This window comes from Xanthomonas axonopodis pv. maculifoliigardeniae, assembly GCF_041519315.1.
Taxonomy (GTDB): domain Bacteria; phylum Pseudomonadota; class Gammaproteobacteria; order Xanthomonadales; family Xanthomonadaceae; genus Xanthomonas; species Xanthomonas euvesicatoria.
In genome coordinates this window covers 3,674,633-3,732,303 of sequence record NZ_CP167998.1, presented here as the reverse complement: position 1 = coordinate 3,732,303, position 57,671 = coordinate 3,674,633, and the positions used below count along the sequence as shown (strand labels likewise).

At 64.9% G+C, this 57,671-nt stretch carries 44 protein-coding genes and 1 pseudogene (2 of these 45 running past the window's edge); 30 read left to right on the top strand and 15 right to left on the bottom strand.

The genetic code is table 11. The features are described from left to right. The 5 genes from ACDH77_RS15930 to ACDH77_RS15910 form a co-directional block, all read left to right on the top strand. Window positions 1-52 carry the 3' end of a RidA family protein gene (locus ACDH77_RS15930; protein ID WP_005911914.1) on the top strand. Its footprint begins 329 nt before the window's first position, so 52 of the gene's 381 nt are visible here — the last part of the coding sequence; its start codon lies off the left edge, out of view; the stop codon is at window positions 50-52. Window positions 53-72: 20 nt separating this feature from the next. Then, window positions 73-2,226, top strand: coding sequence for an ATP-dependent DNA helicase RecG (gene recG, locus ACDH77_RS15925; RefSeq protein ID WP_014090963.1), 2,154 nt, complete (start codon window positions 73-75; stop codon window positions 2,224-2,226). Window positions 2,227-2,348: 122 nt separating this feature from the next. Next, window positions 2,349-3,287 (top strand): nucleoside hydrolase, encoded by a 939-nt coding sequence (locus ACDH77_RS15920; protein ID WP_008575834.1) that lies wholly within the window; start codon window positions 2,349-2,351, stop codon window positions 3,285-3,287. Between the two features lie 71 nt (window positions 3,288-3,358). After that, a complete protein-coding gene (locus tag ACDH77_RS15915) occupies window positions 3,359-3,601 on the top strand; it encodes a type B 50S ribosomal protein L31 (protein ID WP_005911911.1) in 243 nt (80 codons plus the stop codon). Window positions 3,602-3,830: 229 nt separating this feature from the next. Further along, entirely contained in the window at window positions 3,831-5,120 is a 1,290-nt protein-coding gene (locus tag ACDH77_RS15910) for a citrate synthase (protein WP_003486167.1), read from the top strand. A gap of 246 nt (window positions 5,121-5,366) precedes the next feature. Here ACDH77_RS15910 and ACDH77_RS15905 read toward each other — a convergent pair whose 3' ends face one another. Together ACDH77_RS15905 and ACDH77_RS15900 are read right to left on the bottom strand one after the other, a co-directional pair. Then, the gene (locus ACDH77_RS15905; RefSeq protein ID WP_011348460.1) at window positions 5,367-6,017 is read right to left on the bottom strand and encodes a hypothetical protein; all 651 of its coding nucleotides are present in this window, start codon (window positions 6,015-6,017) and stop codon (window positions 5,367-5,369) included. 308 nt (window positions 6,018-6,325) lie between these two features. Beyond that, on the bottom strand, window positions 6,326-8,848 hold the full coding sequence (locus tag ACDH77_RS15900; protein WP_081029736.1) for a penicillin-binding protein 1A: 2,523 nt from the start codon (window positions 8,846-8,848) through the stop codon (window positions 6,326-6,328). A 117-nt stretch (window positions 8,849-8,965) separates the two neighbouring features. On the opposite strand from ACDH77_RS15900, the gene ACDH77_RS15895 reads away from it, so the two are divergent. From ACDH77_RS15895 to fhuE, 14 genes and pseudogenes are all read left to right on the top strand, one after another. Next, window positions 8,966-10,024, top strand: a complete 1,059-nt coding sequence (locus tag ACDH77_RS15895; RefSeq protein ID WP_042773967.1) for a pilus assembly protein PilM — start codon at window positions 8,966-8,968, stop codon at window positions 10,022-10,024. After that, a pseudogene (locus ACDH77_RS15890) lies at window positions 10,024-10,804 on the top strand (PilN domain-containing protein). Before ACDH77_RS15895 ends, ACDH77_RS15890 begins: the two are co-directional and overlap by 1 nt. After that, on the top strand, window positions 10,801-11,466 hold the full coding sequence (locus ACDH77_RS15885; protein ID WP_008575845.1) for a type 4a pilus biogenesis protein PilO: 666 nt from the start codon (window positions 10,801-10,803) through the stop codon (window positions 11,464-11,466). Before ACDH77_RS15890 ends, ACDH77_RS15885 begins: the two are co-directional and overlap by 4 nt. Beyond that, the gene (locus ACDH77_RS15880; protein ID WP_007974439.1) at window positions 11,463-11,996 is read left to right on the top strand and encodes a pilus assembly protein PilP; all 534 of its coding nucleotides are present in this window, start codon (window positions 11,463-11,465) and stop codon (window positions 11,994-11,996) included. The genes ACDH77_RS15885 and ACDH77_RS15880 overlap by 4 nt, the downstream gene beginning before the upstream one ends. 19 nt (window positions 11,997-12,015) lie before the next feature. Further along, window positions 12,016-13,965 (top strand): type IV pilus secretin PilQ, encoded by a 1,950-nt coding sequence (locus ACDH77_RS15875; RefSeq protein ID WP_011348456.1) that lies wholly within the window; start codon window positions 12,016-12,018, stop codon window positions 13,963-13,965. A gap of 437 nt (window positions 13,966-14,402) precedes the next feature. Then, entirely contained in the window at window positions 14,403-15,422 is a 1,020-nt protein-coding gene (locus ACDH77_RS15870; RefSeq protein ID WP_008575849.1) for an AAA family ATPase, read from the top strand. A 20-nt stretch (window positions 15,423-15,442) separates the two neighbouring features. Then, window positions 15,443-16,405: a DUF58 domain-containing protein gene (locus ACDH77_RS15865; protein WP_031424169.1), complete on the top strand. Its 963-nt coding sequence runs from the start codon at window positions 15,443-15,445 to the stop codon at window positions 16,403-16,405. 2 nt (window positions 16,406-16,407) lie between these two features. Then, window positions 16,408-16,869, top strand: a complete 462-nt coding sequence (locus tag ACDH77_RS15860; protein WP_372353544.1) for a DUF4381 domain-containing protein — start codon at window positions 16,408-16,410, stop codon at window positions 16,867-16,869. Next, the gene (locus ACDH77_RS15855) at window positions 16,866-17,882 is read left to right on the top strand and encodes a vWA domain-containing protein (RefSeq protein ID WP_029820181.1); all 1,017 of its coding nucleotides are present in this window, start codon (window positions 16,866-16,868) and stop codon (window positions 17,880-17,882) included. Before ACDH77_RS15860 ends, ACDH77_RS15855 begins: the two co-directional genes overlap by 4 nt. Beyond that, entirely contained in the window at window positions 17,870-19,687 is a 1,818-nt protein-coding gene (locus ACDH77_RS15850; RefSeq protein WP_031424165.1) for a VWA domain-containing protein, read from the top strand. The genes ACDH77_RS15855 and ACDH77_RS15850 overlap by 13 nt, the downstream gene beginning before the upstream one ends. Next, a complete protein-coding gene (locus ACDH77_RS15845; protein WP_011348451.1) occupies window positions 19,684-21,432 on the top strand; it encodes a BatD family protein in 1,749 nt (582 codons plus the stop codon). Before ACDH77_RS15850 ends, ACDH77_RS15845 begins: the two co-directional genes overlap by 4 nt. A gap of 629 nt (window positions 21,433-22,061) precedes the next feature. Beyond that, window positions 22,062-23,342: a dicarboxylate/amino acid:cation symporter gene (locus ACDH77_RS15840; RefSeq protein WP_031424162.1), complete on the top strand. Its 1,281-nt coding sequence runs from the start codon at window positions 22,062-22,064 to the stop codon at window positions 23,340-23,342. A gap of 205 nt (window positions 23,343-23,547) precedes the next feature. After that, window positions 23,548-25,548 carry a transketolase gene (tkt, locus tag ACDH77_RS15835; protein WP_029820177.1) on the top strand — a complete coding sequence of 667 codons (2,001 nt, stop codon included), beginning with the start codon at window positions 23,548-23,550 and terminating at the stop codon, window positions 25,546-25,548. A gap of 718 nt (window positions 25,549-26,266) precedes the next feature. Next, window positions 26,267-28,450, top strand: a complete 2,184-nt coding sequence (fhuE, locus tag ACDH77_RS15830) for a ferric-rhodotorulic acid/ferric-coprogen receptor FhuE (RefSeq protein WP_031424159.1) — start codon at window positions 26,267-26,269, stop codon at window positions 28,448-28,450. 475 nt (window positions 28,451-28,925) lie between these two features. Here the strand turns inward: fhuE and ACDH77_RS15825 are convergent, their stop codons facing one another. The 5 genes from ACDH77_RS15825 to ACDH77_RS15805 all read right to left on the bottom strand — a co-directional run bounded on the left by ACDH77_RS15825 (window position 28,926) and on the right by ACDH77_RS15805 (window position 37,051). Continuing rightward, window positions 28,926-29,645, bottom strand: coding sequence for a M23 family metallopeptidase (locus ACDH77_RS15825; protein WP_031424157.1), 720 nt, complete (start codon window positions 29,643-29,645; stop codon window positions 28,926-28,928). A 2-nt stretch (window positions 29,646-29,647) separates the two neighbouring features. Beyond that, on the bottom strand, window positions 29,648-30,577 hold the full coding sequence (locus ACDH77_RS15820) for a L,D-transpeptidase (protein ID WP_029820174.1): 930 nt from the start codon (window positions 30,575-30,577) through the stop codon (window positions 29,648-29,650). A 367-nt stretch (window positions 30,578-30,944) separates the two neighbouring features. Then, window positions 30,945-33,659, bottom strand: coding sequence for a TonB-dependent receptor (locus ACDH77_RS15815; RefSeq protein ID WP_031424153.1), 2,715 nt, complete (start codon window positions 33,657-33,659; stop codon window positions 30,945-30,947). Between the two features lie 122 nt (window positions 33,660-33,781). Then, the gene (locus tag ACDH77_RS15810) at window positions 33,782-34,957 is read right to left on the bottom strand and encodes a phosphatidylinositol-specific phospholipase C1-like protein (protein ID WP_031424151.1); all 1,176 of its coding nucleotides are present in this window, start codon (window positions 34,955-34,957) and stop codon (window positions 33,782-33,784) included. Between the two features lie 135 nt (window positions 34,958-35,092). Next, a complete protein-coding gene (locus tag ACDH77_RS15805) occupies window positions 35,093-37,051 on the bottom strand; it encodes an acetyl-CoA hydrolase/transferase C-terminal domain-containing protein (RefSeq protein ID WP_031424148.1) in 1,959 nt (652 codons plus the stop codon). Between the two features lie 163 nt (window positions 37,052-37,214). Here ACDH77_RS15805 and ACDH77_RS15800 point away from each other — a divergent pair, with 163 nt between their 5' ends. Genes ACDH77_RS15800 through ACDH77_RS15790 form a run of 3 tightly spaced genes read left to right on the top strand, consistent with a single transcriptional unit; the run spans window position 37,215 to window position 39,449 of the window. Then, window positions 37,215-37,580: a BlaI/MecI/CopY family transcriptional regulator gene (locus tag ACDH77_RS15800; protein ID WP_008575878.1), complete on the top strand. Its 366-nt coding sequence runs from the start codon at window positions 37,215-37,217 to the stop codon at window positions 37,578-37,580. Further along, window positions 37,570-38,868, top strand: coding sequence for a TonB family protein (locus ACDH77_RS15795; RefSeq protein ID WP_031424146.1), 1,299 nt, complete (start codon window positions 37,570-37,572; stop codon window positions 38,866-38,868). Before ACDH77_RS15800 ends, ACDH77_RS15795 begins: the two co-directional genes overlap by 11 nt. Continuing rightward, window positions 38,865-39,449: a hypothetical protein gene (locus ACDH77_RS15790; RefSeq protein ID WP_008575882.1), complete on the top strand. Its 585-nt coding sequence runs from the start codon at window positions 38,865-38,867 to the stop codon at window positions 39,447-39,449. Before ACDH77_RS15795 ends, ACDH77_RS15790 begins: the two co-directional genes overlap by 4 nt. Window positions 39,450-39,546: 97 nt before the next feature. Here the strand turns inward: ACDH77_RS15790 and modC are convergent, their stop codons facing one another. The 8 genes from modC to ACDH77_RS15750 all read right to left on the bottom strand — a co-directional run bounded on the left by modC (window position 39,547) and on the right by ACDH77_RS15750 (window position 45,740). Next, window positions 39,547-40,161, bottom strand: a complete 615-nt coding sequence (gene modC, locus ACDH77_RS15785; RefSeq protein WP_031424144.1) for a molybdenum ABC transporter ATP-binding protein — start codon at window positions 40,159-40,161, stop codon at window positions 39,547-39,549. Then, complete coding sequence (gene modB / locus ACDH77_RS15780) at window positions 40,161-40,847, bottom strand: molybdate ABC transporter permease subunit (RefSeq protein ID WP_008575885.1); 687 nt, start codon at window positions 40,845-40,847, stop codon at window positions 40,161-40,163. The genes modC and modB overlap by 1 nt, the downstream gene beginning before the upstream one ends. Window positions 40,848-40,863: 16 nt before the next feature. Then, on the bottom strand, window positions 40,864-41,640 hold the full coding sequence (gene modA, locus ACDH77_RS15775) for a molybdate ABC transporter substrate-binding protein (RefSeq protein WP_031424142.1): 777 nt from the start codon (window positions 41,638-41,640) through the stop codon (window positions 40,864-40,866). 75 nt (window positions 41,641-41,715) lie between these two features. Further along, a complete protein-coding gene (locus ACDH77_RS15770; RefSeq protein WP_031424140.1) occupies window positions 41,716-42,540 on the bottom strand; it encodes an MBL fold metallo-hydrolase in 825 nt (274 codons plus the stop codon). Window positions 42,541-42,553: 13 nt separating this feature from the next. After that, window positions 42,554-43,327: a S1/P1 nuclease gene (locus ACDH77_RS15765; RefSeq protein WP_029820166.1), complete on the bottom strand. Its 774-nt coding sequence runs from the start codon at window positions 43,325-43,327 to the stop codon at window positions 42,554-42,556. 258 nt (window positions 43,328-43,585) lie between these two features. Then, window positions 43,586-44,200 carry an OmpW/AlkL family protein gene (locus ACDH77_RS15760; RefSeq protein WP_031424137.1) on the bottom strand — a complete coding sequence of 205 codons (615 nt, stop codon included), beginning with the start codon at window positions 44,198-44,200 and terminating at the stop codon, window positions 43,586-43,588. Between the two features lie 117 nt (window positions 44,201-44,317). Then, window positions 44,318-44,941 carry an OmpW/AlkL family protein gene (locus tag ACDH77_RS15755; protein ID WP_011348431.1) on the bottom strand — a complete coding sequence of 208 codons (624 nt, stop codon included), beginning with the start codon at window positions 44,939-44,941 and terminating at the stop codon, window positions 44,318-44,320. Window positions 44,942-45,227: 286 nt separating this feature from the next. After that, complete coding sequence (locus ACDH77_RS15750; protein ID WP_031424133.1) at window positions 45,228-45,740, bottom strand: SgcJ/EcaC family oxidoreductase; 513 nt, start codon at window positions 45,738-45,740, stop codon at window positions 45,228-45,230. 464 nt (window positions 45,741-46,204) lie between these two features. Between ACDH77_RS15750 and gap the strand changes: the two genes are divergently transcribed. The 8 genes from gap to ACDH77_RS15710 all read left to right on the top strand — a co-directional run. Continuing rightward, window positions 46,205-47,206 (top strand): type I glyceraldehyde-3-phosphate dehydrogenase, encoded by a 1,002-nt coding sequence (gene gap / locus ACDH77_RS15745; RefSeq protein ID WP_003490161.1) that lies wholly within the window; start codon window positions 46,205-46,207, stop codon window positions 47,204-47,206. 209 nt (window positions 47,207-47,415) lie between these two features. Then, a complete protein-coding gene (locus ACDH77_RS15740; RefSeq protein ID WP_014090934.1) occupies window positions 47,416-47,886 on the top strand; it encodes a hypothetical protein in 471 nt (156 codons plus the stop codon). Between the two features lie 195 nt (window positions 47,887-48,081). Beyond that, entirely contained in the window at window positions 48,082-50,913 is a 2,832-nt protein-coding gene (locus tag ACDH77_RS15735) for a DUF2339 domain-containing protein (protein WP_042773964.1), read from the top strand. Beyond that, window positions 50,910-52,268, top strand: a complete 1,359-nt coding sequence (locus tag ACDH77_RS15730; protein WP_031424129.1) for a DUF3999 domain-containing protein — start codon at window positions 50,910-50,912, stop codon at window positions 52,266-52,268. Before ACDH77_RS15735 ends, ACDH77_RS15730 begins: the two co-directional genes overlap by 4 nt. 316 nt (window positions 52,269-52,584) lie before the next feature. Continuing rightward, window positions 52,585-53,760, top strand: a complete 1,176-nt coding sequence (locus ACDH77_RS15725; protein ID WP_031424127.1) for a phosphoglycerate kinase — start codon at window positions 52,585-52,587, stop codon at window positions 53,758-53,760. Then, complete coding sequence (locus ACDH77_RS15720; RefSeq protein ID WP_008574673.1) at window positions 53,757-54,401, top strand: HAD family hydrolase; 645 nt, start codon at window positions 53,757-53,759, stop codon at window positions 54,399-54,401. The genes ACDH77_RS15725 and ACDH77_RS15720 overlap by 4 nt, the downstream gene beginning before the upstream one ends. Before the next feature lie 258 nt (window positions 54,402-54,659). Continuing rightward, on the top strand, window positions 54,660-56,126 hold the full coding sequence (gene pyk / locus ACDH77_RS15715) for a pyruvate kinase (protein WP_011348424.1): 1,467 nt from the start codon (window positions 54,660-54,662) through the stop codon (window positions 56,124-56,126). 562 nt (window positions 56,127-56,688) lie between these two features. Further along, window positions 56,689-57,671, top strand: partial view of a class I fructose-bisphosphate aldolase gene (locus ACDH77_RS15710; RefSeq protein WP_003487259.1) — the 5' portion only. 22 nt of this gene lie beyond the right edge of the window; only the first 983 of its 1,005 coding nucleotides appear in the window; it begins with the start codon at window positions 56,689-56,691; its stop codon lies off the right edge, out of view.

Sequence of the window (57,671 nt, the reverse complement as noted above, 5' to 3'; positions counted from 1 at the left end):
TCTGCCCAAGGGCGCCGGCTTCGAAGTCGATGCAGTGATGGTGATCGAGTGATCCTGCGCCGCTGATCGGCCGTGTCGCGCACGCGCGTCGTCACACCGAGCCTGGCCGTCGCCGGCCAGGCTCGGCTGTCCAGCCTGCCCGGTGTCGGCCCGAAAGTGGCCGACAAGTTCGCTGCGCGCGGCATCCTGAGCGTGCAGGACCTGTGGCTGCATCTGCCGCTGCGTTACGAAGACCGCACGCGCTTGACCACCATCGCGCAGCTGCAAGGTGGCGTGCCGGCGCAGGTCGAAGGACGCGTGGAGGCTGTGGAGCGCGGCTTCCGCTTCCGGCCGGTGCTGCGCGTGGCAGTGTCCGACGCCTCGCACGGGACGCTGGTGCTGCGCTTCTTTCATTTTCGTGCGGCGCAGGTCGCGCAGTTCGCCGTCGGTACGCGGCTGCGGGTGTTCGGCACACCCAAGCCCGGCCAGCACGGCTGGGAGATCGTGCACCCCAGTTACCGCGTGCTCGCACCGGACGAAGATGCCGGGTTGGGCGACAGTCTGGATCCGGTGTATCCGGTGCTCGAAGGCGTTGGCCCGGCGACGTTGCGCAAGCTCATCGGCCAGGCGCTGGAGCGTCTGCCGCCCGAAAGTGCGCTGGAATTGTTGCCACCGCACTGGCTGCAGGACGAGCGATTGCCCTCATTGCGCGCGGCTTTGCTCACCATGCATCGCCCGCCGGTTGGCACTGATCCACAGCAACTGCTCGCCGGAGGCCACCCGGCCCAGCAGCGCCTGGCAATCGAGGAATTGCTGGCGCACCAGCTCAGCCTGCGCCGGCAACGCATCGCGTTGCAGCGTCTGCACGCGCCCAGCCTGCCCGGCAACGGCACGTTGGTGCAGCAATTGTGCAAGGCGCTGCCGTTCCAGCTGACCGGCGCGCAACAACGCGTGTTCGAACAGATTGCGCATGACCTTGCGCAACCCTCGCCGATGCTGCGGCTGGTACAGGGCGATGTCGGCAGCGGCAAGACCGTGGTCGCGGCGCTGGCGGCCATGTTGGCGGTGGAGCAGGGCAAGCAGGTCGCACTTGCCGCGCCCACCGAATTGCTGGCCGAGCAGCACCTCACCAATCTGCGCGGCTGGTTGGAACCGTTGGGCATCCGCATCGTCTGGCTGGCAGGCAAGGTCACCGGCAAGGCGCGCGCTGCAGTGATGGCCGAGGTCGCCTCCGGTCAGGCGCAGGTCGTGGTCGGCACGCATGCGTTGATGCAGGAAGCGGTGGTCTTCCACGACCTGGCGTTGGCCATCATCGACGAGCAACACCGCTTCGGCGTGCATCAGCGCCTTGCGTTGCGCGACAAGGGAGCGGCGGCGGGCAGCGTGCCGCATCAGCTGGTGATGACCGCCACGCCCATTCCGCGCACGTTGGCGATGTCGGCTTACGCAGATCTGGATGTTTCGGCCATCGACGAATTGCCGCCCGGCCGCACGCCGGTGCAGACGATCGTGCTGAGCGCGGAGCGCCGGCCCGAATTGGTCGAACGCATTCGCGCCGCCTGCGCCGAAGGACGGCAGGCATATTGGGTGTGCACCCTGATCGAAGAAAGCGAAGAACCCGAGAAAGGCGCGCAAGGCCAGCAAGGCGGTCCGCCGCGCATCGAAGCGCAGGCCGCCGAAGTCACCTTCGAGGCCTTGTCGGCGCAGTTGCCGGGCGTGCGGGTGGCGCTGGTGCACGGCCGCATGAAGCCGGCCGAAAAGCAGAAGGCCATGCTGGATTTCAAGCAGGGCCGCAGCGACCTGTTGGTGGCCACCACCGTGATCGAAGTCGGCGTGGACGTGCCTAACGCCTCGTTGATGATCATCGAAAATGCCGAGCGGCTGGGCCTGGCCCAATTGCATCAGTTGCGCGGTCGGGTCGGGCGTGGCGCAGCCGCCTCAAGTTGCGTGCTGCTGTACCAGGCGCCGTTGTCGATGATGGCGCGGCAGCGTCTGGAAACCATGCGCCAGACCAACGACGGTTTCGTGATCGCGGAGAAGGATCTGGAGTTGCGTGGCCCGGGCGAATTGCTGGGCACCCGGCAAACCGGCCTGGCCAGTTTCCGCATCGCCGATCTGGCACGCGACGCCGGGCTGTTGCCGCGCGTGCAGGTACTGGCCGAGCGGCTGCTGGACGAGGCGCCGGAAATCGCCGACCGCGTGGTCGAACGCTGGATCGGCGGCGCGGTGCGGTATGCGGCCGCTTGAGCGGCCGGGAGTCGGGAATCGGGATTCGTAACAGCGTGGCGGCTGCGTGCTGCTGATTCGCGTGGCCGGCCGATCCTTGCGAAGATGCGGCAACGAATCCCGAATGCCCAATCCCGAATCCCATGACTGACAAGATACCGCTGCTGATCGACACCGACCCTGGCGTGGACGACGCCTTGGCGCTGCTGATGGCCTTCAACGACACACGCCACGAGGTGGTCGGCCTGACCATCGCCGCCGGCAACGTGGGCCTGGAGCACACCGTGCGCAACGCCTTGAAGGTCTGCGAGATCGCTGGCCGTACCGATGTGCCGGTCTACGCCGGCTGCCCACAGCCGTTGCTGCACCCGTCGGTGGATGCGGCGCACGTGCACGGTCTCGACGGATTCGGCGATGTGGGCCTGGCACCGGCCAAGCGCACGGCCGAGGCCGAACACGCCGCGCTCGCCATCCTGCGTCTGTCGCACGAACACGCCGGCAAGCTGCTGCTGGTGGCGCTCGGTCCACTGACCAATCTCGCCCTGGCGCTCACCCTGGACCCGACCCTGCCGCAGCGCGTGGCGCGGCTGGTGGTGATGGGCGGGGCGTTGACTGGGCACGGCAATATCACCGCTGCGGCCGAGTTCAATATCGGGTTCGACCCGGAAGCGGCGCATATCGTGTTCGGCGGTTTTCCGCAGTTCGACGTGGCCGACTGGGAAGCCACCATCGCGCACGGCCTGCTGCACCGGGACGTGGAGCAATGGCTGGCGGCCGATTCTGGCCGCGCCCGGTTCTACGAGGAAATCTCGCGCAAGACCCGGCTGTGGTCCGAAGACAGCCGCGGCGAGTACTGGTATGCCGCCGACGCGCTGGCGATGGCGTTCGCACTGCACCCGGAAGGCGCGCAGCGGCTGGAGCAGCGCCCGGTCCATATCGAACTGTCCGGTGCGCATACCCGTGGCATGACCCTGGTGGACTGGAACCGGCAGGGCGGGGCGCCCGACAATGCCAATCTGCTGCTGGCCTATGACATCCAGCAGTTCTACGCGCTGGTCGGGGCCGCCCTGGCGGCGAACTGAGGCGACCTTGCGCCGGCTGCCTGGGCGCAGCTATAATACCCGGCTTATCCAGGCAGCCCGGCGCCAAGTCCATGAAAGATAACGTTCATCCCAACTACAAAGACGTCGTCTTTCACGACGTGACGTCCGATTTCAAGATTCTGACCCGTTCCACCATGACCTCGAAAGAGACCGTGAAGTGGGAAGACGGCCAGGAGTATCCGCTGATCAAGGTGGAAATTTCCTCGTCCTCGCACCCGTTCTATACCGGCAAGCACAAGGTGATCGACACCGGCGGCCGGATCGACAAGTTCCAGAAGCGCTACGCGCGCTGAACTTGCAGGACGGGCTGTACCGGCAGCGGCCGCGCATTGCGCGGCCGTTGTTTTTTGGGGCGCTGAACGCTTCGCCTGTATGCCTGGCGCGATGCGTCTACGACTTCTGTCCAAGCGACGGCCAAAATGCTGCTGTGCGATAATGGTCTGATCCGAGGCGATGCCTTGGACTTCCATCACGTGCCTGCCCATGTGGGATCAGGCGCCTTCCACTGAAGGAGCGTACACAGTGTCCGATCTTGATCAGGTCACGCTCAACGCCGGCGACAAGTCGGTCGTTCTGCCGGTTCTCAAGCCCACGCTTGGCAATGATTGCGTCGATATCTCAAAGCTGACCAAAGAAACCGGTCTGTTCACCTACGACTCGGGCTTCACCGCCACCGCCAGCTGCAAGTCGGCCATCACCTACATCGATGGCGACAATGGCGTGTTGCTGTATCGCGGTTACCCGATCGAGCAGCTGGCCGAAAAGTCCAGCTTCCTTGAGGTCTCGTACCTGCTGATGAACGGCGAACTGCCGACGGCGGACGAATTCAAGAAGTTCGACCACGAAGTGACGCATCACACGATGATGCACGAGTCGCTGAAGAACTTCCTCGGCGGTTTCCGTCACGACGCGCACCCGATGGCCATGCTAGCCGGCTCGGTCGCCTCGCTGTCGGCGTTCTACCACGACACCCTGGACCTCAACGATCCGGAGCAGCGCCGTCAGGCCGCCATCCGTTTGATCGCCAAGGTGCCAACCCTGGCGGCTGCGGCGTACCGTTATTCGATCGGCTGGCCGATCCGCTACCCACGCAATAACCTGAACTACGTCGACCGCTTCCTGCACATGATGTTCGAAGTGCCGAGCGAGCCGCTGGAGATCAATCCGGTTGTTGCCAAGGCCCTGGATCTGCTGTTCATCCTGCACGCCGACCACGAGCAGAACGCCTCGACCTCGACCGTGCGTCTGGTCGGCTCGACCGGTGCCAATCCGTATGCCTCGGTCGCCGCCGGTATCACCGCGCTGTGGGGTCCGGCACACGGTGGCGCAAACGAAGCCGTGCTGAAGATGCTCGAAGAGATCGGCACCGCCGACAACGTCGAATCGGCCGTGGCCAAGGCCAAGGACAAGAATTCCTCGTTCCGTCTGATGGGCTTCGGTCACCGCGTCTACAAGAACTTCGACCCGCGCGCCAAGATCATCCGCGAGATGACCCACAAGGTGCTGGGCGAGCTGGGCGTCAACGACCCGCTGCTGGAAGTGGCGCTGAAGCTGGAAGAAGCCGCGCTGAAGGACGACTATTTCGTGCAGCGCAAGCTGTACCCGAACGTCGACTTCTACTCGGGCATCATCTACAAGGCGCTCAACATCCCGGTGGAAATGTTCACCGTGATGTTCGCCATCGCACGCACCGCAGGTTGGGTGTCGCATTGGCTGGAGCAGCAGGTCGACCCGGAAATGAAGATCGGCCGTCCGCGCCAGATCTATACCGGTTACGACAAGCGCGATTACACCGACAGCGCCAAGCGCTGATCGGTCCACGCGTACCTGCGTAAACAAACGCCCCGCAGTGCGGGGCGTTTGCATTTGGATGGTTGCGCGGCAGTCGCCTTCCAGCACAGCGTGCTGCTGTCGTGGCGATTGGCAGCGTCGTGTTGCACGACGGTTCGTCCGGCTGGCTGGGCCCGAATAAACGACCGCTGCGTAGCGGCGTCGTGACGCCGGTTAAAGAAGCACAGAGCTCGCCCGCGTAGTCAGGTTCCGCGTCATATGGCCGACTCAGCGCAGCAGCGGTGAGCCGGTGGAACCGTCGCCGTCTGTCAACAACTGTCGCACCTGCGCGGCCGACGCACGCTGCATCGGCTTTTCGTCCAGCTGCGACAGCGGCGCCTGCCGCAGCGCGTCGTAGGGCAGCACGGTGAGATCGAAGGTGAGGTCTTCGGCGCTGAACAGCCACACCGGAAACTCGCCGTTGCGCTCGCGATCCAGGCGCAGCCGGCGCGTGCGCGACTCGGCCGGAATGCGGTGTTCTTCCAGAAACCGCTGCACGGCATCGGCATCGTCGCTGTGCAACTGCAGGTGCACCGGTGCATTGGCGTCGGCGGTGCCGTCCAGCACCGGGCCGGTCAGCCGTGGCTGGAAGGGGCTGAGAAACTCAAGCGCCCGCAACGCGGCTTCGCGACGTTGGCGCAGACGCGCACCGTGCGCAGGTCCGGCGAACAGGCGTTGGTACTCGCGCAACGCATCTTCGATCTCGCGATTGCGTGGCAGCGACGCATCGTCATGAATGCCGAGCCGGCTGGCAGCCTTGAGCTTGGCTTGATGGAAATCACGGATGCCGCCTTCGGCCATCAGGCGTGCGGCTTCGTGCGCCAGACGATGGCGACGTTCCCGGGTTCGTGTATCGGCGTGCGCGCGTGCGTGATGCATGACCGGGCTCCCCTAATGAACCTGATCTGGACTCTACAACAGCTGCATGAAGACATGGCGAATGCGTCATGTCATTGCAAAGGAACGATCACGCAGCGGTGACCGGGCGATGGTCCAGGTGCGGGTATGCACGGGCAAGGCGCAAGGCGCGTGCGATATCCGTGGCGGGCAGGTGAGCGCTGCGCCGACCCGGCAACGATGCCGCCAGCGATCCATCAGGTCGGCAATGGCTGGCGCTTATCCAACGGGGGCCAACAAATTGGGGAACCGAACAGCCACGCCGCTTTCGATTCCTCAATCCCGGCTCCTCAGAAAATGTCGAACGCCTTTTCGTCCTGCTGTTCCTGCAGGCCGTAGTCGTAATCCTGCAAGCGGTCCAGATCTTCGTTCTTGACCCATTCGACGGCGCCATTGATGGTGGCCTGGGTCATGCCATCGGGCGGATCGTTGGCGGCGATCGGCTTGTCCTTGAGCGCTACGCGCATGTAGTCGATCCAGATCGGCAGCGCCGCCTTGCCGCCGTATTCGCGATAGCCGAGCGAGCGGAAGTCGTCGCGGCCCACCCATACGGTGGTGACGTAGGGGCCGCCAAAGCCGGAGAACCACGCGTCGCGGTGCTCGTTGGTGGAGCCGGTCTTGCCGCCCACGTCCTCGCGGCCGAGGACCTTGGCCGCGGTGCCGGTGCCGCGCTGGACCACGTCGCGCATCATCGACACCAGCTGGTAGGCGGTGCGCTCGTCGATCGCGCGCGGCGCGATCTTGGTCTGCGCGGTTGCCGCAGGGGCGGTCTGCGCCGGCGTCGGCGTGGCCGTGGCCGGCGCGGCAGGCGGTGTTTCCGGTGCCTGCGCGCCGAAGTTGAAGCCATCGACGACCTGGCTCACGGGCGCCACATTGCCGCCTTGCAGGGCGCAGGTGCGGCAGGCTACGGCCGGCACTTCCTTGAAGATGACATTGCCCTCGCGGTCTTTGACCTCATCCACGATCCAGGTGTCCACCCGCGAGCCGCCATTGGCGAACACCGCATAGCCGCGTGCCACAGACAGCGGCGTCAGCGAAGCGGTGCCCAGCGACATCGACAGGTTTGGCGGCAATTCGGCCTCCTGGAAACCGAATTGACTGATGTATTTGCGTGCGAAATCGACGCTGATGGCGTCCAGCAGACGCACCGACACCAGGTTGCGCGACTGCACCAGCGCTTCGCGCAGGCGCATCGGCCCGCGGAAGCCACCTCCATCGTTCTGCGGCGACCAGGTCTTGCCGCGCCGGTCGCGGAACACCACCGGCGCGTCCAGCACGATCGAGGCCGGGTTGAAGCCCTTTTCGAATGCGGCTGCGTAGACGAACGGCTTGAAGCTCGACCCTGGCTGGCGGCGTGCCTGGGTGGCGCGGTTGAACTTGTTCCCCGCAAAGCTGAAGCCGCCTACCAGGGCACGCAGGGCGCCGCTATTGGCGTCCAGCGAAACCAATGCCGCCTGGCCGCGCGGCAACTGGTCGATGATCCACTCGCCGTCCTTTTCGCCGGCGCGAATGCGGGTCAGGTCGCCGCGGGTCAGCAGCTTGGCCGGGGTCTTGCCGGTCCAGCGGCTGGCACTGGCGGGCAGGGTCAGTTCGGTCTTGTCGCTCAGCACGACCGTGACCCCGCCATCGGGATTGGTGCGCGCCACGATCACCGCACGCAGTCCGCCCTGGGTGAACGCGCCTGCCAGGTGCTTGGCCAGTGCAGGCGCGTCCGCATCGGCGGGCACGTCGAAGTGCTGCTCGACGCCATGCCAGCCATGGCGATGATCGTAGACCCGCAAGCCGTCGGCGACTGCCACATCCGCACCAGTCTGCAGGGTCGCATCGATGGTCGTGGTGACGTGATAGCCCTTGTTGAGCACATCGCCGCCGTACTTGGCGATCATTTCCTGACGTACCAGCTCGGCCACGTAAGGTGCATACACCTCCACCGGCGGCTCATGCGGCTTGGCGTGCATCGGCACGGCCTTGGCGGCGTCGGCCTCGGCCTGGCTGACAAAGCCCAGGTCGGCCATGCGCTGCAGCACGTAATAGTCGCGACGCTCCTGCGCACGCTCAGGGTTGCTGATCGGGTTGCCGCTGGACGGGAACTTGGGGATGCCGGCCAGCGAGGCCATCTCGTCCAGGCTCAATTCGCTCATCTTCTTGCCGTAGTAGTACTCGGCAGCGGCCCCGACGCCGTAGGCGCGGTTGCCGAAGAAACTCTTGTTGAGATACAGCTCGAAGATCTCGTCCTTGCTCAGCTCACTTTCGATCTTGCGCGCCAGCAGGATCTCCGCCAGCTTGCGGGTGTAGCTGTACTCCGAACTCAGGAAGAACTGCCGCGCCACCTGCTGGGTAATGGTCGAACCACCCGGCACGCGCTTGGCATCGGTGGTTGTCAGCAGCCACACCGCGCGGGCAATGCCCTTGTAGTCCACGCCGCCGTGCTCGTAGAAGCGCGCGTCCTCGGTGGCCAGGAAGGCCTGCTTCAGGCGCAGCGGCACGTCCTTCATCTGGATGGGATAACGCCGGGTCTCGCCATAAACCGCCATGAGGCGGCCATCGCTGGAATAGACGTACATCGGCTCCTGCAGCTCGACCTGTTTGAGCGATTGAACGTCTGGCAACTTCGAGGAAATGGCGTAATACAGGCCGCCGGCAGCAATAGCGCCAAGCAGTGCGAGCACGACGATCGTGGCCAGGATCCAGCCCAGCCAACGGCGAATACGGGGCATGTAAGAGAGATTCCGATTGCAGATTTCTTGGTCACAGAGTATAGATGACGCCGAGTTTGGCTGGGGCCGAACTCTGGGGATCGCAGAAGACAGCACTGGGGTCACGGTCGCGGGGTCATTGCCTTGCGCGTGAAGGGCTTGTCAACTGTTAAAATTTGATTATTAATACGAGGGCGCACGTGCGTCCAAGTGCCCGTCGGCAGGGGAGTTACCGTGGGGCTTTTACCCAAGAGTCAGTCGCCACTGATTGGTGTCGACATTAGTTCTACTGCCGTGAAGCTCTTGCAGCTATCGCGCAGCGGGAACCGTTTTCGCGTGGAACATTACGCGGTGGAACCATTGCCGCCGAATGCGGTCGTGGAAAAGAACATCGTCGAAGTGGAGGCGGTGGGCGAAGCCATTCGGCGCGCCATCAACCGTTCCGGCAGCAAGGCCAAAAACGCGGCCGCTGCTGTCGCCGGGTCGGCGGTGATCACCAAGTTGATCCCGATGCCGGCCGATCTGGACGATAGCGACCTGGAAGCCCAGGTCGAACTGGAAGCCACCAATTACATTCCGTACCCGATCGAGGAAGTCAATCTCGATTTCGAGGTGCTGGGCCCGATGCCCAGCAGCCCGGACATGGTGCAGGTGCTGCTGGCCGCCTCGCGTTCGGAGAATGTGGAACTGCGCCAGTCGGCGCTGGAACTCGGCGGTTTGACCGCCAAGGTCATGGACGTGGAGGCCTTCGCGGTCGAAAACGCCTTCGCGCTGGTTGCCAGCGAATTGCCGGTGGCTGCCGATGCGGTGGTGGCGCTGGTGGACATCGGCGCCACCATGACCACGCTGAGCGTGCTGCGCTCCGGTCGCAGTCTGTATAGCCGCGAGCAGGTGTTCGGCGGCAAGCAGCTCACCGACGAAGTGATGCGCCGTTACGGGCTGACCTATGAAGAGGCTGGCCTTGCCAAGCGTCAGGGTGGCCTGCCGGAAAGTTACGAGGTCGAGGTGCTGGAGCCGTTCAAGGAAGCCACTGTGCAGCAGATCAGCCGTCTGCTGCAGTTCTTCTATGCGGGCAGTGAGTTCAACCGCGTCGACTGCATCGTGCTGGCCGGCGGTTGCGCCGCGCTGGCGCGCCTGCCGGAGATGGTGGAAGAGCAGCTCGGCGTGACCACGGTCGTTGCAAATCCGCTTGCCCAGATGACGCTTGGCCCGAAGGTTCAGGCCCATGCGCTGGCGCTGGATGCGCCTGCATTGATGATCGCCACCGGCCTGGCCCTGAGGAGCTTCGACTGATGGCAAGAATCAATCTATTGCCCTGGCGCGCGGAGCGCCGAAAGGCACGCGAACGCGAGTTCTATTCGATGCTGGGCTTCGCCGCATTGGGCGGCGTGCTGTTGTCGGCTGATCTGGTTCTATTACGACGCGCAGATCAGCGGCCAGACCGAGCGCAATGCGTTTCTGACCACCGAGATCGACAAGGTCAAGGCGCAGAACGAAGAGATCAAGGAACTCGACAAGAAGAAGGACCGCCTGCTTGCCCGCAAGAAGGTGATCGAGGAACTGCAAGCCAACCGCTCGCAGATGGTGCACCTGTTCGATTCGCTGGTGCGCACCATTCCCGATGGCGTGGCGCTGACCAACATCAAGCAGGATGGCGACATCCTCACGCTGGAAGGTCGCTCGCAATCGAATGCGCGGGTCAGTGCATACATGCGCAACCTGGAAAGCTCGGGCTGGATGACCAATCCGGACCTGTCGATCATCGAGGCCAAGAGTCAGGACAAGGCCGGTCAACCTGCCGCGTCGTCGATGGACACCAAGACGCTGCCGTACGTGTTCACGCTCAAGGTCAAGCTGGCCAACCCGAACGAGGCTGACAAGAACGGCACCGCGCCGGGCGCAGCGGATCCGGCTGCGCCGGGCACCGCAGCACCGGGTGCTGCGCCTGCCGGTGCGACGCCTGCTGCTCCGGCAGCGGCGCCTGCGCCCGCAACGCCGCCGGCCGCTGCTCCTGCACCGACGCAGGCAGCACCGGCGCCAGCCAATCGGCCGCAGGAGGGGGCGGCGTCATGAGTAAGAAATCATTCAAGCTCAGCGATCTGGATTTCAACAACATCGGCGGTTGGCCGCAGCAGGCGCGCATCGTGTTCTGCGTGGTGGTCGGCTTGTTCATCATGGTGCTGGCCTGGTTCCTGTTGATCAGCAGCAAGCGCGATGAACTGGAAGGCCTGGAAAGCACCGAATCCCAGCTGCGCACCGAGTTCGAGACCCAACAGGGCCGCGCGGTGAACCTGGAGCCGCTCAAGCAGCAGCTCGCGCAGATGGAACAAGTGCTGCAGCAGATGCTGCGTCAGCTGCCCAGCAAGACCGAAATGCCGGATTTGATCATCGACATTTCGCAGACCGCGTTGTCCAGCGGCCTGTCCAACGAGCTGTTCCAGCCCGGTCCGGAATCGCCGAAGGAGTTTTACGCCGAAAAGCCGATCGCTCTGCGCATGGTGGGCAGCTACCACCAGTTCGGTGCCTTCGTCAGCGGTGTGGCCTCGCTGCCGCGCGTGGTGATCCTGACCATGCACGACATCAACCTCAAGCCCAAGGACCCCAAGGCCGGTATCGGCCCGCGCGGTGCGCTGGAGCTGTCCGGAACGGTCAAGACCTATCGTTATCTGGACGATGAGGAAATGGCCGAGCAGGAAAAGGCTGCGGCCAACGCTGCGAAGAAGGGCGGCCAATGACCATGAAATTGCTCAAGATTCTGTCCTGTGTGGCGTTAATTGCAGTATTGCCGGCGTGCACGCGCGGTGTGACCAGCACACCGGGCGATGCGCCGAATCTGGAAGCCTGGGTTGCCGAGGTGCGCGCGCGTCCTGCGCCGCCGCTGGAGCCATTGCCGGTGATGCAGCAGTTCGAGACCTTCGAATATGCAGCGCAGGCGATGCGCGACCCGTTCAGCGATGCCTGGGTCAGCGCGGAAGGTGGCAACGGCACGCGTCCGGATCCGAACCGGCGCAAGGAACCGTTGGAAGCCTTTCCGCTCGACGCCCTCGACATGGTGGGGACCATTGGCGGCGGTTCGGGCCTGATCGCATTGGTGATGGCGCCTGACAAGGTGACCTACCGGGTGCGGCCGGGTGTGTATCTGGGACAGAGCGATGGCCGGGTGACCGGGGTCTACGAAGACCGCATCGAGCTGATTGAACTTGTGCCGGACGGTGCGGGTGGATGGCTTGAACGGCCGGCCGCACTCGCATTGGATGATCAATAAAGTGATAGGGGATAGCACGATGACGTTTTCCAATGCCCAGCGGCTGCGTCCGGTACGACGCCACGCGATCTTCCAGGCCTGCGCGTTGGGGTTCGCGCTGGCGCTGGCGAGCGGCAGCGCGTTCGCCGCCGCGGCGCTGACTCAGCCCGCGCAGGATCCGGCCAAGGTCGCTCCGGCGAGCCTGGCGGTGTCCAAAATCGATTTCAAGCGCGGCGAAGACGGCGCTGGCCGTCTGATCCTGCAGTTCGACGGCCAGGGCGCCAGCCCGGACCTGCGGACGCAAGGCGACAACGTGCTGGTGGACATCAGCAATGCCAAGCTACCCGCCGAGCTGCAACGCCCGCTCAATGTCACCGACTTCGCCACGCCGGTGCAGCGCGTTGAAGTGAAGCCGTCCGGCTCCGGTTCGCAGCTGGTGCTGTCGACCAAGGGTGCCTTCGACTCGCTGGCCTACCAGACCGGCAACGAATACGTGGTGGAAATCACCCCGCGCAAGGGCCAGCCGGCGGTTGGCGGTGTGAGCCCGGCGGCGGTCACGCAGGCTGCCGCGCAGATCGCTGCGCGCGGCTACAGCGGCCGCCCGGTGACGTTCAACTTCCAGGACGTGCCGGTGCGCACCGTGCTGCAGCTGATCGCCGAGGAGTCCAACCTCAATATCGTCGCTTCCGACACCGTGCAGGGCAACGTCACGCTGCGCCTGATGAACGTGCCGTGGGACCAGGCGCTGGACATCGTGCTGCGTGCCAAGGGCCTGGACAAGCGCCGCGATGGTGGCGTGGTGTGGGTCGCCCCGCAACCGGAGCTGGCCAAGTTCGAGCAGGACAAGGAAGACGCCCGCATCGCGATCGAGAACCGCGAGGACTTGATCACCGATTATGTGCAGATCAATTACCACAACGCTGCGGTGATCTTCAAAGCGCTGACGGAGGCCAAGGGGATTGGTGGCGGTGGTGGCGGCCAGGGCGGCCAGGGCGGACAAGGTGGTGCGGGGCAGCAGGACAATGGTTTCCTTTCGCCACGTGGTCGGTTGGTTGCCGATGAACGCACCAACACATTGATGATCAGCGATATTCCGAAGAAGGTCGCGCAAATGCGCGAGCTGATTTCGCATATTGACCGCCCAGTGGATCAGGTGCTGATCGAGAGCCGGATTGTCATTGCGACGGATACTTTTGCGCGTGATTTGGGTGCGCGGTTCGGCATCACTGGCGCAACCGGACGTGGGATTTTGAGCGGGGCGCTGGAGAGTAACGTCAACTTCCAGAACACTTCAGCGCAACGAGCTAATGAAATCGCTAATACTGGTACCAGTACAACGCTGGCTTCGCATTTGTTCCCTTCGGGGTTGAATGTCGATTTGGGGGCTAGTGGCTTTACCAATAGCAGAGCGGCCGGCTTGGCGTATACCTTGCTTGGATCCAATTTCAACCTCGACATTGAGCTATCGGCAATGCAAGAGGAAGGGCGAGGTGAGGTCGTCTCAAATCCGCGGATCGTGACGGCCAATCAGCGTGAGGGTGTCATCAAGCAAGGTCGGGAGATTGGGTATGTGACAATCAGTGGTGGTGGTGCGGCAGGTTCCGCCGCGCAGGCGAATGTGCAGTTCAAGGAAGTTCTACTTGAATTGAAGGTTACGCCCACCATCACGAATGACAATCGCGTCTTCTTGAATATGAATGTCAAGAAGGACGAGGTGGCTCGATTCATTATTTTGGAAGGCTACGGAACAGTTCCCGAGATTAATCGCCGGGAGGTCAATACTGCTGTGCTAGTAGGCGACGGTGAGACAGTAGTCATTGGTGGTGTCTATGAATTTACCGATCGCGAAAGCGTCTCCAAAGTTCCGTTCCTTGGAGATATTCCGTTCCTGGGAAATCTCTTCAAGAAGCGCGGACGCAGCAAGGAGAAGGCCGAGCTCCTGGTGTTTGTAACTCCTAAGGTTCTTCGCGTGGCCAGCGCGAATCCGTAATTGAAACTTTTACCGGAAAAGGCCGCGAAAGCGGCCTTTCTCGTATGGATTGCAAATGAGGGGAGTCGCTAGCAGGGTTGGCCGCGTCTGATATATGCCAAACCAGGTGTGGCCAGTGTGGCGGCCTGGAGCGTGTCGTGAGGGTGATCGTATCGACGTGCAGGGGTACACAAGGGGCCGCGGCGGCTTGGCAGTCGATGCAGTGCAATAGGTGAGATTTAGGCTGCGCAGAAGTAAGCATTGTCTGCGCCGGCGCCGATGGTGCTCTAATCCAGTGCGGTTCAAATTTGTCTAATGCGAAGCAAGGGGCGCCTTCGGAAAGAACGAATTTTCCCGACCAACTGATCTTTGTGATCCAGAGCAAATGTTGGGCCTTGACTGAACCTGGCCCCATCGCCGAGTGAACCAATCGCGTTCGAATCGGTCACACTGGACCTATGAACGCACCGCCACTGCTCCCCCCCGAAGCCGTTGCCGCGCCCGCCGAGGACCGGCTGCACCGTCAATTCACCTCGCTGCGCGAATCGCTTGCGCAGCGCATCGTTGGCCAGGCAGCGCTCGTGGAGCGGCTGTTGATTGCCTTGCTGGCCGATGGCCATCTGCTCGTCGAGGGCGCGCCCGGGTTGGCCAAGACCACTGCGATCCGTGCGCTGGCTTCGAGGCTGGAAGCGGATTTTGCACGGGTGCAGTTCACCCCGGACCTGCTGCCTGCCGATCTGACCGGTACCGAAATCTGGCGGCCGCAGGACAGCCGGTTCGAGTTCATGCCCGGGCCGATCTTCCACCCGATCCTGCTGGCCGACGAAATCAACCGCGCACCAGCCAAGGTGCAATCCGCGCTGCTGGAAGCGATGGGCGAGCGGCAGGTGACGGTCGGCCGGCATACCTATGCGCTGCCGCAGTTGTTCCTGGTGATGGCGACGCAGAATCCGATCGAGCAGGAGGGCACGTTCCCGCTGCCCGAAGCGCAGTTGGATCGCTTCCTGATGCATGTGCGCATCGGCTATCCCCAGGCCGACGCCGAGGCGGAAATCCTGCGCCTGGCACGCGAGTCCGCCCGCGACACGCTGGAAAAGCACGAGACCGTACCCGACAAGATTCCATTGGAAGATGTCTTCGCCGCGCGCCGTGTGGTGCTTGACGTGCATCTGGCACCGCAGCTGGAACGCTATCTGATCGAAATCGTGCTGGCCTCGCGCGATGCCAAGCGTTACGACCCGGCATTGGCACGGAGGATCGCCTGGGGCGCCAGCCCGCGTGGCTCGATCGCACTGGAACGGTGCGCGCGCGCAAGGGCGTGGCTGGCCGGGCGCGACTACGTGACGCCGGACGATATCCGCGCCATTGCCCCGGACGTACTGCGGCATCGCGTCCTACCCAGCTACGAGGCCACCGCCGAGGGTTGGGACGGCGAACGCCTGATCGCTGCATTGCTCGAAAAGATTCCGCTGCCCTGATCGGGCAGCGTCGCTGAGGTATGCCGCACTCTCGCCAGACACCGATGTCTTCGATGCCGTTCTCGTCCCCTGCAGCCGCCCCCTCGCCAGTCGCTGGCGATGGAGTGCGCCCAGCGCTTGCAGAACTGATTGCGCTGCGCGGTACTGCAATCCATCGCGGTCAACCGGGACGTGGCCGGCACGGGGTGGTGGGGCCGGTGCCGGCCGCCACGCGCGGGCGCGGCATGGAATATGCCGAGTCGCGTGAGTACGTGGCTGGCGATGATGCGCGGCATATCGATTGGCGCGTGACCGCGCGAACCGGGCGAGCGCACACCAAATTGTTTCAGGCTGAGCGCGAGCGTTTGAGCCTGATCGTGGCCGATACCTCGCCTGCGCTCTTCTTCGGTACGCGCGTGCGCTACAAATCGGTGCAGGCCGCACGCGCCGGCGCGGTCGCCGCATGGCTGGCGCAGCGCCAGGGCGATCGCATTGCAGCCTTGCGCGGCACCGCGAGCGAGGCACCGATTGCGCCGCGGTCCGGTCAGCGTGGTGTGCTGCCGGTGTTGGATGCCTTGGCGCGTTGGTATGCCCAGCCGCCGTCCGGCGATGCGGGGCTGGAGGTGGCGCTGGATCATGCGGCGCGCCTGTTGCGCCCCGGCGCGCGCCTGACCGTGCTGGCCGATGCGCGCAGCGCCGGCTCGATTTCTGCCACGCGCTGGTCGGGCTTGGCCTTGCATCACGAGGTGGTGGTGATCGTGCTGGTCGATCCGCTGGAACTGGCGCCACCGGCACGTGCAGTCACCTTCGACGTGCGTGGCGAGCGCATCGCGATCGATCTGTCGACCCAGGCCGGACGTGCACGCTGGCAGGCCGAATTCGTCGCGCCGCTGGAGCATTTGGGATCGCTCCTGCAGGCACGCGGCGTGCGCTTGCATCGCCTGTCCACCGACGATGCCAGCGATGCGTGGTTGGGCGGCAGCCCTGCCGCGCGGAGTCGCTGACGATGTCCCCGCAGTCGCTGCCGCTGCGTGATGTGCACCTGCCGCCGTCGCCGTCGTGGTGGCCGCTGGCACCGGGCTGGTGGCTGGTGATCGCGGTTTTCGTGCTGGTGGTGGGGAGCGCATGGGTCTGGTGGTGGCGCCGGCGTCAGCGCCAGCGCCGCTGGCTGGCTGCGTTCGATGCGGAACTAGCGCGCGCCACCACGCCTGCGCAGCGCTTGGCGGCCGTGTCGGTGCTGCTGCGACGTGCGGCGCGGCGCGTCGACCCGCAGGCCGACCGCTTGCAGGGCGAGGCGTGGTTGCAGTTTCTGGATGGGCGCAAGCGCAAGGACCAGGTGTTTTCGCAGGGGCCGGGCCGGGCTGTGCTGGAAGGCGGCTTTCAGCGCGCACCCACCGTCAGCGATCTACCTGCGGTAGAAGCGTTGGCGCGGCAGCGCTTTGTGGCGTTGATGCGGGGCCGGCGATGAACTGGTTGCAGTGGTCGCAATGGCAGGATGCGTTGGCGCACTGCGCCTGGCCGTGGGCGTGGTGGCTGATGCCCTTGCCGTTGCTGATGTGGTTCTGGCCGCAACGCCGCGCCGATGCGGCCGCACTCCGCGTGCCATATGCGGAGCAGTTGCAGGCGGTGGCGCAGGCCAAAAGCGCGCCGGTGCTGCGGATGCCGCGTTGGCTGGCGTGGCTGGCTTGGTTTTTGTTGTGTGCCGCGCTGGCACGTCCGCAGCAATTGGGCGAGGTGATTCAACCCCCGCGCGAGGCGCGCCAGATGATGTTGGCGGTGGATCTTTCGGGCAGCATGAGCGAGCCCGACATGGTGCTTGGTGGCAAGGTGGTGGACCGGCTCACCGCCGCCAAGGCCGTGCTGTCGGACTTTCTGGATCGGCGCGACGGCGACCGCGTCGGTCTGCTGGTGTTTGGCCAACGCGCGTATGCGCTGACACCGTTGACCGCGGATCTGACCTCCGTGCGCGATCAGTTGAGCGACAGCGTGGTGGGCTTGGCCGGGCGCGAAACCGCGATTGGCGATGCGATCGCCTTGTCGGTCAAGCGCCTGCGCGAACAGAAGCAGGGCCAGCGCGTGGTGGTGTTGCTCACCGATGGCGTCAATACCGCTGGCGTGCTCAATCCCCTGAAGGCCGCGGAACTGGCCAAGGCCGAAGGCGTGCGCGTGCATACCATTGCCTTCGGCGGCAGTGGCGGCTATTCCTTGTTCGGGGTACCGATTCCGGCCGGCGGCAACGACGACATCGACGAAGACGGGCTGCGCAAGATCGCCCAGCAGACCGGCGGGCGCTTCTTCCGCGCCCGCGATACTGAGGAGCTTGCCGGCATCTATGCCGAGCTGGATCGGCTGGAACCGGTCAAGGGACTGGGGCCTTCGGTGCAGCCGCGCGTCGAGCGTTACTACTGGCCATTGGGCGCGGCAATCGTCGTTGCCCTGCTGGCCTATCTGCTGCCGCGGAGGTGGCAATGGACGCGCTGACCGAGCTGGCGGGGTGGCTGCAGTCGTTACATCTGTTGCGCCCGACGCTGTTGTGGGCGCTGTTGGCGATCGTACCGGCGGCTGCGCTGTGGCACTGGCGTCGCCGCGATGCCGACGTCTGGCGGCAAAGCGTGGATGCGCATCTGTTGCCGAAGCTGTTGGTCTCCGGCGGTCGGCGCGGATGGCTGGGATTCGTGCTGGCTGCGCTGACCTATGCGTTGGCCGTGCTTGCGATGAGCGGGCCGAGCTGGCGGCAGACCGAGCGTCCGGTGTTTCAATCGAGCATGCCGCTGGTAGTGGTGCTGGATCTGTCGTCCAGTGCCAACGCAACCGACCTGCCGCCTTCGCGCCTGCTGCAGGCGCGCGCCAAGCTGGCGACGCTGCTGCGCAAACGTGCCGGTGGCGAGGTGGCATTGCTGGTCTATGCAGGCGAGAGCTTCACGGTTGCGCCATTGACCGAAGACAGTGCCAACGTGGCCTTGTTTCTGGATGCACTGTCGCCGTCGGTCATGCCGGTCGATGGCAAGCGTGCCGACCGGGCGATCGATGCGGCCGCGCAGTTGTTGCAGCAGGCCGGCTTCAAGCAAGGCGAGATCCTGCTTGTCAGCGATAGCGCAGATCGCTCCGCCGAAAGTTCGGCGCGGGTGGCACGTTCGCGCGGCTTCAGTGTCTCGGCGCTCGGTGTGGGCGGCGAGCGCGGTGCGGCGTATCGCACGGCCAGCGGTGAAATTGCACAGGCCAAGCTCGACGAGGGCAGTCTGCGCACCCTGGCCGCGCAGGGGGGCGGGCGCTATGCGCGCATTGCGCCGGACGATGCAGACCTGCGGGCGTTGGGCGTGCTCGATCCATCGCAACAGCCGTTGGCCGATGAAACCGCCGAGTCCGATGGCGGCAAGAGCTGGCTCGACGAAGGCTATTGGCTGGTGCTGCCGGTGATGCTGCTGTCCCTGCTGGCGTTTCGTCGCCGCGCGGTGGTAGCCGTGCTGGCGATGGTGTGCGTGCTGCCGCTGGCGCAGCCCGCGCACGCGGCCGATGGCACCTTGTGGCAGCGTGCCGATCAGGTGCAACAACAGCGCCTGGATGCCGGGGTGCAGGCGTATCGCAAGGGCGATTTCGCAGCGGCGCAGAAGGCCTTCGAAGCGGTACCGACCGATGAGGGGCTGTACAACCTCGGTAACGCGCTGGCGCGACAAGGCCAGTACGACGCGGCGATCGCGGCCTACGACCGTGCGCTCAAGCAACATCCGAATCAGCAGGACGCCATCGCCAATCGCGCGGCGGTCGATGCGGCGCGCAAGCGCCAGCAGCAGACCAACAAGGATGGCAAGGGGCAGTCCAAGGACCAGAAGCCATCCGGCCAGGATGGGAAGGGGCAACAGCAGGCGGGCCAGAATCAGCAGGACAAGCAATCCGGCCAGGATGGGCAGAATCAGCACGACAGCAAGAACCAACCCTCTGAGGCGCAGCCGCCACAGGACGGCAGGCCACAAGATGCGCAGGCCAAGAACGGGCAGGGCGAGCAACGCAAGCAGGACACGCCGCCGCAATCTGCCGATGCCAAGGCGCAGCAGCAGGCCGATGAGGCACAGCGTCGCAAGATGCAGCAGGCCATGGCGCAGGCGGGCAACAAGCAGGCCGATGCCAGCGGCAAGCAGGAGGCCGCCGTCGCCGGCGAGACGCCGGAACAACGCGAGCAACGTCAGGCGGTGGACGCATGGCTGCGGCGGGTGCCGGACGATCCGGGCAGCCTGCTGCGTACCAAATTCAGGCTGGAATACGAACGCAGGCAACGGGACGGACGATGATCGGCAGACAGCATTTACGTCGCGCGGCAATCGGCATGCTGGCCAGCGTGGCACTGTTGGCGTGCGCGCCTGTGGGTGCGGTCACGCGCGCGTGGCTGGATCGCGACAGCGTCAATGCCGGCGATGTGGCGATGTTGAATATCGAAACCGACCAACGCGGCGTCGACCCGGATTACACGCCGCTGCGCAGCGATTTTTCGCTGGGCGCCAAGAGCGCCAATCAGCAGATGCAGGTGACCAATGGGTCGGTGACGGTGCGTGCCTTGTTCGGCGTGGTACTGACGCCACGCAGGAGCGGCGAACTCATCGTGCCGGCGATACGCGTGGGCAATGAACGCACCGAACCGCTGCGCCTGCAGGTGGTTGGCGCGGCGAACGATCCCGCGAGCAGCTCCGGCAACGCTGCCGGCGCGCCGAGTGCGGCGCAGGGCAATGAAGAAGCCTTCGTCCAAACCCAGGTGGACGACCCGCAACCCTACGTGCAGCAAAGCGTGGGCGTGGTGGTGCGGTTGTACTTCGCCACCCAACTGGCATCGGGCGAATTGGATCTTGAGGCACCCGATGGGGCATCGATGCAGCGCGTCGGCGACGACGTCAGCTCTGTCAAGGTCGTCAATGGACGTCAATACAATGTGGTGGAGCGGCGCTACCTGCTGGTGCCCGAGCGCAGCGGTCGCCTGCTACTGCCGCCGGCACGTTTCAACGGGCGTTCGGTAGGCGGGTTTTTTGACGATTACTTCGGGCGCGGCAACGGTGAGTTGAGTGCGCGCAGTGCGAGCATTCCGCTGCAGGTGCGCGCGCAACCGGCCAATGCGCCGCAGCCTTGGCTGCCGTTGCGCAGCCTGCAGTTGCGCTACACGACCACGCCTCAGCGGGCGAGAGCCGGTGAGGCGGCTCAATTCGTGGTGGAAGCCAGTGCGCGCGGCGCGACCCAGGCGCAGTTTCCCGAATTGCCCACGCCCAGCGTGCCCGACGCGCAGGTATTCGCCGAGCCGCCGCAATTCGAGGAACGCTTTGTGGACGGCTCGCCGCAACTGCGACTGACCCGGCGCTATTCGATCGTGCCCAACCGCGCCGGTCCGTTGGTGGTGCCCGGGCTGCAGATGGCATGGTGGGATGTGGGGGCAGGCGCAGCCAAGACCGCGTCACTGCCCGACCTGACGCTCGATGTGGCGGCAGGTAGCGGTGCGTTTGCGACGCCGGCGCCGGCATCGGCGCCGAATCCGGCACCCGATCAATCGGCGCCTACACCCGATCGCACGCTCACCCTGCAAGCACCATCTCCCGCGCGAGCGCCGTGGGGATGGATCGCGGCGGCGATCGGATTTGCGCTTTTGTGGATCGCCACGCTGGTGTGGGCGTTATTGCGTCGGCGCGGTGCTCCGCGCGGTGCATCAGGCGGCAATGAGGGCAACGGCAGCGACGTGCCAGCCCAGGGCAGACGTGCGACCCACGGCGTTGCCGAGTTGCGCCGCGCGCTCGACACCGGCGGCATGGACGAGGTGGCGGCGGTGCTCTGCGGCATGGCCGGCGTTGCCGATATCGATGCAGTGATGGCGGCATTGGCCGACCCGGCGCAGCGTGCAGCCGTGGCGCGCATGCAGCGCGCACGCTGGGGCGGCGACGGCGATGTGACCGGCGCGCGCGCTGCCTTGCGCGAAGCGTTCGCCAAGGGGCCGCGCTGGCGGCATGCAAGTGCGGCCGAACCGGAGGTGCTGGCGCCGCTGTATCCGCCTGCGCCTTGATTGACGGTGTCGCATTGATGGCGGCCTGGAACGACTGACATATTGGCCGCGCAGTTGCAGCCGGGGTGACGAAGGGTCTGCAACAACGGTACTTCGATTGCTGGTGGGGGATCTGCACACCTAACAGTGGCTCGTTAGATTTTGTTGGCCGCCATTACTTGCTCTGAGCGGCGACATTGCCTTCCAGCGCGGATAACGCGTCGACTTTGGATGCGCGTGATCTGCAAACTATGGGGCACAGAGCAAGGAGCGTTGGCGCTGGGTTTAGCCGCAGTGCCTTTGCCCGCCCACCCTCGCCGGACACGCTGCAAGTACGTCCTTGTAAGCTCGGTGGTGGCATCCATGCCGCCAAGGGTCCCGCGAGCGGCGAGGGCAGGCACCGCGCACTCGACAGGCGGGCTTTCGCTTTCAGCCATCTGATTTCATCTGAACGCCGCGACGGCTCGAAATGCCGGCTGTCCTGCTTTGCGCCTAAACAGCAACTCCTGCAGCCAACTGCAAAACGCCTGCCTCACCCGACAGCGAGAAGCTCGCCTACCCGCACCAGGCATATAGCAGCACCCGGGTAGGTGGCCGCATCCATGGCGTTTGTTAAGCTCCGGTCTTTGTGTCCACCAAGGCCTGACCAGATGACAGCATCCCCAGCCACGCGTCGCCCGGGCCTGCCCCTGCATTGGAAGATGGGAATTGGCTTTGCCGTTGGCCTGTTGTTGGGCCTGGCTGTCTATTACCTGGCTGGCAGCGACGCCGAGTGGGTGCGCCTGGCGACCAAGTACGTCACCACGCCGTTTTCGCAGGTCTTCCTCAATCTGATCTTCATGCTGATCGTGCCGCTGCTGTTCTCGGCGCTGGTCATGGGCATTTCCGAAATGGGCGACATCCGCGCGCTGGGGCGGGTGGGGTGGCGCACCCTGGGCTATACCGTGGTGCTGTCCGGTGTGGCGGTGCTGCTGGGGTTGGTGCTGGTCAACGTGCTCAAGCCCGGTGGGGGCGTGGACCCGCAACTGGCCAATCAGCTGATCCAGGAAAACGCCGAGCGCACCCGCGAGATCATTTCCAGCTCCGGCACGCAGCCGCAGGGCATGGACATGCTGCTGTCGATCGTGCCCAGCAACGTGATTGCCGCCGCGTCGAGCAACGGCGCGATTCTGTCGCTGATGTTTTTTGCGGTGATGTTCGGCGTGGGCATGGTGCTGACCGAAGACGAAAAGGTCGCCACATTGCGGCGCGGCATCGAAGGGGTCTTCGAGATTTCGATGACCTTGATCGGGCTGGTGATCCGCCTGGCGCCGTATGCGGTGGCGTGTTTCATGTTCAACCTGGCCGCGCTGTTCGGCTTCGATCTGCTGATTCGTCTGGGCGCCTACGTGGGCGTGGTGGTGTTGGCGCTGGGCCTGCACATGGTGGTCAGTTACGGCATTGCGGTGAAATTCGCCGGACGCTCGCCGCTGGGTTTTTTCCGCCAGACCCAGGAAGCGACGGTGATGGCGTTCTCGACCGCGTCCAGCAACGCGACCCTGCCGACGGCGCTACGCGTGGCCGACGAGATGGGCCTGCCGGCGCGCGTGTCGCGTTTCGTGCTGACCGTGGGCGCCACCGCCAACCAGAACGGCACCGCACTCTTCGAAGGCGTCACGGTGATCTTCCTGGCGCAGTTCTTCAACGTGGACCTGAGCCTGGGCCAGCAGTTCATGGTGATGCTGGTCTGCATCCTGGGCGGGATCGGCACGGCCGGCGTGCCGTCCGGCTCGCTGCCGGTGGTGGCGCTGATCTGCGCGATGGTCGGGGTCAACCCGGTGGGTATCGGCATGATCCTGGGCGTCAACCACTTCCTGGACATGTGCCGCACGGCGCTGAACGTGACCGGGGATCTGGCGCTGACGACCTTGGTGGCCAAGGGCGAAGAGTAGGGATTTGGGAGTCAGGATTGGGGATTCGCTAAAGCGGGCTGTTGCGATCGTGTGGTGCCATCGGGCCTTCCTGGATGAAGGTCAGGTCGCCCGTGCCTTCGCCAATCCCGATTCTCCAATCACCAATCCCGGCCCCCTAACGCTGTGTATGGGAGAATAGGGGCCTCCGCTTCCAGCGGTGTTCCCTCCGCTTCCATAGACGCCCATGACCCAGCCCACCCGCCGCCAGCTGGCCAACGCCATCCGTTTTCTTGCCGCAGACGCGGTCGAAGCCGCCAAGTCCGGTCATCCCGGCATGCCGATGGGCATGGCCGATATCGCCGAAGTGCTGTGGAACGACTTCTACCGGCACAACCCGAACAACCCGCAGTGGTTCAACCGCGACCGCTTCGTGCTCTCCAACGGCCACGGTTCGATGCTGCAGTACGCGCTGTTGCACCTGTCCGGCTACGACCTGCCGATCGAGCAGCTCAAGCAGTTCCGCCAGTTGCATAGCAAGACCGCCGGCCACCCCGAGCGCAGCGAAACTCCCGGCGTGGAAACCACCACTGGTCCGCTCGGCCAGGGCTTCGCCAATGCGGTCGGTTTCGCGTTGGCCGAGAAGTTGCTGGCGCAGCGCTACAACCGCCCGGAGCTGGAAATCGTCGATCACCGCACCTGGGTGTTCATGGGCGACGGTTGTCTGATGGAGGGTATTTCGCACGAAGCCGCCTCGCTGGCCGGTACCTGGGGCCTGGGCAAGCTGGTGGCGTTCTGGGACAACAACCAGATTTCCATCGACGGCAATACCGCCGGCTGGTTCAGCGACGACACCCCGGCGCGTTTCGAGGCCTATGGCTGGCACGTGATCCGCGATGTGGACGGGCATGACGCCGACAAGATCAAGGCCGCCATCGAGGCGGCGCTGGAAAACACCGACAAGCCCACGCTGATCTGCTGCCGTACCAAGATCGGCTTCGGTGCGCCGACCAAGGCCGGCAAGGAATCCTCGCATGGCGCGCCGCTGGGCAAGGACGAACTGGAAGGCGCCCGCAAGGCGTTGGAATGGCCGTACGGCCCGTTCGAAATTCCCGAAGAGATCTACGCCGGCTGGCGTGCCGGCGGTACCGGTACCTTGCGTCAGGCTGAATGGGAACAGCTGTTCGACAAGTATGCCAAGCAGTACGCCAGCGAAGCCGACGAGCTGACCCGTCGCTCGCACGGCGAGTTGCCGGCCGACTTCATCGCCAAGGCCGATGCCTACATCGCCAAGGCGCAGGAAGAGGGCCAGACCATTGCCTCGCGCAAGGCTTCGCAGCTGGCGATTGAAGCGTTTGCCCCGCTGCTGCCGGAGTTGATCGGTGGTTCGGCCGACCTGGCGCACTCCAACCTGACCTTGTGGAAGGCCAGCAAGTCGGTCGCCACCGACGACCCGGATGCCAACTACGTGTACTACGGTGTGCGCGAGTTCGGCATGACCGCCATTGCCAACGGTCTGGCGCTGCATGGCGGGTTCATTCCCTTCGACGCCACCTTCCTGGTGTTCAGCGACTACGCACGCAACGGCGTGCGCATGAGCGCGTTGAACCCGGCGCATGCGATTCACGTGTACACGCACGACTCGATCGGCCTGGGCGAAGACGGCCCGACCCATCAGCCGGTGGAACACCTGGCCTCGCTGCGCTACATCCCCAACAACGATGTGTGGCGCCCGGGCGATGCGGTAGAATCGGCAGTGAGCTGGAAGGCTGCGATCACCCGCAAGGACGGCCCGAGCTGCCTGATCTTCAGCCGTCAGAACCTGCAGCATCAGCCGCGCAGCGCCGAGCAGATCAAGTTGATCGAACGCGGTGGTTACGTGCTGGCCGATGCCCAAGGCGGTACGCCGGACGTGATCCTGATCGCCACCGGCTCGGAAGTGGGCCTGGCGGTGGAAGCCAAGCAGACGCTGGATGCGGCCGGCCTCAAGACGCGCGTGGTGTCGATGCCGTCGACCGATGTGTTCGACCGCCAGGATGCGGCGTATCGCGAGTCGGTGTTGCCGAACGCCGTGCGCAAGCGCGTGGCGGTGGAAGCGGGCGTGACCGGCTTCTGGCGCAAGTACGTCGGCCTGGATGGCGATGTCGTCGGCATGGATACCTTCGGCGCCTCGGCACCGGCCGATCAGCTGTATGCGTACTTCAAGATCACTGCCGAGCACGTGGTGGCCGCAGCGAAGGCGCTGTAGTGCGCTGATATGAGTCACAAAGACGCCGGCGAAAGCCGGCGTTTTTGTTTGTGGCGGATGTCACAACGCGCTGCGTTTCGCGCACTCGCGGTGCGATGTCTCCATTTCGAGTGCTGCGTGGCCGGCGGAGGGGGCGCCCGCATCTCTGGCAACGCTGCATGTCGCGAGAATTTGCGCAACTCGATGCGAGCGCTTCCTGCAGCGGTGGATCGGAGCGCCGCAGGCTTCGGGACGATCGCCATCGCAACAGTACGCAAGCCGCGGCATGCGTCATTGCCGCAACCCTGGCGGCCGACGGGTTGCCAGATGCATGTGTAACCGCAATGGCTGTGCGGGAGGGCCTGCACAGGGCGGCGCCAAAGCGCGAGGCCATGCCCGCCACGTATGACGGCTGATGGCAGAAGCGGGACAGCTGCGGTGCGCGGACCTGGCGCCGGCGAGCCGATGCGTACGCAGCGGCTCTTGCACGTCATGGTCTCCCACGCGTGATATCGCGACCCGGCAGGGCGTGGAGCCAGGGAGCCAGGGAGCCAGGGAGCCGGTGTTTGCCTTGTGGCGGTCGATACCAACGAGGTGTTACGCGGGCTATTTAAAATGTGAATCATTCCCATTAAAATGATGCGCTGCCAATGGTATGGCGCACCGTTCCTCCCCCTTGTTGCCGGCGCTGCGCCTATGCGGTGCGTGCGGCCCGATCCGTCTGCGTTGGAGTCACCCGATGATCCGTAGTACCGAAATGCGTCTTATTTCTGTGGGCGCACGCCGCCACGCCCTGCCCCGCGCACTGTTCGCTGCGCTGTGTACGCTGGCCGCCGGCCAGGTCTTGGCAGAAGCGCCCACCGCCGATGCCGACGTCACCACGCTGGACCGGATGACCGTGCAGGGTGAGCAGGCCAAGGGCTATACGGTGGAGAAAACCTCTGCCGGGACGCGGATGAACCTGGCGCTGCGCGAGATTCCGCAGTCGGTCACCGTGATCACCCGCGAGCGCATGGATGACCAGAACCTGCAGAGCATCACCGACGTGCTCAACAACGTCACCGGTATCTCGGCTTCGCAGAATGACAGCGAACGGTTGGACTTCTATGCGCGCGGCTTCTATATCGATAACTACCAATTCGATGGCATCCCGGCCTACATGGAGCAGGCGTGGAGCTACGGCGATTCGGCACTGGATGTAGCGCTGTACGACCGCGTGGAAGTGGTGCGCGGCGCAACCGGTTTATTGACCGGCTCGGGTAATCCGTCGGCCTCGATCAATCTGGTACGCAAGCATGCGCTCAGCCGCGACTTCACCGGCACCGTGTCGGTGGGCGGCGGGGACTTCAACAAGACCCGCAGCGTGGCCGATCTCACCGTGCCGCTGAGTCCCGAAGGCACCGTGCGCGCACGCGTGGTGGGCGTGTATCAGGACGGCGAATCGGACATGGATCGCTACAGCCTGCGCAAGAAGATCGGCTCGGCCATCATCGATGCCGACCTCACCGAGAGCACGCTGTTGAGCGTGGGCTATGAGTACCAGAAAAAGGAATCGGACGATGTCACCTGGGGCGGCTTCCCGCTGTTCTACAGCGATGGCACGCGTACCGACTACAAGCGCTCGTTCAATCCGGCGGCCGACTGGACGTTCTGGGACACGCGCCTGCAGCGCACCTTCGCCAGCCTGCAACAGAGCTTCGACAACGGCTGGACCCTCAAGGCCAATGTGAGCCACGAAAACACCGAAGCGACGAACCACCTGTTCTATCCGTTCTACACCATCTTCGGCTTCGACCGCACCACCGGCGGTGGGGTGGTGCCGTATTCGGGCAACTACCAGACCGAGCGCAAGGCCGACGGCGCCGACGTGTATGCCCAGGGCCCGTTCCAGCTGTTCGGCCGCGAACATCAACTGGTCGCCGGCGCCAGCTACAACCGGCGCGAGTACGTCAATAACGGTACCTTCGACTTCCCCGCACCCCTGGACAGCTACCTGGGCTGGAATGGCGCGTATCCGGAGCCCAACTGGAGCCCGCGCACGGTGCAGAGCGATGGCACCATCAAGCAGAAGGCCGCCTACGTGGCCGCACGCTTCTCGCTGGCCGATCCACTGACGTTGCTGGTGGGCGCGCGCTATACCGATTGGCAGATTGACGGCCGTAACGCCGATGCGACGCAGGGGCTGGTGCCGTTCTCCGACACCCAGACCGAAGTCACTCCGTACGCCGGGCTGGTGTACGACATCGACGATGTCTGGTCGACCTATGTCAGCTACACCGAGATCTTCAACCCGCAGACCTTGCGCGATGCCAATGGCGGCTACCTGGATCCGTTGAGCGGCAAGGGCTACGAAGCCGGCGTCAAGGCGGCCTGGTTCGACGACCAGCTCAATGCCTCGCTGGCCCTGTTCCGCATCGAGCAGGACAATCTGGGTGTGGCGACGAGCACGCTGGTGCCGGGCAGCAGCGATTTTGCTTACGTCGCTGCCAATGGTGTGGTCAGCGAAGGCTTCGATTTCGAACTCTCCGGCCGCCTGACTCAGGGCTGGAACGCGACCTTGGGCGCCTCGCATTACACTGCACGCGACGACAGCGGTGCCTCGATCAACACGCAACTGCCGCGCACCACCATCAAGCTGTTCAGTAGCTACACCCCGCAGGGCGCGTGGAGCGATCTGACCGTGGGCGGTGGCGTCAACTGGCAGAACCGTTCGTACTATGTGGACCCGGTGTATGGCACCTTCCAGCAGAGCCCGTACGCAGTGGTCAGCGCGTTTGCGCGCTATCGCCTGTCGCCGCAGTTTTCGGTGCAGCTCAATATCGACAACCTGCTCGACAAGCGTTACTACGCGCAGTTCAACAATGGCTATGGTGCGTGGGGCGCATCGCGCAACGGCATGCTGACCTTCAACTACACGTTCTGATCTGAAGCGACATCGGGCGTCTGCAACGCTCGCTGCGATTGCGCCATGGCACGGGCATCTTGCGAAAGATGCTTGTGCTTTTTGGTGTTCCGAGTTTCAGCAGATTGCAGGGAATTGCACTGCCGAACAGGGCCTCTGTCAGCCGCGCTGATTGCGCGATCAGGGCGCGCGGTGCATCGAGACCTCGATTGTCGTGAGGCAGCGTGTCGCGTCATCGAGTCAACATGCATGCGATGCACTAGACATCAGCGCCACACGTGCGCTGCGAAGTCCGCAATGCAAGGGGTTCGCTGTGCATGACTGCCGATCGGCGTAGCGCGCTGCGCCGATGTACCTGCTGCTTATTGCAAAAGCGGCTGCAGATACGGTGCCATGACCTCTGCCAACCAGTCGATGAAGGCGCGCAGGCGTTGCGGCAGATGGCGGCGCTGTGCAACAAACGCAGGCCGTAGCGAGGCCCATTTGGGCGACCATCTCACTGCAGGGGCTGGTCCCCGTGCAACACCGGATAGGGATTGAGCGCCTCGCCCTTCCACCATTGTTTTTCCGGCCCCAACCGATGGATCTCGAAGTGCAGATGCGGTGCGGCAGGATTGGCGTTGCCAGTGCTGCCGACATAGCCGATGACCTGGCCGCGCTTGATCGATTGTTTCTCCGCCAGGCCGTCGGCATAGCGCTCCAGGTGCGCGTAGTAATAGCAGTATTTGCCGCCAGGCTCGAACTGGTAAATCGTCAGGCCGCCCCGCTCGCTGGTGAACAGTTTCTCCACCGTGCCGTCGGCAACTGCCACAACCGGTGTGCCGGTAGGAGCGAGGATGTCGATGGCATCGTGCACGCGGCCTTCGCTGCGCGCATCGGTGAAGGTGTCCTGCAACTGGCTGGCGCCGATGCCCTCTACCGGAATCAGCAAGTCGCTGCCCGGTGCCGCAGCGGCAGGCGGCTGCGCTGGCGTTGTTGCGGCAGGCATGCCGGCGGGCGCGGGATCGGACAGTGGTGCTGAGGCAGCCATCGGTGCCGCCGTGGCGGCCGCTGCAGGGGCTGCCATCGGCGCAGCACTCGCTGAGCTGCGATCTGTTGCGATGGGTGCAGCGCTGGATGACGGTTCTACTTTCGCTTCCGGTGCGGTGCGTTCCAGCCACCAATAGCCGGCCGCGCCCAGCACGACGCCCACCACCAAGGTCATCAGCAGTTTCATGTCTATTCCTGCATCACCACCGGCACCGACGGGCCGACCACGCTGGCGAGGTTGACCACGTCCCAGTTGGTCAGACGCACACAGCCATGCGATTCGGTCTTGCCGACATGGCCGGGCTCGGGCGTGCCATGCAAGCCGTAATGCGGTTTGGACAGATCGATCCAGACACGGCCGACCGGATTGTTTGGGCCCGCTGGCAAGGTGGCCTTCTGATCGCCCTTTTTCGCATCCCAGAACAGTTTGGGGTTGTACTTGAAAACCGGGTCGCGCGAGATGCCGAGAATTTTCCAACGGCCAATGGGCAGCGGGTCGTGCTTGCTGCCGGAAGACACCGGGAATTGCGCATAGACCTTGCCGTCGGCGTCCAATAGCCGCAGCGTCGAATCGGACTTATCCACCACTAGCTTGGCTGGCTTGGCCAGGGGCGGCACCCCGTCGATGTTGGGTACCTGAATCACGCTGCCGGCCTTGCTCAGATCCACGCCAGGGTTGAGTTGGGCCAGCAGCGCGGGGTCTGCGTGGAAACGTTCGCCCAGCGCTTCGTCGACGGAGGCATAGCCAAGCGCAGTCAGCTTGGCCTGCTCGGCAGGCCCCTTGGGAATGGGTTGGAACGGGCCGGCGACATCGGCGTCGGTAAGCGTGTACTGCACCAGGGCCGGTGTGGTGTCGGCCTGCAGGGCTTGCCAGGTCGCGTCATCCAGCTCGCCGGTGGCCTTGATGTTGTGGGCGGCCTGGAACCCTGACACTGCGCGCTTTTGATTGGAGCCGCGCTCGCCGTCGATCTGGCCCGGCGAAAAATGCGCGCGATCCAGCAACACCTGCGCGTGCAGGTCCGAGCGCGCCCCGGTGGGAACAACCTTGGCCGCGGGAGCTGCGGCCGATGCAGGCGCAGCGGCAGGCGCGGGCTGTTGCGCCTGCGCCAGCGCAGACAAGGAAGTACCCAATGCAAGGGCAAGCAAGCAGGCGCGAGCGTAGGGGCGTGGTGGCATGTGCAGGTCCGAAAGAGGCATGCGCGCACCTTGCCGCAGCCGCCTGCGTTTTCTGCGTGAAATCGCTGCACCGGTACTGACTGGGCAAGCGGTGCGATGCGGCATTGCGGTGGACATTGCCGCCGCGCAATCGACTGACGCAGCACACCGTTGTGATGGAGCCTCACTACCGATACTGCGGTGCGATGATGCGGCAGCGCAATCGCGGATCCAGCAATGGCGCTGCGACAGCCGCTGGATAGCAGGTGGCAATCGCCGCAGCGGCGTACTTTCCGTTGAAAGATCACCGCTGCAGCGTGCCGGCCTATGATCAGTACGTGTAGCCCAAGGTCAGCATGTAGGTGCGCCCGGTTTGCACATAGGCACCGTCGGCGCCGGGATCGTAGGCCATGTAGCGCTTGGACTTGCCCTGCGTTTCGTAGAACGTGGCGGCATTGAGCAGGTTCTTTGCCGACACGCCGACATCGATATGGTGCGGCAAGTGATAGGTCGCATTGAAATCCAGCGACTTCACCGGCTGCAGGTAGTAATTGAGGCGGTCGGTGGTGAGCCCCAGCAGTTGCAGGCCGGTGTAGTTGTAGCTCAGGTCCGTGCGCAGGTGCGTGTCGTCGTAGAACAGATCCAGGTTGTAGATGCGTTCGGGTGCGCGCGGCAGCCAGGTCTTTTCCGGCTGGTCGCTGCGTTTGCTATCTGCCTGGCTGTGCTGCAGCGTAAGGTTGGCGGTGACGCCGAAGTTGCTCCAGAGGCCGGGCAACTGTTGCAGGCGCTTGCTCGCCGCCAACTCCAGCCCATAGAGCTTTGCGGTGCCGCCATTTTGCGGCATGGTCACCGGCACGCCATTTTCGAAGGTCGTGCCGGTTGGCACCAGGCCGCCCAGGGTGCTGTCGTTGCTGGTGGCCGATTGCGAGGTATAGATGAACCCATTGATGCGCTTGTAGTACGTCGAGGCGCTGAGCACGCCGCCCTGATGATCGTAGAACTCGGCAGACAGGTCGGCGTTGTCGGCGGTGCTCGCCTGCAGGTTGGGGTTGGGCTTGGAGATGCCGACCACTTTTTGGGTGTCATCGATCGAATACACCGTCTCGCCGGAAATCAGCCCGAATGCCGGGCGACTGAAACTGCGGCGCAACGACGCGCGATATACGGTGAGATCGTCCGGCCGATAGTTGACGCTGATGCCTGGCAAGACCTTGCCGTAGGTACTGCCGCTGCCGACGAAACTGCCGGTGCTGCCATCGCCGCTGGATTGCCAGGAGTCGGCCGAATACTGGGTCAGTTCGTAACGCACGCCGGGCAGTATGCTCACCTTGCCAAGATGCAGCGCGGCCATCGCATAGCCCGAATAGATCGCTTCGGTGCTGGAGGTGGTGTTGGCGTTGTAGTCGTTGGCGGTATAGATGCCTGCGCCGTTCGGGTCGTCGATGTACTTGTAAGGCAGCGCCTGCGCGCGCATCCAGCCGCGATCGAGCAGCTTGAACGGCCCCGCATAGTGACCATCGAATGCGTTGTACGTGATGCGGCCGGGAATCGCGCTCAGCGGCGGGCCGCCGGCGGTGGGAAACGCGTAATTGGGGCCGCCAAAGTACGGGCCGTTGGTGACGAAGTTGCCATCCTTGTGGAAGAACGGGTGGTCATAGGCGTCGCGCTCGGAGTGATCGGCCGACAGGCCAAGTTTGACGCTGTCCAGCACAGCGCCATCGACCTGGTACGCAATGTCGGTATGCGCGTTGAAGCGGTTATCGTGACTGCCGGCGTCGTGGCCCTGCACCTTCCACAACAGCGAAGAATCCAGGTTGTAAAAGAAGTCCTTCAACGCCGGCGAGCTTGGGCCGATGCTCGGGTAGGTGGGGTCGCTGAGGTCGAAGGCGAAGCTGCCCGGGGTAAACCCATACAGACTGGCCGACACATAATCCGGCCGGCTGCGCGTGCCGCGGCCGAACGAGGTACCGTAGTCCAGGTGCAGCCGGTCGAGCGTGGTCTGCCCGCCCAGTTGCACCGTGGCCAGCGTCTCGTCGATATCGTGGGTATTGAAGTACCCGCCGCGCACCGCCGTGGGCTGGTTGCGATAGGTCTCCAGGCGCGCACTGGACTGGTCCTGGGTGCCGGTGACGCCGTAACTGCCGTAGATGGCACGTGCATACAGCGCGCTCGTGTCGCCCTGCCAATCCAGCGACAGGTTGCCGCCATAGCGTTCGATCTGGCTGGCGTAGAGGCTGTACTTGTAGCGGGTGCTGATCAGCGGGCCGACATCGCGCAAATCGGTGGCGGCGGCGAGCGCAGGGTCGGCGGGCACGTATTTGCTGTTGGGCGCAGGGGCCTGCGCCATGTTGTTGTTCTTGCCGTAATAGGCCGAGGCGTAGATGCCGAACGCATCGCCTTCCCCGAACTTCCAGGCCAGCTCTTGCTGGAAGGTGCCGCCGCTGTCCTTGCCACCCAGGTGGTGGGCTAGTGCGTTGAACTGACCTTGCGCGGTGCTCTTGGCATAGAGGTCTTGGTCGAAATCAAATGCATTGGGGGTGCGCATATCGATCGCGCCGCCGATCGAATCGCCGGGCATGTCGGGCGTCGGCGATTTGGAGACCTGCACCGACTGGATGCCGAATGGCGCCAGCATGTTCAAGGAAATGGCGCGCGTCGAGGAGTCGGTTTCCGGCATGCCAAAGCCGTTGAGCGTGTATGCGTTATAGCTGGCGTCCATGCCGCGGATGCTGACGTAGGCGTTCTCGCCGGTGGTGGCCTGGCCAAGATGCATGTCGCTGTAGGCCGATAATCCCGGCATGTGCGCTACCACATCGGCAATGCCGCCGGAGGGAATTGCATCGATCTGCTGCTTGCTCATCACGCTGTTGACGCTATTGGACAGGCGCTGTTCGTTGAGCGAACCGGGCGCCGCGGCCTGGGTGGCTTGCACGTTGACCGAGTCCAACGTGGTGGTGGTCATCTCTGCAGCGCACGCCAGCGATGGCGCGCAAAGCGCCGCGGCAATGGCGCAGGTCAAGCGATGGAGGGGGCGGGAAAACTGCATCTTGATGCTCGCGTGATGGGGGAGGGGAGGCTCGCGCCCGGGCAGCGGGCACGGCCATGGATCGCCGACGCTTCCATTGCGACAGGGCTGATGCGTAGGGCCGCTTGTGCGCGTTGCTGCCCTCAGTGGTGCAGGTCGATGTCGTGGCAACCCGGGTCCGGTCGTTGCGGATTGCAACGCGCCACCGCGCCGCCATCGAAGCGCACCACGTAGCCGTTATCGGCCGGCTCGTTGATCGGGAAGTCGGTACTGAGCAATTGCGCGCCGCTGGCCAGCATGGCGTCGCGCCGGGCGGTGTCGTTGTGCTGGGCTTCCTGCAAATCCGCATCGGTGCGTGTACGTACCAGATAGCCCGCCTTGACCAGCTTTTTGATGTCATCGGCAGGGCCGTCGTTGCGTTCGACGAAGGCCGCATCGTCTTCGCCTGGCACCGCATTGGTGAAACACACCCGGCCACGCAGCGATGGGTGGCCGGGCAGATAGCTGGCACCGGCAACGCGTTGGTCGAGCAGAAATACCACCTTGCCGCGCGCCTGGGCCAACGACGGCCAGCCATGCGCGAGCACGCCTGCGTTGAGCGTAGGCGCGCGGCCCCGCACCTGATCGGGGCTGATGTATTCACCGGGCTGGAAGACCGAACGCAGTTCGGCATCCAGTGCATCCATCGCCTTTGCATCGAAGGGTTCGGGTTGTACGGTGGGAAACGTCAACTGGATCGGCGCCTGCTTGGTTTCGAGCAGGATGAAGATGGGCACGTGGCCCGGGTGCTGCTTCGACCAGGTGCGGATTTCCTGCAGGCAGGCAATCAACGGTTGGCAGTTGCTGCGCTGGTCCAGATCCTGCACATGCATGACCTTGAAGCCGGGCCTGTCCATCACTCCGGTGGGCGCGCTTGCCGGTGCGGTCGGCAGACCGGCCTTGGCGATCTGCGCAACGATGGCCGGATGTGCGTAGCGCCCGCCCTGTGCATCGGCGAAGACGTCCAGTTCAAGTTGGCGCACGCCATCGTCAAGTTGCTGCGTCAAGGCGGGATGGCGGTAATCCAGCGCGGCAAACAGTGTCGGGTCCAGTTGCTTCAATAACGCCGCTTCGCTGGGCGCAAAGCCGGCGTGGTAGCTGTTGTGGCTGCCGATGTACTGCAGGTCGGTCAGGCGCGGTGCGGCTTGCGCGACAAGACTGCTCAGCAACAGCACGGCGAAGATGGCGGTGCGCTGCGTCTTGCTTCGCTTTGGGCGCACCAACTTCGTTTTGCGATCGAACCCTGACGTGACAGCAGTAAACACGCGAAAAAAATGCATGCAGCACAGCCGGAAAGCGACGAGGTCGCCATCATCACGGCCCAGTTTGACGCATATCTTTCCGCTGTGTGTCCGTGATGCGTCAGTGCTTGCCGCGGTGCGTTCGAGCCGGTGGCAAATCGCGGCACTGTTTCTTCATGGCGCGGCGGTCTGTCGCAAGGCATGGGTCAGCAGCCGCGCCTGCAGGCGATCACCAAGGCTGTTTGGCGCATCCAGTGCCATGCGTTGCAGGCAGGCAACATCATCGGCACCGGGCGCTTGGCGCGTGAGCAGTGCGCGGGCCACCGTGGCGATCTTTCCGCCAGTGCTGGCAGTTGCGCCCTTGAGCCAGCCCAATGCGGGCAGCAGACGCCGTTCGATCTTCGTGAAGTCGCTGCCGAGCGGGTAATCGGGCAGGCTGCCGTCGCGTCGAAATGGGGCCAGTGCCTGTTCCAGTGCACGTGGTGTGTTGCGCTGCGCGCGTACCGGCAGTGCAGGCGCTGTGCGCAACTTGCGCGACCGTTCCGCCTGGGCAAGCAATTCACCCTGGAAGCGGGCATCGCAGATGGCGGCCATTTCCAGCACGCAGTCCTGGTCGGTCTTGTGGCGTAGATCGGCGATGCCGTATTCGGTGATGTAGAGGTCGCGCAGATGGCGTGGAATGGTGGTGTGACCGTAGTTCCAGCGCAGGTTGCTGGCGGTGTGTGCGCCAGCCTCGCGGGTGGCGCGCAGCATCAAGGCGCTACGTGCCTGCGGCAGTGCATGCGCCATCGCCACGAAGTTGTACTGCCCGCCGACCCCGGACACGATGCGGCCATCTTCCAGCCCGTCGGAGACTGCCGCGCCCAGCGCGGTCGCCATCATGCAGGAGTTGAAGAAGCGTGCATCCTTGCGTTTCAAGCGGTTTAGCGTCTCGTTGCCGCCGTAGAGCTGATTGATCTCGCTGATGCGGCGCATGCCGATCGCCGCGCGTGTCGGGGCTTCCAGATCGCGCAGCCATTGATAGAACGCGGGCGAGCCGAGATAGAACGCGCCATGCAGGAACTCGCCTTCGGCGGCAAGACGTGCGTGATCGGCTATGTCGGCGCTGCCATCGGCAATGCGCTGCATCAGCGGCAGATCGTCGTGCACCTTGCGACGGATCACGCCGCTGTCCACCAATTGCTTGAAGCCTTCGTTGAGCATCTCGCTGCAACCGTACAAGCCGACGGCAAACGGCTCCAGGCCGCCGCTGGCCTGCACGGCCGGGTGGTGTTCCAGTGCCGGATCCAGCGCATGCAGCACACGGCGATAGGTCGCGTTATCGGTATGCCGCAGCACCAGTGCATGGCTCAGTGCATCGGCCAGCGTGCCGATGCCAATCTGCAAGGTGCCGCCATCGCGCACCAGGGCACTGGCATACAAGCCGATGGCGTAGTCGACGCTTCTCACCGCTTGCCGCGGCAAGCCGAACAGCTGCGGGAACGGACCTGGCAAATCGATGATCAGATCGAAGAATGCGGCATCTACCGCTGCGGTGCCTCCCATCCACGGCAACAGCGGATCGACTTCCGCCACCAGCATCGGGCGCGGCAAGCCGAGTGCCTGCACCGCGTCCAGCGTGTCCTGGGTGATGTCGTTGTTGCACGACAACGACAGCCGCGTGCTGCCCGGTTCGCGCGCCACTTTCTGCACGATCAGGTTGGGCGCGCGTTGCGCCACCGCTGCAGCGGCATGCGTGTAGTTGAGGCTCGTGTAGTCGGCCTGGGCCTGGGTGGAATGCAAGAGCCCGCCGGATTGCATGTAAAACTCTTCCACCTGCACATGCGCGGGCAAGGCATCGCGCAGCATGGCGTCGACATAGGCAAGGCGGGGGAAATCCTCGCCAAAGTGGCGCGCGATGAACGGTGCGGCAAAGCGCGCCTGGAGTCCGGTACCCGGCCTGGGGGGATTGAGCGAGAGCGCCGTGTAAATCGCCAGTGGCCGCGACGGCGTGTCCTTGAGCTGTGCGTAGAGCGCGTTCAACAGACGGTGCGGCTTGCCGATGCCCAGCGGCGCGCCCACGCGCAGCGGGCCGTCGATGCGTTGCAGGATCCGCTCCACGGCGGCGCTCAGGTCGGTGAGGTGCTCGGTCATCCACGCAGAGTAGCCGAGCCGGTCGCGTGCTGCCTGCATCCCGATACTCGTGCGCCATGCTTGGCCGCCATCAATGCGGGCAGGCGTCGGGAGCCCGTTCGATCACTGCTTGACAAGCAAGCTGTTTACGCGCGTAATCGATAAAAATTACGGATGTAATCGCATGCCGATCAGCGACGCCGAAGCGGTGGTGATGCAAGTGCTCTGGGATGGTGCGCCGCGCACCGCAGAAGAAGTGATCGCCGCGTTGGCGCACACCGGCTGGGCCGAGCCCACCATCAAGACCTTGCTGAATCGGCTGCTCACCAAGGGCGCCGTTGCGGCAGAAAAACACGGCCGCAGATATCACTACGCGCCGCTGCTGGCGCGCGAACAGTGGGTGCAGCAGCAGAGCGAAGGATTGCTGCAGCGGCTGTTCGGCGGGCGCGTTGCACCGCTGGTGGCGCACTTCAGCGAACGCGGGCAACTCAGCGCCTCGGACATCGCAGAATTGAAGCGTCTGCTCAAGGAGTTGGACGATGCACCTTGAGTTGCCATTGCTGTTGCGCGTCACCTTGTATAGCAGTGCCGCGTTGCTGGCCTGTCTGCTGCTGCGGCGCGTACTGCGTGGCTGGCTGGGCGCAACAGCGGCGTATGCGATCTGGCTCGCCTTGCCACTCGCCGTATTGGCAGCTGCAATACCAGGGCCGCCGCTCGCGTCAGCGTTGCCGAAGATGCCGGCGATGGTCGCGATGCCGCTCAACCTGCAAGAGGGCGATCACGCATGGGCGGGGACCTTGATGGCCACCTGGCTGGCCGGTGCGGTCGCGATGACCGTAGCGCTCTGGTGGCGACAACGGCGATTCGTACGCAGCTTGGGCGCGTTGCATGCGCTCGAGGGCGAAGTATGGGCGGCAACCCACGATGCAGGCCTGCCGGTATCGTTGGGGCTCTGGCGCCCACGCATCGTGCTGCCGATGGATTTCGATACGCGCTACAGCGCCGCCGAACGCACCTTGATCCTGACGCACGAGCGCCTGCATCTGCGGCGCGGCGATCTGTATGCCAATCTGCTGGCCGCGCTGTTGCTGTGCATCGGCTGGTGGAATCCGTTGATGCATCTGGCATTGCGCGCGTTCCGGCTGGATCAGGAACTGGCGTGCGACGCAGAGGTGCTGACGCGCTATCCGGGCAAGCGCCGCAGTTACGCCACCGCGATGCTCAAGACCCACTGTGGTGCCGGCTGGACGCCGACGGCCTGCCGTTGGAATGCGCCGCATGCGCTCACCCAACGCGTGGCAGCCTTGCTGAAGCCTACGGTGGAGGCGCCCCGCGCGCGATGGAACCTGCGCGTGATGGTGGCATTGGCGGTGATGGTCAGTGGCGCCTGCTGGGCGCTCCAACCTGCGCGATTGCATGGAATGCGCGTGCCCGGCGATGCGCTGGATTTTGGCACCATGCAGCCGCCCAGGTATCCGCCTGACGCCGTCGCTGCAGGCCTGGCGGGATTTGTCGAACTGCAGATCGCCGTGAGCCCGACTGGAACACCCGACCATATCGCCATCGTGCGCAGCACGCCGGCAGGCGTGTTCGATCAGACCGTGCTCGACGCAGCACGCCACTGGCGCTTCACACCTGCGCTGGAGGATGGCAAGGCGGTCGCGTCCGAGGTGCGCGTGCCGGTGAAATTCGAACTGGATCCACCAGATGCGGCATCGGCAGTTGCAGATATCCATTCCGGTACCGAAGCTGCTGCAGGCCCACACGCTGCCGACCGGTCCGAACGTGTGGCCAGCTGCGCACCTGCGGGATGCGCCTCACGCGGGGCGTTGCAATGAACCGCTGCCTGATCGGTAGCCTCGCCCTGATGCTGGCCATGAGTAGTTGCGCCACGCGCCAACTGGCCGAGCAGCAACGCAGCCAGCGCGAGGATTCGGTGGATCAACGCATGCTGCCTCCACAGCCGGACGGCGGCGGCGCTGCGGGCGTCCAATCCTATACGCTGGCACCAACGCAACGCTTTCGCATGCCACGCGCGGCGCGCAGCGACGCCCCGGTGCTGCCCCCCGATTCGCCACGCCAGAGCCTGGCGCCCACCACCGTCTGCGCGCATCTCATTCTGAGCGCAGAGGGCACGGTGCAGCGCGTGGATCCAATGTCCGACCGCGACGAATGCGCCGCCGGGCTGCTGCCGGACAACGCCGATCTCATGCAAGCGGTGCGCGCCGCCGCGCTGCGATGGCAGTTTGTTCCGGCGGCGATGTGCACGTATCCATCAGGCGCTGCGCAACCGTCAGTGCCAGACGATTGCACTGGCGCCGCCCAGATCGAGCCGGTACCGGTGACGTTGTCGTTCGCGTTCACCTTCGAGGTGCGGCAAGGCAAGGTGAGCGTGCGGACCGGGAAGGTGGTCCGATAGCTGCTGCAGCCGTTGCGCAGCATGTCCAGTCACCAACAACGCGGCGCCCTCTCATAACGCGTCAACCGCTAACGCCCTATCCCCGCCCACACCGCCTTCAATCCAGCACGTGCACGCTGTCGGCAATGCGCTGCACTTCATCGGGGTTGTGGCTGACGTAGAGCATTGGCAGGCGAATCTCGTCGCGCACGCGCTGCAGGTAAGGAATCAACTCTTCGCGGCGCGCCTGATCCAGGGCCGACAACGGTTCGTCGAACAGCAGAATCGCCGGTTGCGCCAACAACGCTCGGCCAATCGCCACGCGCTGCGCTTCGCCGCCAGAGAGGTTGCGCGGCCGGCGTTGCAGCAGCGGTGCGATGCCGAGCAAGGCCACCACATCGTCGAAGCCGAACGGCGCCTTGCCGCGCGCATGCCGGCCGTAGCGCAGGTTGCGCCGCACATCCAGATGCGGAAACAGCCGCGCATCCTGGAACACATAACCGATCCGGCGCTGGTGCGTCGGCAGGTCGATGCCTTGCCCGGCGTCGTACAGGCAGCGCCCATCGATGCGGATATGCCCGGCCTGCGGACGCAGCAAGCCGGCAATTGCATTGAGCACCGTGGTCTTGCCCGCGCCGGAGGGCCCCACCAGTGCCACGACACGCGCATCGTCGTGGATGCGGATGCGGCGTTCGAAGGCGCCGCGCTGCAGCTGCAGGTCGATATCCAGCATCACGCGTCCTCGCGCGGATGCGGCCGGCGCACCAGCCATTCGGACAGCAGCAGCGCCGCCAGCGAGATCGCCAGCGCCACGCCGGCCAGCCGCCAGATGCCCGATTCCATCCCCGGGACCTGCATCAGCCCGTAGATGGCCGACGACAAGGTCTGCGTTTCGCCAGGGATATTGGACACGAAGGTGATGGTGGCGCCGAACTCGCCAAGCGCCTTGGCGAACGCGAGCACCATGCCGGCGACCAGGCCCGGCCAGGCCAGCGGCAAGGTGATGCTGAAGAACACCCGCCACGGCCCGGCCCCCAGCGTGGCGGCGGCCGCTTCCAGGCGACGATCGGTGGCCTCGATGGATAGACGGATCGCGCGCACCATCAGCGGAAATCCCATGACCGCGCACGCCAACGCCGCGCCGGTCCAGCGGAAGGCGAACTGGATACCGAGATGTTCCAGCAACCAGCTGCCCACCGGCCCCTGTGTGCCCAACACCACCAGCAGCGCATAGCCGGTGATCACTGGCGGCATCACCAGGGGCAGATGCAGCAGCGCGTCCAGCAGGGCCTTGCCGGGGAAGCGGCGCCGCGCCAGCAGCCAGCCGCAGGCAATGCCCGGCGGCAGGCTGGCGAGCGCTGCCACGATCGCGACCTTGAGACTCAAGCCGATCGCGGTCAGCTCTTCCGGGGTGAACATCGACAAACGGTGTGCCTCAATCCTTCAGCGAAAAACCACGGCGCGCAAAGATCGCCTTGGCCGGCTTGCTTCCCAGCCAGCTGACGAATGCGGCGGTGGCGGGGTTATTGCTGTTTTTCAATGCAGCAACCGGATACACGATGGGGTCATGGCTGTCGTCGGGGAAGGTGGCGATGACGCGCACCTTGGCATCGGCGCGCGCGTCCGAGCCATACACGATGCCCAGCGGCGCTTCGCCACGCGAGACCAGCATCAAAGCCGCACGCACGCTTTCCGATTCGGCAAGCCGGTTGCCGACGCTGTCCCATTGGCCGAGCTTGCGCAGCGCGGCGGCTGCGTACTTGCCGGCCGGCACACTGGCGGTCTGGCCTACGGCCAGGCGTCCGCCCTGCCCAACCGCCTTGGCAATGGCGCCGGGGGTGCGCAGGTCAACGTGCAGCTTGCTGTTCGCCGGCGCGATCAATACCAGTGTGTTGCCGAGCAGGTTGTGCCGCTGCGCCGGCAGCACCAGCCCACGCTGCTGTAGATAGTCCATCCACTCCAGGTCGGCCGAAAAGAACACGTCCGCCGGCGCGCCCTGTTCGATCTGGCGTGCAAGCGCAGAACTCGCTGCATACGACACGCGCACCGGCGTGCCGGTGGCTTTTTCGTACGCGGCCGCAGCTTCGTCCATCGATTCTTTCAGGCTCGCGGCCGCAAACACCGTCACCGGTGCGGTCTGCGCACTCGCCAGCAGGGGCAACGCCAGCATCAGCACGCACAACGCGCGCTGCCAGAAACCGATCATGCGCATCGAAGGCTCCTCACCAGGACAGGGCCCCGATCATAGCGGCTACGCGATGCGCACCGCGTGGCGAGCCTGCACGCGCTACAGGACCACTCCGGCGCAACGCCCGGCCTGAAGATTGGTTTGCAGGGCCGGGCGGATCAACTTGGGCTCTGGCAAGGTGGCATCGCGCGCCTGCCGCTGCGCCACGAAGGTCTCTACATCCACGCCGTCGCGCACATGGATATTGCTGCGCCGCTGCGCGCCGATACTGGTCTGATGCGCCACCGCGCGCCCGCCCGGGCCATAGTCGTGGCAGACGAACACGCGGGTGCTTTCCGGCAGCGCATACAGGCGCTGGATCGAGGCAAACAGCTGGCGTGCATCGCCGCCGGGAAAATCGCAACGCGCCGTGCCCGCATCCGGCATGAACAACGAGTCGCCAGGAAACAACGCATCGCCGATCAGATACGCAATGCTGTCGCTGGTGTGGCCGGGCACCGCGATGACGCGTGCTTCGATACCGCCAAGCTTGAAGCGCTCGTCGTCGGCAAACAGATGATCGAATTGCGAGCCATCGGCGCGGAAGTCGGCCGGCAATGCGTACTGCGCGGCAAGGGTGCGTTGCACTTTGCAAATACCCTCGCCGATACCGATACGCGCCTGCGGCCAATGCTGCTTCAGCCACTGCGCTGCAGACAGGTGATCGGCATGCGCGTGAGTTTCCAGCAGCCATTGCACCTGCCATCCGTGTTGCTCGATGGCCGCAAGGATGGCCTGCGCCGACTGGCTGCCGACGACGCCGCTATCGGCCGCGTAGTCCAGCGCCGGGTCGATCACTGCCGCCGCACCGGTGGCCGCATCGGCGACCACGTAGGTGAAGGTGTTGCTGTCGGCATGAAAGAAGGCAAGCACCTGGGGCTGCATCGGCGTCTCCACGTCAGGGGCCGGCCAGCGCCGCGTTGAGGATGGCGGCAAGCCGGTCACCCGCGATGCGCAGCTGGGTTTCGGCGATCGGGCGATAGGTGGCGATGTAGGTGGCGGGCAACACGTGCGCGCTCGGGTAGACACCCGGCGTGATGGCGATCTTGCACGAAGCCTGCGCCCATGCCGCAGCCGGCGGTGGCAGCGCCGCAGACCCGGCAGTGGCGGCCGGCAATGCCAGCAAGCGTTGCAGGTACGCATCGTCGCTCAGATGGCGGTCGTTGAGCATGCCGCTGTCCCACAGCGCATGCAGGTTGCTGCCCTTGCCGTCGATCTGCAGCTGGAAGTCGTTACCGCCCTTGTCGTGCGCATAGCCGGCGTGCATCGGCTGATGGATGTCGCCGACGAAATGCACCACGAACTTCAAGGCCTGGCGGCGTACGTCCAACGGCTGGGTACGATCTGCGAGCAGGGCGGCTTGCTGGTCGAGCGCGGCGATCACGCAGTTGCCGTCCGGGCAGTCGCGCGGTGGCGAGTACGTGCAGTCGTGTTCGCCCAGGTTGACGTAGTGCCACGGCCCGGAGCGCTTACCCAGGTCAGGGTCGTGCTCGCGCAGCTCATCGGCCCAGGTGGCCACGCCGTGCAGGGTCGGGTCCGGCTCGCCGGCCAGCAATTGCGCCACTTGCGTGCGTGCCTGCGGGCTCAGCTCGGTTTCGGCGATGCGCGCCACCAGGCGGTGGCCTTGCGGGCCCCAGGCCAGGGCGGTGCTGGGGTGGATTGCGGCGGCCATTGCCGTCGCAACAACGAATGCAGAGAGGGAAAGTGTTTTCATCCGGCGATTGTACGCATCGGTCCGGGACGGTTTGATGGCCCTTCCGGAGCTGCGACAGCCACGCCTCAGCATGGTGCCGGCACGTGCCTGGAGCGCGCCCGGATGGAGCAAACAGTTGCACGCAAGCGGCAACTGCAGCATCCGCGTGGGGGCATGCCGCAGCGGGCGCTGGCCGCGCCCATCTGGCGATGAACGCAGTCGTGTTGCTAGGCGCTCTTAGTAATACACCAGGTACGACACGCCGAAGGTCAACGGATCAATCCGTGCCTTGCCCAGCCGCGCGCCGTTGAGGTCGACGTTGCTGCGCGAATCGGTCCAGCGCGCATCCACGCGCAGGCCGCTACGGTCGTTGAAGATGAAGTCCACGCCGACATGCGCAGTGGCGCCGACCGAATCGTCGAAACGCAGATCGCCGCTGGTAACCGTCTGCTCGGTGTCTTCGCCCAGGAACGTGGTGTAGTTGATGCCTATGCCCACGAACGGCGACACCGTGCCATAGCCATTGATGTGGTACTGCAGCAGCACGCTCGGTGGCACCGTCCAATAGCTGCCCACCTTGCCGATGCCCTGCAGCTCGAGGTCGTGCTTGCCTGCAACTGCCGCATGCACTTCGATACCCAGGTTGTTGCGCAGGAAGTATTCGTAGGTGAACGACAGTGCCGGCGCGCCCTTGATCTCGGCCTGGGTGCCGCCGAAAGTGCCGTTATTGGACTTGGGCGAGACATAGCCGGCACCGTAACCGGTCGTCCAATGACCGGCCGACTGTGCAAGGGCGGGTGCGGCCGAGGCGGCCAGTGCGATGGCGAGGGCGGTGCGAGTCAGCGTGTTCATGGAATCCCCGGTAGGTCGGACAGGCGGGCGACGTGACCGACCTGTCCGCAACTCCGGCGGTGATGCACGTCCCTGGACGGCAAGTGTGCCAGAGATGCGCCGCCCACGCCGCGGGGATCAGAACCGGTGCACGTAGGCCAGGCCGTAGACCAGCGGGTCGATATTGACCGTGCCGATACGGTTGCCGTCCAGGCGCGCTCGGGTATCAATATCGATCCAGCGCAGGTTGACGCGCAGCGCGCCGCGGTCGCTGAGCTTGTAGTCCACGCCTGCATGCAGTGCCAGGCCCCAGGAATCGTCCAGCTCCAGCTTGCTGCCGGCCAGCGCGCCGCGGGTGTCGGTGTCGAAGAAGCGCGTGTAGTTGATACCGGCGCCAACGAACGGCGATAGCGTGCCCTGGGCGTTGAAGTGGTACTGCAGTGAGATCACCGGCGGCAGATGCTTGGTGCTGCCCACCCGGCCCAGGCCGCCAATCGCAATGTCGTGCTCGAACGGCAGCGCAGCCAGCACCTCGATGCCCAGGTTGTCTGCGACGAAATATTCGGCGGTAAACGTGGGTTTGATGTCTTTGCCCACATCCACGTCGAGGGTGCCGCCGACCAGGCTGCCATTGTCGGATTTGGGAGCGACCTGGTGGGCACCGACGGCAACGGTCCAGTCGCCTTTGGATTGCGCCAGTGCGGGGAGGCTGACGCAAGAAGCGGCCAGAGCGGCGAACAGAAGGGTAGAGCGCATACGCATGAGAAGTCTCGTGGGGTGCAATGGACGTGGGAAGTCTTCGCGCTTGGCGTCGCCGCTGCCTTGATCCTGATCAATTTGGCCGTGCGCCCAGGTGTGCGGGCCTGCAATGGCTGTTGCCACACCCTGCGCGGAAGACGGCGTTGCGCGCCGTGCTGGGGCTCGCAGCGCGCATCGCACGCGTGGCATCGTGCGATGCGCTTGGCACAGCTGTCGGCGGCGGGAGGGACGCCGACGGTTGCGTGCGCAGTGGCGTCGACAGCGATCGATCGCCGGTGCGATGTACCGCTTACTTGACCTTGGCGACCTTGGGTGCATCCACTTCCGGCATCGCCGAGCTGTGGTGGTTGATGATCAGCCACTTGCCGTCGCGCTTTTCGTATACGAAGGTGTAGCGGGCCTGCACGTTGCTCTTGTTGCCGTGCTTGTCGGTTAGCGTGAAGGTGTACACGCCGGCATCCACGGCGCTGTCGTCATCCAGCACGCGCACGGTGCGGTAATTGACCACGCCCTGCGGCTTCTTGGTCAGGAACCTCGCGAAGTAGTTTTCGATCTGCTCGCGCGAGGCGCGCACTTCGTTGGAGACCGTCGGCAGCAGCACGCCGTCCGGTGCGTACAGGTCGGCCACCTTGTGCGGGTTGCCCGTGGCCAACGCCGCGTTCCAGGTGTCGAACAGCGCAGCGACTTCGCGTTCTTCGCCGCCGGCCGGCAGCTTGGCCTTGTCGGTGTAATGCATCACGCCGCCAGCCAGCGCCGGGGTGGCAGCCAGAGCCAGAACCAGAGAGAAGAGGGTGCGACGCATGGGAAATCTCCGTGTGATTGATGGGGGGTGCCTCAGCGGGCAGGGCCAGTATCGAAATCCACGGGGTGCCGAAATTCTGCTGTTCGGCATAGCATTGAATATGCTTTTCAGCGTATTCGATTATTCTTTAAGTGGTTGAAATGTTTGGGCGTGTGACCGTTTTATCGTGCCCAATGCAATGTCGCTTGATGCGACCGGCATGGGTGCATCCGGACGCCGTCGGTCATCGATGCCGTGGCGCGCGGCTCGGCCGCTCACGCGCGTTCCCGCAGGGGCCGAGCGCAGTTGCGGCCCGGTGGCTCACCAGGCGACGCACAGAGCTGCCTCACTGGCGAACCGCCAACCAATCCCGAATGCCCGTTCCCAATCCCGGCCCACAACAACACGGCTGCAGACAGTGACGCTGCTAGAATGACAGCCCCTTTCCATCCGCCGCGCTGTCGCGGTCGCAGGAGCTAGTGAACATGGCAATCAAGGTTGGCATCAACGGATTCGGTCGCATCGGACGCAACGTGCTGCGCTCTGCGGTGCAGAACTTCGCCAATGACATCGAGATCGTGGCCATCAATGACCTGCTCGAGCCCGACTACCTGGCCTACATGCTGCAGTACGACTCGGTGCATGGCCGCTTCAAGGCCGACGTCTCGGTCGACGGCAATACGCTGATCGTCAACGGCAAGAAGATCCGCCTGACCCAGGAGCGCGACCCGGCCAACCTCAAGTGGGATGCCGTCGGCGCCGACGTGGTGATCGAGTCCACCGGCCTGTTCCTGACCAAGGAAACCGCTCAGAAGCACATCGATGCAGGCGCCAAGAAAGTGATCCTGTCGGCGCCGTCCAAGGACGACACCCCGATGTTCGTCTACGGCGTCAACGACAAGACCTACAAGGGCGAAGCGATCATCTCCAACGCCTCGTGCACCACCAACTGCCTGGCGCCGCTGGCCAAGGTGATCAACGACAAGTGGGGCATCAAGCGCGGCCTGATGACCACCGTGCATGCGGCTACTGCGACGCAGAAGACCGTGGACGGCCCGTCCAACAAGGATTGGCGCGGCGGCCGCGGCATCCTGGAGAACATCATTCCGTCCTCCACCGGCGCGGCCAAGGCCGTGGGCGTGGTGATCCCCGAGCTCAACAAGAAGCTCACCGGCATGAGCTTTCGCGTGCCGACCTCGGACGTTTCGGTGGTCGACCTCACTGTCGAACTGGAAAAGCCGGCCACCTACGCCGAAATCTGCGCCGAAGTGAAGGCACAGAGCGAAGGCGCACTGAAGGGTGTGCTGGGGTATACCGAAGACAAGGTCGTGGCCACCGATTTCCGCGGCGAAACCTGCACCTCGGTGTTCGACGCCGACGCTGGCATCGCGCTGGACTCCACCTTCGTCAAGCTGGTGTCCTGGTACGACAACGAGTGGGGCTACTCCAACAAGTGCCTGGAGATGGTGCGGGTTGTCGCCAAGTAAGTGTCTGGCGCAGTGATGAAACAGGCCCCGGCATGCCGGGGCTTTTTCATTTGTAAGCGATGGATGTTGCGTTTCTTGCACTGCAACGCCTTCGGCGGCTGACCGGAAGTGGACTTTGCTGGATTCACGTGCGCTAATTTGCACGCACGGCGGCCGTTCCCGTGTCGTGTACGAAGGATCGGGGAACTCCATGGATCGAGAGAAGAGTGATGAATAAGTTTTTGGCAAGCGCCCTGGCGCTGAGCGTGGTAGTTGCGTGTTCCGTGCCGTCGACCAGCTGGGCTGCAAAAAAGCAGACCGGGACACCGGCCTGGATGAATGCCGATGGTGAGGTGATCAAGTCGTCCGATGTCGAGGCGGGCTACGGCGAGACCGTCAAGGGCATCAACGATTACGAAGGCGAAATCACCGGCAAGCCGGCGCCTGGCAGCAAGTTCACCCAGTTGAAAATCGGTATGCCGATGAAGCAGGTCACCGACCTAATTGGTCAGCCGGACGACCAGGGTGCTTACGTGACCGGCAAGGCATTTATCCCGTTTTTCTTCGGTGGCGACCGCTACCGTTATGAAATGGCCTACAAGGGCCAGGGACGCCTGGTGTTCGCGGGCAAGTCGATGGGGACCGGCGGCAACCTGATCTGGATCATCCATAACAAGAACGACAGCGGTTACCGCGAATAATCGTTCAAAGCGCCCGGTTTTCCGGGCGTTTTCTTGTGTGAAGCATCCACGCAAGCACGCGTGCGACTGCAGCTTGCCGACGCTCCATCCATCGTCTGAGCGAGAGGCTGGCTGCCCAGCCGTAGCCCGAGGCTGTATGGTGCGCGCATTCGGCTGGACGCCGGCTCGGGGATTGCTGCGTTGGAAACGATAATCGTGTTGGTGGCCCTGGTGCTGCTCGCCGTGCCGGTGGGTGTGGTGATCGCGCTGGTGTGGATGGCTGGGCTGCGGAGACGGGTGGCGGCGCTGGAGCAGCGGCTTGCGCAGTGGCAGCGCAGTGGTGCCGGGCCTGCGGATGCGCCAGCGCAAGCACCCGCGGACGCGCAGGGCAGGGCATGGGAACGACCGGGCGAGGCGTCCGCTGTCGGCACTGGTCCGGGCTCCATTGCCGACGGCGATCTACCTGGGTACCGCACCTCCGATGCAGCGCGTCAGGCCGTTGGCTGGCAGGCGCCGGGCGCGGACCACGACGCCGTTGGCGTGTCTGCCTCGGCGGTGCCGCCGCCATTGCCGGCGCAGGCACCCGTAGAGGCGATGGCGCACGGTGCGATCGCGGGGTCGGAACGTCCCAGCCCGCAAGCGCAGGCGACGCGCGCCGAGCCGGCGCAACCGCAATCCGCACAATCGCAACCACCCCGGCCTCCGGCCGCGCCCAGCGCCATCGCGCGCGCGGCCAGCGCCTTGAAGCGTTGGTTCACCCAGGGCAATGTGCCGGTCAAGGTCGGCATGCTGGTGTTGTTGGCCGGCGTGGCGTCGCTGTTGAAGTACGCCAGCGACCAGGGCTGGATGCGCATGCCGATCGAGCTGCGCTTGGCCGGCATCAGCGTCCTGGCATTGGCCGGTCTGATCTTCGGCTGGAAGCAGCGCGCGCAGCGGCCGGGTTTTGCGTTGGCGTTGCAGGGCGGCGCCATCGGCGGCTTGTTGTTGACGGTGTTCGCGGCCTTCAAGTTGTACGGCTTGCTCGATGCCGGAACGGCACTGGGCATCAGCGTGGTGCTGATCGCAGGCATGTGCGTGCTGGCGGTGCTGCAGGATTCGCGCACGTTGGCGGTGCTGGGCGTGCTGGCCGGTTTTCTTGCGCCGATCTGGTTGTCTACCGGCAGCGGCAATCATGTCGCGCTGTTTTCGTACTACGCCGTACTCAACGCCGGCATCGTGGCGATTGCATGGACACGCCCGTGGCGCGTGCTGAACCTGCTGGGGTTTGCTTTCACCTTCGGCATCGGCACCGTGTGGGGGGCGCTGCAGTACTCGCCGGCGAAATTCGCCACGACCGAGCCGTTCCTGTTGCTGTTTTTCGCCATGTACGTGGCGATTCCGGTCCTGCATGCGCGCCGCGGCGACGGCAGTGCCGGCAGGCTCATCGATGGCAGCCTGTTGTTCGGAACGCCGCTCGTCGCCTTCGCGTTGCAGGCGCGCCTGCTTGAAGGCGATCGGCTGCCATTGGCGTTGTGCGCGGTGGCGGTGGCAGCGTTGTACGCGGGCCTGGGCAGCTGGCTGCTGCGCCGCGCGTCCACGCGCGTGCTGGGCCAGGCGCACGCGATGCTGGCGGTCGGGTTCGCAACCCTGGCCGTACCGCTGGCGCTGTCGGCACGTGCCACTGCGAGCGTGTTTGCGCTGGAAGGCGTGGGGTTGCTGTGGCTGGGGCTTGGCCAACAACGGCGGGTCTCGCAGGTCGGCGGTGTCGCGCTGCAGGTGTTTGCGGCGGTGGGTGTCGCGTTCGGCGTGGATGCCTGGCGCTACGATGCGGTCGCGGTGGCCAACGCAACCTGCATGAGTACCGTGCTGCTGGCGCTTGCCGGCTGGGCCAGTGCCTGGTTCCTGCGCGATGCCGGGCATCGGCGGCGTGCGCTGTTGGCATATCTGTGGGGACTGGGCTGGTGGACGCTGTGCGGCGTGCACGAGATCGTGCGTTTTGCCGATCTGCGCAGCGAGCCGGATCTGCTGCTGGGCTTGGTCGCACTCAGTGTATGGCTGGCGGCCGAAGTGCATCGCCGCCGTCCTGCAGCGGCGCTGGTATGGACGGTGATGTCTGGTCTGGCGCTGGCGGCGCCATTGGCGCTGTGGCAGGGCGCAGCGCACACCCAGCCATTCGCGCATTGGGGCGCGCTGGCATGGGGTGTGTTTGCGGTGGCGGGCGCGCGTGCGCTGTGGTGCTTGCGCACGCAGCAGGGCGCTGGCGCGATGGCGGCGCAGTTCATCTGGTGGCTGCTGTGGCCGTTGGTCATCTCGTTGGGCGCGGCCTGGCTGGCCGACGCGTTCTTGCTGTCCAATGGCTGGCGTTGCGCCTTGCTGGCGGCACCGTGGTTGCTGGTGGCGACGCTGGGGCTGTTGCGTTGGCCATGGCTGGCCTGGCCGCAGGGAACCGGCTTCGACCCTGCACGCAACGCGTTGCTGAGTTGCGTGTTCGCGGTACTGGGACTCGGCTGGCTGCGCGCATTGCTGGATCCGGTGAGCGCCGCCCCGTTGCCATGGTTGCCGTTGCTCAATCCCGCCGAGCTGGCGCAATTGGCGGTCCTGGCCTTGCTTGCGCGCTGGGCCTGGTCGGCAGCTGCGCCGACAGTGCTGCAGCGTTGGCGGGTGACCGCGCTGGGTGTGCTGGGTTGGGCGTTGATCACCGGCAGCACCTTGCACAGCGTGCACCACTGGGGCGGTGTGCCGTGGGATTCGGCGCTGATCGGCGCCACCTTGTCGCAGACCAGCCTCACCATCGTCTGGAGCGTACTCGGCGTGCTGGGCTGGGTGATCGGCTCGCGTCGTGGTCAACGCGGGCTGTGGCTGGGCGGCGCGCTGCTGATGGGGCTGGTCCTGGCGAAGTTGGTGTTGGTCGACCGCCAGCATCTGGGCAATCTTCTCGGCATCGGCTCGTTCATGGCCTATGGCCTGTTGTGCACCGTGGTGGGCTATCTGGCGCCGGCGCCGCCGCGTGCGGTCGCGACCGAAGGTCATGCTGTCCAAGAGAACGGCGTCGAAAAGGATCAGGCATGAACACGATGCGATGGGCACTGCTGCTGATACTGATGCCGCTGCTGGCGCAGGCCGCCGATGTGCGGCAGGACTACCGCCAGCAGTGGCCGCTGCAGGTCACCGGCGCGGATGTCGGCCTCTATCAGGTGAGCTTGGATGCGGCGGTGTATCGCACCGCGCACGACGCGGCGTTGCGCGATGTCACGGTGATCGATGCGCGTGGACAAGAGCTGCCCACCGCCTGGCTGCCGATGGATGCAGCACCGGCGGCTGCGGTACGCCGTCAGCGCCTGCCCCTGTTTGCGCTGCCGGCCGGTGCCGCGCCGGCCAACGGCGACCTGCAGTTGATTGCCGAGCGCGACGCCAGTGGTGCGGTGCGCCGCCTGGAAGGTCGCTTTGCGACCGGGGCTGTCGCTGCGGGCCGCGGTGTCAGCTGGCTGATCGATGCCAGCGCGCTGCGCGATCGCCCGCGTGCGCTGGTGCTGGATTGGGAGGGCGACATGCCGGTGCAGGCCCAGGTGCGTGTGGAAGGCAGCGACGATCTGCGCGACTGGCGCGTGCTCATCTCCAGCGCCACGGTCATGGCGCTGGACAATCAAGCGCAGCGACTGCAGCAGCGTCGTATCGCCCTGGACGATGGTGCGCGTTACTTGCGCCTGGTCACCGCATCGGGCGAGCTGCCGGCATTACGCGTGGTCGAGGCGGAGCTGGATGGCGTCGCCATGTCCACACCGCCGCAGTGGCTGGACTTGCCAGGCACCGCAAGAGATGCGGCGCTGGTGTATGCCTTGCCCGGTCGCTTTCCGATCAGCCAACTGGATGTCGGCGGCAGTCAGGCCGAGGCGGTCGAGTGGATCGTGGCAAGTCGCGATAGCGACGATGCGCCGTGGCTGCAACGTGCCGGCCCCTGGTTGGCGTATCGACTGGGCCAGGGCACGGCAGCCGCGTCGCCGCCGCAACTGCTGACTGCCCCCGTGCGCGATCGCCAATGGCGGTTGGTCGCCGCCCAGGGGCGCAGCACCGCCGTGCCGACGCTGCGCGTCGGGTACCAACCGGAGCGGTTGATGTTTCTCGCCCAGGGCCAGCCGCCATATGCGCTGGTCGCCGGCAGTGCGCGTGCGCAGCGCACCGACGCACCACTGGGCGCAATGCTGCAGGCACTGCGGCGCGAACGCGGCGCACGGTGGCAGCCGGCGCAGGCCCGCCTGGCTGCGCAGGCACAGCCGCTGGCGGGGGATGCCGCGTTGCAACCGGCTGCCGCGCCGCGCGACTGGAAGCGTTGGCTGCTGTGGGGTCTGTTGGTCGGTGGCGCCTTGCTGGTCGGCGGTTTCGCGGTGAGCCTGTTGCGTAGCGCATCGGCCAATCGCAACGGCTGATCGCGCCCGCTTCGCATGGCGGTTTGCCGCTGCGGCGCGAAGGTCGGACAATAGGCGTCCCCCGTGACCAAGGCAGCCGTATTGCCCGTCGTGTTCGACCAAGCATCCCGCGCCTTGCCAGCCGTCCTGGCGGCCTGGCGCGTGGTGGGTAACCGGCGCTGCGCGGTCCACATGCGGGCGCAACGAAGGCGCGATGGCGACCCACAGCCGGTTGCCGCTAAGGCAAAGCGCTCACAATGTTTGCACCGGCGCCTCTGCTGGGTGCGTCTGCATGTCCATTCCCATTCCCCCTCCCTAGACCGAACGAGCTGAGCCCATGTCCATTGTCCGCATGACCGACCTCGATCTCTCCGGCAAGCGCGTGCTGATCCGCCAGGATCTCAACGTGCCGATCGACAACGGCCAGATCACCTCCGAACAGCGCATCACCGCCTCGGTGCCCACCATCAAGCTGGCGCTGGAAAAAGGCGCGGCCGTGATGGTGACCTCGCACCTGGGCCGCCCCAAGGAAGGCAGCTGGACCGAAGAAGATTCGCTGGCGCCGGTGGCCACGCGCCTGGCCGCGTTGCTGGGCGTGGACGTGCCGCTGGTGCGCGACTGGGTCGACGGCGTGGACGTCGCGCCGGGCCAGGTGGTGCTGCTGGAAAACTGCCGCATGAATGTCGGCGAGGGCAAGGACGATGAGACGCTGGCGCGCAAGTACGCCGCGTTGTGCGACGTGTTCGTGATGGATGCCTTCGGCACCGCGCACCGTGCGCAGGCCTCCACGCATGGCGTGATCCGCTTCGCGCCGGTCGCCGCAGGCGGCCCGCTGTTGATGGCCGAACTCGACGCCCTGGCCAAGGCGCTGGACAACCCGGCCAAGCCCCTGCTGGCGATCGTGGCCGGCAGCAAGGTCTCGACCAAGTTGGAGTTGCTGTCCAACCTGGTCAACAAGGTCGACCAACTGATCGTCGGCGGCGGCATCGCCAACACCTTCATCGCCGCGGCCGGGCATGCCGTGGGCAAGTCGTTGAACGAGCCGGACTTGATCCCGACCGCCAACCAGATCGTGGCCGATGCCAAGGCGCGTGGCGCCGAGATTCCACTGCCCACCGATGTGGTCGTTGCCAAGCAGTTCCTGCCCGATGCGCAAGCCAGCGTGAAGTCGCTGGACGCGGTCGACGCGGACGATCTGATCCTGGATATCGGCCCGCAAACCGCGCAGCGCTACGCCGAGCTGATCGCCAGTGCCGGTACCGTGGTGTGGAACGGGCCGGTGGGCGTCTTCGAATTCGAGTCCTTCAGCCACGGCACCGAAACGCTGGCGCGCGCGATCGCCAGTTCCAAGGCGTTCTCGATCGCCGGCGGTGGCGACACCCTGGCCGCAGTGGACAAATACGACATCGCCCAGGACGTCACCTATATTTCCACGGGTGGCGGTGCGTTCCTGGAGTTTCTGGAAGGCAAGACCTTGCCAGCGGTGGCCGCACTCCAGGCCCGCGGTCAGTGAGTGCAGCCACGCTGTTTTTCGATCTGGACGGCACGCTGGTCGATTCGGAGCCAGGCATCGTTGCCAGCATCGTGCACGCCTTCGACGAACTCGGCCAGCCGCGTCCGTCGGCGCAGACCTTGCGCGCCTGGATCGGCCCGCCGTTGCGCGACAGCTTCACCGAGTGTTTTCCGGACGATCCGGAGTTGGTGCAGCGCGCGCTCGGGCTCTACCGCGCACGCTACGACGCGGTAGGCTGGACCGAACTCAGCGTGTTCGACGGCATCGGCGAGGTTGTCACCGGCCTGCAGCGCGCCGGTCATCGTCTGGCCGTGGTGACCTCGAAGAATGAGCGCTACGCGCGGCGCATCGTCGAGCATCTGCCCTTCGGCGCGTGCTTCGAAGAGGTGATCGGTGCCAGCGAAGACGGCGAACGTCGCTTCAAGCCGGATCTCATTGCCGAAGCGCTGCGCCGTTTGCAGATCGACAAGGCCGGCTGCGTGATGATCGGTGACCGGCGCATGGATATCGATGGCGCCAATCACCACGGCATCCACAGCATTGGCGTGTTGTGGGGCTTCGGCGACGAGGGCGAATTGCGCGCCGCCGGTGCCGGTGCGCTGGCACGCACGCCGGCTGAACTGGCGGCGTTGCTTCAGTGATGGGCAGTGCGCGTCGGCCGTTGCGTTCGCTTGGTCGCCGCGCCTGCAGTTGCGGTTCGCAGCGCGCAGAACACTCTTCACCGTCGCCGGGTTAGGGTGGCGACCGTTCGCATTGCTCATGGCAGCGCGGGCGCAGGCGTACGTACTGTCCCGCACTGTCTATAAGACATGCCGGAATCGGAGGAAGGCTATGCCGCAATGCCATCCTCGGTACGTGACGTGTGTGTTAAGTTTCGCGGCTTTTACAGGGAGGCCATCATGAAAGAACGTCAACGCCGCACCAAGATCCTCGCCACCCTCGGACCGGCAACGGATGCGCCCGGTGTGCTGGATACGCTGTTCAAGGCGGGCGTCAACGTGGTGCGCCTGAACTTCAGCCATGGCGACCCCTCTGGCCAGGCCAAGCGCGCCGCCGAAGTACGTGCCGCTGCGGCCCGCGTCGGTGCCGAGGTCGGCATCCTGGCCGACTTGCCGGGCCCGAAGATCCGTATCGAACGGTTTGCCGAAGGCAAGATCAAGCTGACCATGGGCGATCGCTTCGACCTGGTGGCCGATGCCAACGCGCCGGCTGGCGACCAGACGCAGGTTGGCGTCAGCTATCTGGGGCTGCCGCAGGACGTGACCGCCGGCGACGTGCTGCTGCTCGACGATGGTCTGATGCAGTTGCAGGTGACCGATGTGCAGGGCGAGCGCATCGTCACCAAGGTGTTGAACGATGGCGTGCTGTCCGACCGCAAGGGCCTCAACAAGCAGGGCGGTGGTCTGTCGCTGGGCGCATTGACCGAGCGCGACAAGGAACTGATCGGCATCGTGGCCAAGATCGGCGTGGACTTCATTGCGGTGTCGTTCTGTCGCAATGCGCAGGACATGCACGACGCGCGTCAGATCGCCCAGCAGCACGGCTGCGATGCGCAACTGGTGTCCAAGATCGAGCGCACCGAGGCGATCGAAAACCTGGTCGAGATCGTCGAAGCCTCCGATGTGGTGATGGTGGCGCGTGGCGATCTGGGCGTTGAGATCGGTGACGCTGAATTGCCCGGCCTGCAGAAGAAGATCATTCGCGAATCGCTGGCGCAGAACAAGGTGGTGATCACTGCCACGCAGATGCTGCAGTCGATGGTCGAAAGCCCGATCCCCACCCGCGCCGAAGTGCTGGACGTGGCCAACGCGGTCATCGACGGTACCGATGCGGTGATGCTCTCGGCCGAGACCGCCGCCGGCGCCTATCCGGTGCGTGCGGTGGAAGCGATGGCGCGCATCTGCCTGGGAGCCGAACACCAGTTCGAATTCGACACCGACTTCGAAGCGGCGCAACGCAATCTGCAGCGCGCCGACCAGGCGATTGCGATGGCAACCATGTTCCTGTCCGAGCACATCGGCCTGGGCGGCGTGGTGGCGTTGACCGAATCCGGCGGCACGCCGCGCTTCCTGTCGCGCTTCCGCTCCAATATGCCGATCTACGCCTTCACCCGTCACGATGGCGCGCGCCGGCAGATGGCCATGATGCGTGGCGTGTTCCCGATCAGCTTCGATAGCCGCGGCCTGACCCCGCGCGAAGCCGCGCGTGCGGCGATCCGTCTGCTGGTGGAGAACGAGCGCATGGGGCCTGGCGACCGCGTGGTGTTCACCAGCGGTGAGCACATGGAAACTCACGGCGCCACCAATACGCTGCGTTTGCTGGAAGTGGGTGAAGACGGCCGCGCCACTGGGCTGGGCGAGCTCTAACGCCTGTTGATTGCATCCGGCGCATGACCTGAGCCGGAACAGAGGCGACACACGACGGCGGCCCCAGGGCCGCCGTCGTGCTGTGTGGCGACCTGGCCGCTGGACGCGCACCCGGTCGTGGCCGGATCGTTGGTCAACGGCCGGATCCGGCAGGTACCCGGTCCCCACCACATCGCACCCGCGCTGCCGCAACGGTGCTGGTCATGGCGGAACTAAGCGCTGTCTACGATGTAACGCATGCCGCAGGCGCAGCGCTATTGCGACGGACGAAGCAGCGACGCGGCCAACCTTCAAAAATGCCGGCTGACTCACGCATGGCTCCATATCAACGCGCCAGCGCAGTCATTGCAGCCATGCATCACGGCACCGCAAGCGCCGCGCCGCGCACCATGCTCAGCTTTCCCGATTCCCGATTCCCGATTCCCGATTCCCGCGATGCGAGCATCACCACACATCCTGTCACGCAGATCACGTGTAATCGGTTGCAAGCATTCCGTGAAGGAATGTGTACGACTTTCGTCGCTATACTTTCGTTCTCCCCCGCAGCTGCCACAGGAACTACATGAGCATCGAACAGCTTGCCGAAACCGCCCAGGCGATGGTCGCCCCGGGTAAGGGCATCATCGCCATCGACGAATCGACCAGTACGATCGCCAAGCGTTTTGCCAGCGTCGGCATCGAGAACATCGAAGAGAACCGTCGCGCCTACCGCGAACTGTTGCTGACCACGCCCAAGCTGAGCGACTACATCTCCGGCGCCATCCTGTTCGACGAGACCATCCGTCAGAAGACCAAGGATGGCGTGCCGTTCGCCGAGTACATGACCGCCCACGGCATCATCCCGGGCATCAAGGTCGACAAGGGCGCGCAGCCGCTGGCTGGCATGCCGGGCGAACTGGTCACCGAAGGCCTGGACGGCCTGCGTGCACGGCTGGAGGAGTACTACACGCTGGGTGCGCGCTTCGCCAAGTGGCGTGCGGTCATCAACATCGGCGAAGACATTCCGTCCGGCACCTGCATCGAGGCCAACTCGCATGCGTTGGCGCGCTACGCAGCGCTGTGCCAGGAACAAGGCCTGGTGCCGATGGTCGAGCCGGAAGTGATCATGGACGGCAGCCACGACATCGAAACCTGCTACGAAGTCACCGAAGCCACGCTGCGCTCGCTGTTCGGCGCGCTGTATGAGCAGAACGTCGTGCTGGAAGGCACCATCCTGAAGGCGTCGATGGTCATCTCCGGCAAGAGCTGCGAAGAGCAGGCCAGCATCGAAGAGGTAGCCGAGTCCACCGTGATGTGCCTGAAGTCCACCGTGCCGGCGATCCTGCCGGGCATCGTGTTCCTGTCCGGCGGCCAGACCGACGAGCAGTCCACCGCCCACCTCAACGAAATGCACCAGCTCGGCAATCTGCCCTGGCCGTTGAGCTTCTCCTACGGCCGCGCCATGCAGCAGGCCGCGCTGAAGCTGTGGGCCAAGGACATGACCGGCAACTTCGCCAAGGCGCAGCAGGTCATCTACGAGCGCGCCAAGGAAAACGGCCTGGCCGC

Coding starts and splice junctions, on each gene's coding strand:
- ACDH77_RS15800 (WP_008575878.1), top strand. CDS start 37,215: ATGCCGATCAGCGACGCCGAAGCGGTGGTGATGCAAGTGCTCTGGGAT.
- ACDH77_RS15795 (WP_031424146.1), top strand. CDS start 37,570: ATGCACCTTGAGTTGCCATTGCTGTTGCGCGTCACCTTGTATAGCAGT.
- ACDH77_RS15840 (WP_031424162.1), top strand. CDS start 22,062: ATGACAGCATCCCCAGCCACGCGTCGCCCGGGCCTGCCCCTGCATTGG.
- ACDH77_RS15875 (WP_011348456.1), top strand. CDS start 12,016: ATGACGTTTTCCAATGCCCAGCGGCTGCGTCCGGTACGACGCCACGCG.
- ACDH77_RS15755 (WP_011348431.1), bottom strand. CDS start 44,941: ATGCGTATGCGCTCTACCCTTCTGTTCGCCGCTCTGGCCGCTTCTTGC.
- ACDH77_RS15860 (WP_372353544.1), top strand. CDS start 16,408: ATGTCCCCGCAGTCGCTGCCGCTGCGTGATGTGCACCTGCCGCCGTCG.
- ACDH77_RS15770 (WP_031424140.1), bottom strand. CDS start 42,540: ATGCAGCCCCAGGTGCTTGCCTTCTTTCATGCCGACAGCAACACCTTC.
- ACDH77_RS15920 (WP_008575834.1), top strand. CDS start 2,349: ATGACTGACAAGATACCGCTGCTGATCGACACCGACCCTGGCGTGGAC.
- ACDH77_RS15845 (WP_011348451.1), top strand. CDS start 19,684: ATGATCGGCAGACAGCATTTACGTCGCGCGGCAATCGGCATGCTGGCC.
- fhuE (WP_031424159.1), top strand. CDS start 26,267: ATGATCCGTAGTACCGAAATGCGTCTTATTTCTGTGGGCGCACGCCGC.
- ACDH77_RS15725 (WP_031424127.1), top strand. CDS start 52,585: ATGTCCATTGTCCGCATGACCGACCTCGATCTCTCCGGCAAGCGCGTG.
- ACDH77_RS15765 (WP_029820166.1), bottom strand. CDS start 43,327: ATGGCCGCCGCAATCCACCCCAGCACCGCCCTGGCCTGGGGCCCGCAA.
- modC (WP_031424144.1), bottom strand. CDS start 40,161: ATGCTGGATATCGACCTGCAGCTGCAGCGCGGCGCCTTCGAACGCCGC.
- pyk (WP_011348424.1), top strand. CDS start 54,660: ATGAAAGAACGTCAACGCCGCACCAAGATCCTCGCCACCCTCGGACCG.
- ACDH77_RS15865 (WP_031424169.1), top strand. CDS start 15,443: ATGCCGCACTCTCGCCAGACACCGATGTCTTCGATGCCGTTCTCGTCC.
- ACDH77_RS15730 (WP_031424129.1), top strand. CDS start 50,910: ATGAACACGATGCGATGGGCACTGCTGCTGATACTGATGCCGCTGCTG.
- ACDH77_RS15805 (WP_031424148.1), bottom strand. CDS start 37,051: ATGACCGAGCACCTCACCGACCTGAGCGCCGCCGTGGAGCGGATCCTG.
- ACDH77_RS15825 (WP_031424157.1), bottom strand. CDS start 29,645: ATGAAACTGCTGATGACCTTGGTGGTGGGCGTCGTGCTGGGCGCGGCC.
- ACDH77_RS15790 (WP_008575882.1), top strand. CDS start 38,865: ATGAACCGCTGCCTGATCGGTAGCCTCGCCCTGATGCTGGCCATGAGT.
- ACDH77_RS15810 (WP_031424151.1), bottom strand. CDS start 34,957: ATGCATTTTTTTCGCGTGTTTACTGCTGTCACGTCAGGGTTCGATCGC.
- ACDH77_RS15915 (WP_005911911.1), top strand. CDS start 3,359: ATGAAAGATAACGTTCATCCCAACTACAAAGACGTCGTCTTTCACGAC.
- ACDH77_RS15750 (WP_031424133.1), bottom strand. CDS start 45,740: ATGCGTCGCACCCTCTTCTCTCTGGTTCTGGCTCTGGCTGCCACCCCG.
- ACDH77_RS15760 (WP_031424137.1), bottom strand. CDS start 44,200: ATGAACACGCTGACTCGCACCGCCCTCGCCATCGCACTGGCCGCCTCG.
- ACDH77_RS15905 (WP_011348460.1), bottom strand. CDS start 6,017: ATGCATCACGCACGCGCGCACGCCGATACACGAACCCGGGAACGTCGC.
- ACDH77_RS15815 (WP_031424153.1), bottom strand. CDS start 33,659: ATGCAGTTTTCCCGCCCCCTCCATCGCTTGACCTGCGCCATTGCCGCG.
- ACDH77_RS15855 (WP_029820181.1), top strand. CDS start 16,866: ATGAACTGGTTGCAGTGGTCGCAATGGCAGGATGCGTTGGCGCACTGC.
- gap (WP_003490161.1), top strand. CDS start 46,205: ATGGCAATCAAGGTTGGCATCAACGGATTCGGTCGCATCGGACGCAAC.
- ACDH77_RS15885 (WP_008575845.1), top strand. CDS start 10,801: ATGAGTAAGAAATCATTCAAGCTCAGCGATCTGGATTTCAACAACATC.
- modA (WP_031424142.1), bottom strand. CDS start 41,640: ATGCGCATGATCGGTTTCTGGCAGCGCGCGTTGTGCGTGCTGATGCTG.
- ACDH77_RS15880 (WP_007974439.1), top strand. CDS start 11,463: ATGACCATGAAATTGCTCAAGATTCTGTCCTGTGTGGCGTTAATTGCA.
- tkt (WP_029820177.1), top strand. CDS start 23,548: ATGACCCAGCCCACCCGCCGCCAGCTGGCCAACGCCATCCGTTTTCTT.
- ACDH77_RS15740 (WP_014090934.1), top strand. CDS start 47,416: ATGAATAAGTTTTTGGCAAGCGCCCTGGCGCTGAGCGTGGTAGTTGCG.
- ACDH77_RS15870 (WP_008575849.1), top strand. CDS start 14,403: ATGAACGCACCGCCACTGCTCCCCCCCGAAGCCGTTGCCGCGCCCGCC.
- ACDH77_RS15850 (WP_031424165.1), top strand. CDS start 17,870: ATGGACGCGCTGACCGAGCTGGCGGGGTGGCTGCAGTCGTTACATCTG.
- modB (WP_008575885.1), bottom strand. CDS start 40,847: ATGTTCACCCCGGAAGAGCTGACCGCGATCGGCTTGAGTCTCAAGGTC.